General features: G+C 63.5%; 56 protein-coding genes (1 of these 56 running past the window's edge). 23 read left to right on the plus strand and 33 right to left on the minus strand.

The features are described from left to right. Positions 1–447, plus strand: the end of a protein-coding gene (locus tag AC1DVS_RS16845) for an alpha/beta hydrolase (RefSeq protein WP_478024931.1). The gene continues 582 nt to the left of window position 1, outside the view; only the last 447 of its 1,029 coding nucleotides appear in the window; its start codon lies off the left edge, out of view; the stop codon is at positions 445–447. Here AC1DVS_RS16845 and AC1DVS_RS16850 read toward each other — a convergent pair. From AC1DVS_RS16850 to AC1DVS_RS16900, 11 genes are all read right to left on the minus strand, one after another. Then, a complete protein-coding gene (locus tag AC1DVS_RS16850) occupies positions 436–1,146 on the minus strand; it encodes a FadR/GntR family transcriptional regulator (protein ID WP_478024933.1) in 711 nt (236 codons plus the stop codon). The genes AC1DVS_RS16845 and AC1DVS_RS16850 overlap by 12 nt on opposite strands. Positions 1,147–1,350: 204 nt before the next feature. Continuing rightward, complete coding sequence (locus AC1DVS_RS16855) at positions 1,351–5,538, minus strand: translocation/assembly module TamB domain-containing protein (protein ID WP_478024934.1); 4,188 nt, start codon at positions 5,536–5,538, stop codon at positions 1,351–1,353. Beyond that, complete coding sequence (locus AC1DVS_RS16860; RefSeq protein ID WP_478024936.1) at positions 5,538–7,709, minus strand: autotransporter assembly complex protein TamA; 2,172 nt, start codon at positions 7,707–7,709, stop codon at positions 5,538–5,540. Before AC1DVS_RS16860 ends, AC1DVS_RS16855 begins: the two co-directional genes overlap by 1 nt. A gap of 41 nt (positions 7,710–7,750) precedes the next feature. Then, positions 7,751–8,824 (minus strand): YihY/virulence factor BrkB family protein, encoded by a 1,074-nt coding sequence (locus tag AC1DVS_RS16865; protein ID WP_478024938.1) that lies wholly within the window; start codon positions 8,822–8,824, stop codon positions 7,751–7,753. Positions 8,825–9,063: 239 nt separating this feature from the next. Next, positions 9,064–9,720: a PilZ domain-containing protein gene (locus tag AC1DVS_RS16870; RefSeq protein WP_478024940.1), complete on the minus strand. Its 657-nt coding sequence runs from the start codon at positions 9,718–9,720 to the stop codon at positions 9,064–9,066. 488 nt (positions 9,721–10,208) lie between these two features. Continuing rightward, complete coding sequence (locus tag AC1DVS_RS16875) at positions 10,209–10,928, minus strand: phosphocholine cytidylyltransferase family protein (RefSeq protein WP_478024941.1); 720 nt, start codon at positions 10,926–10,928, stop codon at positions 10,209–10,211. Position 10,929: 1 nt separating this feature from the next. After that, a complete protein-coding gene (locus AC1DVS_RS16880; protein WP_478024942.1) occupies positions 10,930–12,021 on the minus strand; it encodes an inositol-3-phosphate synthase in 1,092 nt (363 codons plus the stop codon). After that, entirely contained in the window at positions 12,018–12,896 is an 879-nt protein-coding gene (locus AC1DVS_RS16885; RefSeq protein ID WP_478024944.1) for a CDP-alcohol phosphatidyltransferase family protein, read from the minus strand. Before AC1DVS_RS16885 ends, AC1DVS_RS16880 begins: the two co-directional genes overlap by 4 nt. A 134-nt stretch (positions 12,897–13,030) precedes the next feature. Further along, a complete protein-coding gene (locus AC1DVS_RS16890) occupies positions 13,031–14,080 on the minus strand; it encodes a ferritin-like domain-containing protein (protein WP_478024945.1) in 1,050 nt (349 codons plus the stop codon). Between the two features lie 12 nt (positions 14,081–14,092). Next, positions 14,093–15,967, minus strand: a complete 1,875-nt coding sequence (locus AC1DVS_RS16895; protein WP_478024947.1) for a hypothetical protein — start codon at positions 15,965–15,967, stop codon at positions 14,093–14,095. Positions 15,968–16,006: 39 nt separating this feature from the next. Then, entirely contained in the window at positions 16,007–16,429 is a 423-nt protein-coding gene (locus tag AC1DVS_RS16900; protein WP_478024949.1) for a putative quinol monooxygenase, read from the minus strand. Positions 16,430–16,734: 305 nt separating this feature from the next. Here AC1DVS_RS16900 and AC1DVS_RS16905 point away from each other — a divergent pair, with 305 nt between their 5' ends. Beyond that, positions 16,735–18,630, plus strand: coding sequence for a TonB-dependent receptor plug domain-containing protein (locus tag AC1DVS_RS16905; protein ID WP_478024951.1), 1,896 nt, complete (start codon positions 16,735–16,737; stop codon positions 18,628–18,630). A gap of 158 nt (positions 18,631–18,788) precedes the next feature. Here AC1DVS_RS16905 and AC1DVS_RS16910 read toward each other — a convergent pair whose 3' ends face one another. From AC1DVS_RS16910 to AC1DVS_RS16935, 6 genes are all read right to left on the minus strand, one after another. Next, complete coding sequence (locus tag AC1DVS_RS16910; protein ID WP_478024953.1) at positions 18,789–18,995, minus strand: hypothetical protein; 207 nt, start codon at positions 18,993–18,995, stop codon at positions 18,789–18,791. Between the two features lie 306 nt (positions 18,996–19,301). Then, the gene (locus tag AC1DVS_RS16915) at positions 19,302–19,679 is read right to left on the minus strand and encodes a hypothetical protein (protein ID WP_478024955.1); all 378 of its coding nucleotides are present in this window, start codon (positions 19,677–19,679) and stop codon (positions 19,302–19,304) included. 124 nt (positions 19,680–19,803) lie between these two features. Continuing rightward, positions 19,804–20,616: a hypothetical protein gene (locus tag AC1DVS_RS16920; RefSeq protein WP_478024957.1), complete on the minus strand. Its 813-nt coding sequence runs from the start codon at positions 20,614–20,616 to the stop codon at positions 19,804–19,806. A 14-nt stretch (positions 20,617–20,630) separates the two neighbouring features. After that, on the minus strand, positions 20,631–20,996 hold the full coding sequence (locus AC1DVS_RS16925; protein WP_478024958.1) for a DUF6152 family protein: 366 nt from the start codon (positions 20,994–20,996) through the stop codon (positions 20,631–20,633). 11 nt (positions 20,997–21,007) lie between these two features. After that, positions 21,008–21,451, minus strand: a complete 444-nt coding sequence (locus tag AC1DVS_RS16930; RefSeq protein ID WP_478024959.1) for a DUF6152 family protein — start codon at positions 21,449–21,451, stop codon at positions 21,008–21,010. After that, positions 21,451–22,314 (minus strand): hypothetical protein, encoded by an 864-nt coding sequence (locus AC1DVS_RS16935; protein ID WP_478024960.1) that lies wholly within the window; start codon positions 22,312–22,314, stop codon positions 21,451–21,453. The genes AC1DVS_RS16930 and AC1DVS_RS16935 overlap by 1 nt, the downstream gene beginning before the upstream one ends. A 221-nt stretch (positions 22,315–22,535) precedes the next feature. Between AC1DVS_RS16935 and AC1DVS_RS16940 the strand changes: the two genes are divergently transcribed. The 3 genes from AC1DVS_RS16940 to AC1DVS_RS16950 are packed head-to-tail and all read left to right on the plus strand — an operon-like array spanning position 22,536 to position 26,033. Next, complete coding sequence (locus tag AC1DVS_RS16940) at positions 22,536–25,016, plus strand: TonB-dependent receptor (RefSeq protein WP_478024962.1); 2,481 nt, start codon at positions 22,536–22,538, stop codon at positions 25,014–25,016. A gap of 21 nt (positions 25,017–25,037) precedes the next feature. After that, entirely contained in the window at positions 25,038–25,520 is a 483-nt protein-coding gene (locus AC1DVS_RS16945; RefSeq protein WP_478024964.1) for a DUF6644 family protein, read from the plus strand. An 18-nt stretch (positions 25,521–25,538) separates the two neighbouring features. After that, complete coding sequence (locus AC1DVS_RS16950) at positions 25,539–26,033, plus strand: DUF6644 family protein (protein WP_478024966.1); 495 nt, start codon at positions 25,539–25,541, stop codon at positions 26,031–26,033. 49 nt (positions 26,034–26,082) lie between these two features. Here AC1DVS_RS16950 and AC1DVS_RS16955 read toward each other — a convergent pair whose 3' ends face one another. Then, positions 26,083–26,607 carry a MarR family winged helix-turn-helix transcriptional regulator gene (locus tag AC1DVS_RS16955; RefSeq protein WP_478024968.1) on the minus strand — a complete coding sequence of 175 codons (525 nt, stop codon included), beginning with the start codon at positions 26,605–26,607 and terminating at the stop codon, positions 26,083–26,085. Between the two features lie 659 nt (positions 26,608–27,266). Between AC1DVS_RS16955 and AC1DVS_RS16960 the strand changes: the two genes are divergently transcribed. Then, complete coding sequence (locus tag AC1DVS_RS16960; RefSeq protein ID WP_478024970.1) at positions 27,267–29,342, plus strand: glycoside hydrolase family 2 protein; 2,076 nt, start codon at positions 27,267–27,269, stop codon at positions 29,340–29,342. A 150-nt stretch (positions 29,343–29,492) separates the two neighbouring features. After that, positions 29,493–30,344 (plus strand): hypothetical protein, encoded by an 852-nt coding sequence (locus tag AC1DVS_RS16965; protein ID WP_478024972.1) that lies wholly within the window; start codon positions 29,493–29,495, stop codon positions 30,342–30,344. Between the two features lie 113 nt (positions 30,345–30,457). On the opposite strand, the gene AC1DVS_RS16970 is transcribed toward AC1DVS_RS16965, so the two are convergent. Together AC1DVS_RS16970 and AC1DVS_RS16975 are read right to left on the minus strand one after the other, a co-directional pair. Next, entirely contained in the window at positions 30,458–31,465 is a 1,008-nt protein-coding gene (locus AC1DVS_RS16970; RefSeq protein ID WP_478024974.1) for a zinc-dependent alcohol dehydrogenase family protein, read from the minus strand. A 411-nt stretch (positions 31,466–31,876) separates the two neighbouring features. Further along, the gene (locus AC1DVS_RS16975; RefSeq protein ID WP_478024976.1) at positions 31,877–32,893 is read right to left on the minus strand and encodes a ribonuclease T2 family protein; all 1,017 of its coding nucleotides are present in this window, start codon (positions 32,891–32,893) and stop codon (positions 31,877–31,879) included. A 357-nt stretch (positions 32,894–33,250) separates the two neighbouring features. Here AC1DVS_RS16975 and AC1DVS_RS16980 point away from each other — a divergent pair, with 357 nt between their 5' ends. After that, positions 33,251–33,988, plus strand: coding sequence for a class I SAM-dependent methyltransferase (locus AC1DVS_RS16980; protein WP_478024978.1), 738 nt, complete (start codon positions 33,251–33,253; stop codon positions 33,986–33,988). A gap of 126 nt (positions 33,989–34,114) precedes the next feature. Here the strand turns inward: AC1DVS_RS16980 and AC1DVS_RS16985 are convergent, their stop codons facing one another. Beyond that, positions 34,115–35,146 (minus strand): hypothetical protein, encoded by a 1,032-nt coding sequence (locus AC1DVS_RS16985; protein ID WP_478024980.1) that lies wholly within the window; start codon positions 35,144–35,146, stop codon positions 34,115–34,117. Continuing rightward, the gene (locus AC1DVS_RS16990; RefSeq protein ID WP_478024982.1) at positions 35,139–36,221 is read right to left on the minus strand and encodes a hypothetical protein; all 1,083 of its coding nucleotides are present in this window, start codon (positions 36,219–36,221) and stop codon (positions 35,139–35,141) included. Before AC1DVS_RS16990 ends, AC1DVS_RS16985 begins: the two co-directional genes overlap by 8 nt. 177 nt (positions 36,222–36,398) lie before the next feature. On the opposite strand from AC1DVS_RS16990, the gene AC1DVS_RS16995 reads away from it, so the two are divergent. The 6 genes from AC1DVS_RS16995 to AC1DVS_RS17020 all read left to right on the plus strand — a co-directional run bounded on the left by AC1DVS_RS16995 (position 36,399) and on the right by AC1DVS_RS17020 (position 41,716). Further along, positions 36,399–37,760 carry a glycoside hydrolase 5 family protein gene (locus tag AC1DVS_RS16995; protein ID WP_478024984.1) on the plus strand — a complete coding sequence of 454 codons (1,362 nt, stop codon included), beginning with the start codon at positions 36,399–36,401 and terminating at the stop codon, positions 37,758–37,760. 66 nt (positions 37,761–37,826) lie between these two features. Next, positions 37,827–38,615, plus strand: coding sequence for a uroporphyrinogen-III C-methyltransferase (cobA, locus tag AC1DVS_RS17000; RefSeq protein ID WP_478024986.1), 789 nt, complete (start codon positions 37,827–37,829; stop codon positions 38,613–38,615). Beyond that, a complete protein-coding gene (locus tag AC1DVS_RS17005) occupies positions 38,612–38,908 on the plus strand; it encodes a DUF2849 domain-containing protein (RefSeq protein WP_478024988.1) in 297 nt (98 codons plus the stop codon). Before cobA ends, AC1DVS_RS17005 begins: the two co-directional genes overlap by 4 nt. 1 nt (position 38,909) lies before the next feature. Then, complete coding sequence (locus AC1DVS_RS17010) at positions 38,910–40,538, plus strand: nitrite/sulfite reductase (RefSeq protein WP_478024989.1); 1,629 nt, start codon at positions 38,910–38,912, stop codon at positions 40,536–40,538. Continuing rightward, positions 40,531–40,965 (plus strand): DUF934 domain-containing protein, encoded by a 435-nt coding sequence (locus AC1DVS_RS17015; RefSeq protein WP_478024991.1) that lies wholly within the window; start codon positions 40,531–40,533, stop codon positions 40,963–40,965. The genes AC1DVS_RS17010 and AC1DVS_RS17015 overlap by 8 nt, the downstream gene beginning before the upstream one ends. Then, the gene (locus AC1DVS_RS17020) at positions 40,958–41,716 is read left to right on the plus strand and encodes a phosphoadenylyl-sulfate reductase (RefSeq protein WP_478024993.1); all 759 of its coding nucleotides are present in this window, start codon (positions 40,958–40,960) and stop codon (positions 41,714–41,716) included. The genes AC1DVS_RS17015 and AC1DVS_RS17020 overlap by 8 nt, the downstream gene beginning before the upstream one ends. An 18-nt stretch (positions 41,717–41,734) precedes the next feature. Here AC1DVS_RS17020 and AC1DVS_RS17025 read toward each other — a convergent pair whose 3' ends face one another. Both AC1DVS_RS17025 and AC1DVS_RS17030 read right to left on the minus strand, forming a co-directional pair. Beyond that, positions 41,735–42,130 carry an endonuclease domain-containing protein gene (locus tag AC1DVS_RS17025; RefSeq protein ID WP_478024995.1) on the minus strand — a complete coding sequence of 132 codons (396 nt, stop codon included), beginning with the start codon at positions 42,128–42,130 and terminating at the stop codon, positions 41,735–41,737. A 49-nt stretch (positions 42,131–42,179) separates the two neighbouring features. After that, the gene (locus tag AC1DVS_RS17030) at positions 42,180–43,670 is read right to left on the minus strand and encodes a replicative DNA helicase (protein ID WP_478024997.1); all 1,491 of its coding nucleotides are present in this window, start codon (positions 43,668–43,670) and stop codon (positions 42,180–42,182) included. A gap of 117 nt (positions 43,671–43,787) precedes the next feature. Here AC1DVS_RS17030 and AC1DVS_RS17035 point away from each other — a divergent pair, with 117 nt between their 5' ends. From AC1DVS_RS17035 to AC1DVS_RS17045, 3 genes are read left to right on the plus strand one after another with little or no spacing between them, the layout of a single operon-like run. Continuing rightward, the gene (locus tag AC1DVS_RS17035) at positions 43,788–44,270 is read left to right on the plus strand and encodes a UPF0262 family protein (RefSeq protein ID WP_478024999.1); all 483 of its coding nucleotides are present in this window, start codon (positions 43,788–43,790) and stop codon (positions 44,268–44,270) included. Between the two features lie 4 nt (positions 44,271–44,274). Next, entirely contained in the window at positions 44,275–44,964 is a 690-nt protein-coding gene (locus AC1DVS_RS17040; protein ID WP_478025001.1) for a glycoside hydrolase family 25 protein, read from the plus strand. Beyond that, entirely contained in the window at positions 44,961–45,416 is a 456-nt protein-coding gene (locus tag AC1DVS_RS17045; RefSeq protein ID WP_478025003.1) for a cytidine deaminase, read from the plus strand. The genes AC1DVS_RS17040 and AC1DVS_RS17045 overlap by 4 nt, the downstream gene beginning before the upstream one ends. A 6-nt stretch (positions 45,417–45,422) precedes the next feature. Here the strand turns inward: AC1DVS_RS17045 and AC1DVS_RS17050 are convergent, their stop codons facing one another. Then, positions 45,423–45,647, minus strand: coding sequence for a hypothetical protein (locus tag AC1DVS_RS17050; protein WP_478025005.1), 225 nt, complete (start codon positions 45,645–45,647; stop codon positions 45,423–45,425). Between the two features lie 96 nt (positions 45,648–45,743). Between AC1DVS_RS17050 and dcd the strand changes: the two genes are divergently transcribed. Then, positions 45,744–46,298: a dCTP deaminase gene (gene dcd, locus AC1DVS_RS17055; protein ID WP_478025007.1), complete on the plus strand. Its 555-nt coding sequence runs from the start codon at positions 45,744–45,746 to the stop codon at positions 46,296–46,298. Positions 46,299–46,430: 132 nt separating this feature from the next. Here the strand turns inward: dcd and AC1DVS_RS17060 are convergent, their stop codons facing one another. The 4 genes from AC1DVS_RS17060 to AC1DVS_RS17075 all read right to left on the minus strand — a co-directional run bounded on the left by AC1DVS_RS17060 (position 46,431) and on the right by AC1DVS_RS17075 (position 49,014). Beyond that, complete coding sequence (locus AC1DVS_RS17060) at positions 46,431–46,859, minus strand: ExbD/TolR family protein (protein WP_478025009.1); 429 nt, start codon at positions 46,857–46,859, stop codon at positions 46,431–46,433. Between the two features lie 33 nt (positions 46,860–46,892). After that, positions 46,893–47,363: an ExbD/TolR family protein gene (locus AC1DVS_RS17065; protein ID WP_478025011.1), complete on the minus strand. Its 471-nt coding sequence runs from the start codon at positions 47,361–47,363 to the stop codon at positions 46,893–46,895. A gap of 92 nt (positions 47,364–47,455) precedes the next feature. After that, the gene (locus AC1DVS_RS17070; protein ID WP_478025013.1) at positions 47,456–48,250 is read right to left on the minus strand and encodes a MotA/TolQ/ExbB proton channel family protein; all 795 of its coding nucleotides are present in this window, start codon (positions 48,248–48,250) and stop codon (positions 47,456–47,458) included. 95 nt (positions 48,251–48,345) lie between these two features. Further along, positions 48,346–49,014 (minus strand): TonB family protein, encoded by a 669-nt coding sequence (locus AC1DVS_RS17075; RefSeq protein WP_478025014.1) that lies wholly within the window; start codon positions 49,012–49,014, stop codon positions 48,346–48,348. Positions 49,015–49,299: 285 nt separating this feature from the next. Here AC1DVS_RS17075 and AC1DVS_RS17080 point away from each other — a divergent pair, with 285 nt between their 5' ends. Then, positions 49,300–50,091 (plus strand): hypothetical protein, encoded by a 792-nt coding sequence (locus tag AC1DVS_RS17080; RefSeq protein WP_478025016.1) that lies wholly within the window; start codon positions 49,300–49,302, stop codon positions 50,089–50,091. 14 nt (positions 50,092–50,105) lie between these two features. Here the strand turns inward: AC1DVS_RS17080 and AC1DVS_RS17085 are convergent, their stop codons facing one another. From AC1DVS_RS17085 to AC1DVS_RS17095, 3 genes are all read right to left on the minus strand, one after another. Then, complete coding sequence (locus tag AC1DVS_RS17085; RefSeq protein ID WP_478025018.1) at positions 50,106–50,450, minus strand: Rossmann fold domain-containing protein; 345 nt, start codon at positions 50,448–50,450, stop codon at positions 50,106–50,108. Next, positions 50,447–50,818 (minus strand): dihydroneopterin aldolase, encoded by a 372-nt coding sequence (locus AC1DVS_RS17090; RefSeq protein ID WP_478025020.1) that lies wholly within the window; start codon positions 50,816–50,818, stop codon positions 50,447–50,449. Before AC1DVS_RS17090 ends, AC1DVS_RS17085 begins: the two co-directional genes overlap by 4 nt. Before the next feature lie 89 nt (positions 50,819–50,907). Further along, the gene (locus AC1DVS_RS17095) at positions 50,908–51,540 is read right to left on the minus strand and encodes a glutathione S-transferase family protein (protein WP_478025022.1); all 633 of its coding nucleotides are present in this window, start codon (positions 51,538–51,540) and stop codon (positions 50,908–50,910) included. A gap of 101 nt (positions 51,541–51,641) precedes the next feature. On the opposite strand from AC1DVS_RS17095, the gene AC1DVS_RS17100 reads away from it, so the two are divergent. The 4 genes from AC1DVS_RS17100 to AC1DVS_RS17115 are packed head-to-tail and all read left to right on the plus strand — an operon-like array spanning position 51,642 to position 54,572. Beyond that, positions 51,642–52,154, plus strand: coding sequence for a GNAT family N-acetyltransferase (locus AC1DVS_RS17100; RefSeq protein WP_478025023.1), 513 nt, complete (start codon positions 51,642–51,644; stop codon positions 52,152–52,154). 38 nt (positions 52,155–52,192) lie between these two features. Beyond that, positions 52,193–52,759 (plus strand): DUF1285 domain-containing protein, encoded by a 567-nt coding sequence (locus tag AC1DVS_RS17105; RefSeq protein WP_478025025.1) that lies wholly within the window; start codon positions 52,193–52,195, stop codon positions 52,757–52,759. Next, a complete protein-coding gene (locus tag AC1DVS_RS17110; protein ID WP_478025026.1) occupies positions 52,756–53,358 on the plus strand; it encodes a CoA pyrophosphatase in 603 nt (200 codons plus the stop codon). The genes AC1DVS_RS17105 and AC1DVS_RS17110 overlap by 4 nt, the downstream gene beginning before the upstream one ends. Beyond that, positions 53,346–54,572 (plus strand): CCA tRNA nucleotidyltransferase, encoded by a 1,227-nt coding sequence (locus AC1DVS_RS17115; RefSeq protein ID WP_478025028.1) that lies wholly within the window; start codon positions 53,346–53,348, stop codon positions 54,570–54,572. Before AC1DVS_RS17110 ends, AC1DVS_RS17115 begins: the two co-directional genes overlap by 13 nt. Here the strand turns inward: AC1DVS_RS17115 and AC1DVS_RS17120 are convergent. Beyond that, positions 54,542–56,167, minus strand: a complete 1,626-nt coding sequence (locus tag AC1DVS_RS17120) for a putative bifunctional diguanylate cyclase/phosphodiesterase (protein WP_478025029.1) — start codon at positions 56,165–56,167, stop codon at positions 54,542–54,544. The genes AC1DVS_RS17115 and AC1DVS_RS17120 overlap by 31 nt on opposite strands. Positions 56,168–56,224 lie beyond the last annotated feature (57 nt).

Genomic DNA, 56,224 nt, shown 5'->3' on the forward strand with positions numbered 1-56,224 from the left:
GTGACCGCCGCGCTGGCGACGATCAAGGCGCCGGCCGATGCGGCGGGGCTACCGTGGGGTGTACGGGCCCAATTCGCGGCGGCGGCCGCGTGGTCACCCAACCCCAAGCACCCGCCGCTCTATTTCGACCTGCCGACCGGTGACGAGGCGCAGCAACGCGAAGTGCTGGCGAAATGGGCGGCCAACGCACCGCTTGCCTTTGTCGACCAGTATATCGGCAATCTGCGGCAATATCGGGCGATCGCGATGGATGTCGGCGACCGCGACGGCCTCAAGGTCGATGCGCAGAAGCTGCATGAGGCGATGGACCGCTACGGCGTTGCCAACAGCTTCACGATCTATTCCGGCGACCACACGAGCGACGTGGCTGACCGTTTCCAGAACTTCGTCATGCCGTTCTTCAGCGAGCATCTGGCGTTCGGCCCGAAGCGAACGTCACATCGCTGAGCGAGTATCGTCCAGCGCGAGATCGACCAGCGTGCGCATCGCGGCGCCAGCAGCCTCGACATCGCCGGCAATGATCGCATCGCACACCAACACGTGATCAGGCAGCGGATCGCGGGGGAGCGCCCGCGCCCGCTGCTTGAACTGGGTGGTCCAGCTCACCGCCGCGCCGATGCTTGCGCTCAGCGCCATCAACGCGTTGTTGTGGGTCGCGGCAAGTATCGCATTATGGAAATCGCGGTCAGCCGCACGGCCGGCATCGGTCGCGAGCGTGTGGCGCCGCATCATCCCCAGCGCGTCCCGCATCAGCTTCATATCGCTCTTGTCGCGGCGCTCCGCCGCTAGTCGCGCAGCGGCCGGCTCAACGATCGCGCGCAATTCGAACAGATCGCGAATGAATTCGATATCGGGCTCGCCGGAAAATGCCCAGGCAAGGACCATCGGATCGAGGATGTTCCATTCGCTCCGCGGGCGGACTCGGGTTCCGGCCTTGGGGCGGCTTTCGACGAGCCCCTTTGCAGTCAGCACCTGGACAGCCTCGCGATAGGCGCTTCGCGAAACATCGAGTGCCTCGGCATTGGCGACTTCGCCGGAGAGCGTGTCGCCGGGCGCGATTTGCCCCGAGACGATCGCCGTTCCGAGATAATGCGCCACGGCGCCGCGCAGCCTTCGACCCGAACCCTTGGGAAATCGCGTGATCATCGAAGCCGGTGATTCGTCGGCCGATGCTGGTGTTCCGGGCTCTCTCAACGCCATCCTTTGCTGCCCTCCGTTGCCGTCAAGCGCACTTACCTGCGCGCCACCGGCAATCAACGCAACATGACATTAACTAGCCGGCTGTTGGGGGTGCCCGCCGGCGACCATAGCTTGAGGTCCTGAACCCGTCATATCGCGACGTCGAAGTCTTCAATAATCCTTCGAATATCGCAAGTTGATCGCGGTCCCATTGGCGCCGCCTGTCTGGCTGAGAATGCTGAGCGCCTTGGATAAGGCGATCTCCAGCTGAGTCGCGGTGAAGCCCTTGGTGTCAGTCACGATCTCCACATAGATATTGTTCGAGATATATTTCCCCGCCGCGACCGCCGTGCCGCGCCCGGTCGCCTCGTCAGCGCCGAGGATACGCAACCGGCTTATCCCCGAGGCCGAGCGTAGTTTGCCGAGCGGGTTCAACCCTCCCCCTGAGCCGCGCAGCGAGTTCAGCGCCGCCGCGAGCTGCAACGCCTGGATCGGGGAAAGCGACGTGACTGAGTTCCCGAACAGGATCCGCGAGAGAAGCTCGTCCTGCGGCAGGCTCGGCGATGAGGTGAAGCTGATCTGCGGATTTTGCGCGCGGCCGGAGATATTGATGGTGATCGCAGTGCCCGACACCGACCCGGTTGCTGTCAGCGACAGAGCCGGGTTGGACGGAGCACCGCCCTCGAAGCGAATCACGCTGTTCTGATCGAGATCGAAACGCCTGCCGGCAAAACTATAGGTGCCGCGCACCAGATCGACATTGCCCACCACCACAGGCGCCGCCGAGGTGCCGCGCACGCGCAGGTCGGCGCTCCATTCGCTCTCCAGCCCCATGCCGCTAACGTAAAGGCGATTGTCGGCCCGGATGCGCAGGTTGAGCTTGAACAGGCCGGGCGGGCCTTCAGCAGCCGCCTCGCGCGCCGCCTGGGCGCGGCTGGTACCCTTGCGCCGTACGCCCTGCAATTCGGCGACCTCGGCCGCCCCCTGGCGAATGACTTCGTAGCGCACCTCGGGAAGGACCAGCGTTCCCGAGATCAGCGCACCATTCGCGGCGCTGTTGGTGATCGCAACGTCGCCCGATACCGTCGCGCCAAGTGCATCGCTCCGCGCGAGCTGCGCGTTCGCGAACGTAGCGTGGAGATCAATCGGATAGCCGGCATTGGCACCGAAACCGATACTGCCGCGGGCAGTGATCGTGCCGCTCCCCGCCCTGCCCGACAATTCGCTGATCTCGAGCCGGTCATTGGTGAAACGCCCGGTAACGCGCAGCGCGCTCAATCGCGTGCCATAGGTCTGATTGTCATAGGCGAGCGCGTTGGCGCGGATCACGCCGTTAAGTCGCGGAGCGGCGGGTGTGCCCGAGAAGTCCGCAGCGACGCCGATTGGCCCAGACAGCGTCTGACCCGCCATCCCGGCGAGGCTCGACAACACGTCGGCGGGGCCGTTGTAGCGGATACCGCCGCTCATCGGCGCATCGCTCAGCGCGCTCAGCGCAGTGCCACGCGGTTGCAACCGCACCTGCACCCGGCCGATCACCGCGCCGCCACGCCGGATGACAGCATCAAGGTTATCGCCGCCAGCCCGGATCTGCCCTTGCGCCGCGATATCGACCGGCGTCGACACCGTCGCGGCGCCCGAGCGCGTGAAGCTCTTGATGTCCAGGCGAAGGTTGGCGGCAGGCGCGCCCGATCCGGCCTGAACGAAATCGAGACTGCCGGTCGCGCGCCCACCCACTCCGGCATTGGTCGCGAAGGCGTTGAGGATGGCCATATCCATATTCTGGAAGCGCGACTGGAATTCGAGCCGCTCGCCATAGCGACCTGCGACAAGGACCTGCCCTTGCGGCAGGACGATCGTAGCGGGCAGCAAGATATAGCTGGCCCCTGCCTTCCGTATCTGCGCAGGCGCCGCCAGCTTGAAGGCTATGCCGGCAAGATTGCCGGTCGCAGCGACCCGGTACAGGTCAGGCGAAAGCTGCGCGTTGGCAGCGACCCGGAAGCTCGCGCTGCTGCGCCCGGTGGCAACGAGCTGCGCCGTGCCGCGCCCGCCGACATAGTTCACCTTCGCCCGCGCCGTCTGCAGGAAGAACTCGCCCTGCCGCACGCCGGCGAGCTGCACATCGGCGACGATCTCCGGCGCCTTGGCATAGAGAGTCACCGTGGCATCGACGATCGCGCGATCAATCACGAGGCCGGCCTGGCCCGGGATGTGCGCTCCATTGGCCCGCGCGGCGATATGCGCGCGCTGCACCGCGCCAAGCGCCGACAGGTCCACGATGCCGTTGATGCCTGATCCGGCCGCAGTCAGCCGTCCGGCAAAGGGTCCAGCCGCCACCTGCCGCACGGTGCCGGCAAAATTCACGCCGGCGAAACGCGCGCGGTGGATATCGATGGTCAGCGGCCCTGCTCCGGTCCGCACCAGTACATCGGCATTGAACGGACCGTAAGCCGAACCGCCCGTCGCGGTGACGGCATAACCGTTACCGGTCCCCCGGATCGTCGCCGCGACATTCGACAATTGCACGCCGACATTGGGACGCGCGGCGTGCAACACAATGACGGGTCGCTCGGCGGTGCCCGAGACAGCCAGGTCCAGCGGCCCATATTGCGCGGAAACACCCTTCCCGGCGAATGCGATCCGCCCGTCAGGCTGGTAACGACCCGCTCCGCCGACCATACGGAAGCGTGGTGCACTTACACGGAGGTCGCGAACGACGAACACGCCCTTCGGATCATAGCCGATCGCGCCGCTGACCGACGCCCTGCCGCCCAGGAAATTGGCAACACCCGAATTATCCAGCCGCACCGTATCGAGCGCGAAACGTCCGACCAGTCCGAACCCACCCGACGCGACGCTTGCGAGCTTCACATCAGTGAAGAGGTTGATCACCCCTATGCCGCTGATCTTGTAATCGTTGATCCGCCCCTTCAACGCGCCCTTGTAGAACCCCTTGCCAATATCCGCGATCACTACCGCGGTCGCGTCGATCTGCGGCGAGCGCAGCCTGAGATTGTCCGACAGGATCGTCTCATTGCTGACAGCGAGATCGCCGTTGATCGACAATCTGGTCAATAGCCCGCCCGCCGCCGCGTTCAGCCCCGTGACCCGCGCAACACGCGCTGAAACGGGAATGAGCATCTTGCCCGCATCGACCCGCGAACGCCCCTCGGCGTACAGCCCCTCGGCCACGGTAGACCCAAAACCGAGCGCCGCCGCGCTGATCTTGTAATCGACCAATGGCTGAGCGAAGGCACCATCGAGCAACAGCGAGGCGCGTACATCGCGCCCGTTGAGGTTGGGCGCGATCGAACCCGGCGTGAGCAGCCGCGCATCGACACTGAAAGCGTCGAACCGGCTTCGCCCGAGATCGATCATCCCCTTCGCGTTCACGGCAAGCGCGTCGGATCGCAACGACAGGCGGGTATCGGCGCGACGATTGGCCAAAGTGGTCGTAAGATCGACCAGCAATTGCGGCGCGGTAAGCCGCTCGACCGGGCCAGCCATCAACACGCCCGGGTGAAGCGGACCCTGCACCGTGAAGGTTCCGTTTCGCGCCTGCAGGTCCAAGCCGGCAAGGGCCTGGCCGCCGAGCGTCGCCACTGCCTTGCCCTGCCATGCGGACCAGCTCCCCCGCCCGCCGATCCTAGCGACAAGCGGCTGAGTCAGGCCGGCCAGCCCCGCGACGATTCCGCCGGTCGGGGCATCGAGCCGCGCATTGATCACCAGCCGGTCCTTGTCCGGCACCGCGTCGAGTGCGATCGTCAACCGATCGCCCGCATTCAGCGCTGCCGCGTTGCCGGTCAGCTGCGCAACGCCGTCAGCGATATGCACTTTGCTGTCGAGCGTCATGTCGCGCGGCACGCCAGTAACCGGCGCGCTAAGCACGATCCGATCGACCTTCAGCCGTCCGATATCGATGTCGAGATCAGGGAGGATCGGAGCGTTCGGGTCAGACGGCACCGCCTTAAGCTGCGGCAGCCGCCCCACCGTGATCAGCGGTGCGGTGGCGGAACGGATATCGATATGCTTGCGAAGATAGGCGAACGGCCGCCAGTCGAGATCGATGCGCGGCGCAGTGGCGAACACCCCGCGCGGATCACTCAGGCGGAGATCCCGGATTTCCAGCTTCCCGTAGATCGAACCATCAAGCCCGCCGATCTCGATCTTCAATCCCGAAGCGGTCTGATAGCCCGACAGGCGATCGACGAGGAAGCGGCGCCCCGGCCCGGTGTCCAGTGCGAAGGCAGCCAGCACCGCGATCACCATCAGAGCCACGACCGCGATCGCGCTCCATATCGCGATGCGCACCCCGATGGGGCGACGTGGTGCCTCCTGCCGATCTGCCACGTCGTCGGCCATCAAAAGGCCTGCCCGATCGAAACATAGACCGCGACCTTCGGTTCGCCGCGACGGCGACCGAGCGGCGTCGCGACATCCACCCGCAGCGGCCCGAAATTGGTGTAATAGCGCGCGCCGATACCCGCCCCATAGCGAAGGTCGCTGAACTTCGGCTGGGTCGAATCATAGGACTGGCCGATGTCGAAGAACGGCACGATCCCGAAATCGCCGAAGCGGTAGCGCAGCTCGGCCGATGCCTCGACGAGGCTGCGCCCGCCCGCGGGTTTGCCGGTCGGGTCGAGCGGCCCAAGCTCCTGATAGCCATAGCCGCGCACCGAGCCGCCGCCGCCCGCATAGAGGCGCCGCGACGGCGCGATCGAGTCCCGTCCCGCCCCGGCGATGGAAGCGACACGCACCCGCGCCGCCCCGACAAGGCTCGACGAGATCGGATAATAGCCGCTCACATCAACCTGCCCGCGCACATAGCGCGAATTCCGCCCCTTGGTCTGCGAATCCTCCGGGCTGAGGCGCACCATCGCGCGGAAACCGCGGGTCGGATTGAGCAGGCTGTCGCTGCTGTCGAACGCAACCTGGCCGTTCACCCCGGCGATCGCGTAATTCTGATAGTCCCGCGCGCCGGTGGTGGGCTGGAACGCCTTTTCGCGCGCGCCGACAATTTCGAAGCCGTATGCCCAGGTCCATCTTTTCTGCCAGATCGGCGTCGAATCGAGCGAGATCTTGCCGGTCAGGCCAACCATCAAAGAGGTATAGGCCTCGATCGATTCCCGCTGCGCCGAGAGGGTGAGCAGTACGGTGCGATCGCGTCGTCCGGCATTGGCCCGGCGGAACGAGGCGCTCAGCCCCTGTTGTTGCGTGCCGCCGGTCGCGACGACCGTCAGCGATCCTTCCGGCTTGAACAGGTTGCGATGAGTCCAGCTGGCATCGAGGCGAAAGCCTTCGCCAGTCGAATAGCCGGCAGTGGCCGCGAGCCGGCGCGGCTTGCCGGCATTCTGCACCACGCTGAGATCGACGATTTCAGTGCCGTCCGGCGCCAGCTTCCCGGTCCGGTTCGGTCTGATCGCGACACTGTCGAAAAGCCCGGTCGCGACCAGCGCCTCGCGCAGATCGTTGACCCTGCGCTCGTCGTAAAGCTCGCCTGGCTTGAACCGGGCCAGCACGCCGACATGGCGAGCGTCGAAGGCGAGCTTCCTGCCGGTGGTCGAATAAGTGCCAAAGGATGAGCGCGGCCCCGGGTCCACCGGCAGCGTATAAGCGCCGAGATGCGCCACATCGTCGAGCTCGATATCGCGCTCGCCGACCTTGACGAAGGGATAGCCCTGTTGCGGCAGCTTCAGCGCGACCCCGCCCTCGGCCGCTTCGATCGCCGCCGCAACGATCGGGTCACCCGTGCGCAGCGCAAGCGCATCGCGTACAAGGCCCGGCGGCATTGCGTCAGGCCCCTCGATGGTGATCGTGCCGAGGCTGTATTGCTTGCCGGGCGTGGCGCTGATCGTCGCTACCGACCGTCCGGCCTGCCCCGCAACCGGCTCGACCAACGATGAAACCACCGCGTCATAATATCCTTCCGAGCGGAGCAGCCGTCCGGCAAGCCCCTCATCCTCCCGCGCGCGGGCTGAGATGACCGCACCATTGGCGCCCTTGCCGTCACCCTTGTCGAGCGCCGAGAGCGACCGGAACCTGTCCTCCAGTCCAACCTCGGACAGGCCCTCGACCTTAACCGAGTAGCGGACCTCGGGCACCTTGTCGGCGACTTCGGCGCTGGTCGCTGCCGGCGGTTCTACATCGAAGCCCGCCAGCGGCGCCAACGGCTGGCTTAAGGCGGGGTCCGGCGCCGCCGGGGCGGCGACCGTCGCTGGTGGGGTGACGACCTGGGACGGCGTCGAGACCGTCGGAGCGGTCGCGGGCGGGCTGACCGGCGCCATCGGCACCGCATCGATACTTTCGATAGGCGGCAGCGGCTGGCTCAACGCCGGATCGATCGGGGGCAGCGCACTCTCGAACTGCGAATCGGGGATGATTGCATCGGTCGTTGCGGGTTGATCCGCCTGATGCTTCTTCCGATCCTTGCGCGCTTGCTCGAGCGGATCGGGCTTGCTCTGCGCAAAGGCCATCGGCACTGCAAGGCAGGAACAGCCGGCGGCAACGAGAAGCCAGTTCAACCGGATTGCCACGGTACGGCCGGTACACCCGCGGCGAGGAATATCCCTGCACCTCATGTCGAACGTGGCACCGAAGGGTTTGCGCGCAACGGCGCATCCGAAGGTTTCGCCATAAGCTCCCGCGTTGAGATCGCCATCGGCGCTGTATCTTGAGGGATGGTCTCGGAAGGGATGACGGTATCGGCCATCGCCGCGCCGCGCGCGCCGATCGGCCTTGGTGGCCCCCTGGTGGTGTCGCAAGCGGTCTGCCGCTCGAGCTCGGCATTGAGCTCGGCACCGACCAGCATCACATAGGCCGAGAGATACAGCCAGGTGAGAAGAACCACTACCGCGCCGAGCGAGCCATAGGCCACGTCGTAGCCACCGAAATTCGCGACATACAGGCCGAACAGCGCGGAGACGACCAGCCACAGGATCGATGTCGTCAGCGACCCCGGCGCGAGCCACACCCAACGGGCCTGCCGGCGAGAAGGTCCGAATCTGTAGAGAATGGCTGCCGCGACGGCGCCGACCACAGCCATCGCCGCATAGGTCAGCAACTTGCCAAGCGCGAGCAGGAGGTCCGGGAGCGTCGGCAACAGCGACCCGAGATATGCCATCACGGTGACGGTCGTGGTCGACATCACTGTCAGCAGAAAACCGCCGATCGTGATGAGCAGCCACAGCCGCAGCAACACCAGGAAACTGCGCTTTTCCTTTTCCTCATACGCGACGTTCAGCGCTGTAACGATTGCGTATGAGCCGTTCATCGCGCCGTACAGCGAGACGAGAAGGGCAAGCAGAAGACCCAGCCCTTTCTTGCCCTCGGACGCGGCGATGACGGTCCTCAGCAAATCGCCGATCAGATCGGCCGCTTCCCGCGGCATGACCCGTGTCAACGCGACGACGGTCTTCATCACCGTCTGTGGCGTTGCGATAAGCCCGTAGCTCATGACGATGCCGCCGAGGATCGGGACGATGGCAAGGAAAGCGTAAAAGGCAACGCCGGCCGAGATGAGGCCGATATTGTCAGTGCCGGTCTCGTTCCAGGTTCGGATGAGAACCTGCTTCCAACCAGCCAGGGGAATGCACCATGGCGCTGCCGCATCGCGTCCGAGAGGATCCCGAACTGCTCCGCTCGCGCTCAAGAGCGCGCTCCGGCGACCGACAATGATACGCAGCGCTGAGTCGCACCAGGATCACATGCAAAATGCCCTCCGCCTGCCGTCCGCCAGCCGCTCACATGATCCGGCATTGCCCCGATTTCTCCCGTTCGCAGCAGCGATAACGAGAGATTCACTCAAAAGGTCCGGGCGGATCGCCCGACTTGCTCTGGATTAGGACGAAAAGACCCCGGCGAGGATCGCTGCGGGAAACCGGCGCCCGTTCAGAAGATGGCTTTTCGAAGCAGGCGGCTCCTGAGCTCCAGCATCGACACGCTCTCGATCGCGGCCATGCGATCGGGGGCTCCGATAACGGCGCCGAGATGGCTGATGATCTGGCAGGCAATGTCGAAGCGCTGGAGCGCGTCGCCGTGCCGCTGAAGCAGGACGGGATCGTCGCTGAGCTCATCGCCAACGGCTTCGAGGAGCCGCCATGCGTGATCGATCTCTTCGGCAATCCGCTGGTCCAGCTCACGGCCACCGACCGGCAATGTCGGTGCGGGAGCTTCGACGGGCAGCAGGTCGCCGCTGCGCAGAGCGGACTGGATCGCGTCGACGCGGGCCTGCCCCGGCAAGCCCAGGCGCGGTATTTGCCGGACACCGGCGACCCAATCTTCCACTGACACCTTGCCGTCGAACGCAACGCCGCAACGGCCCGATGAAGCCCAGACGACAGTCGCGCCAATCTCGATTTCGAGGCGGCGCAACGTGAAACTGGTGCCGACATCGGGCAAGGCGGCGCCATCCAGCATCGCCCCGGTCTCCGACAGGTTCCGAATTCGAACCGGGGCCTTGAGGGGGCCTGCCTCGATAGTCGCGGACAGGAGGAGGTTCTTGCGCGGCGAGCGCAGTTTCGTGTTGGCACTGGGCTGATCAGTCACACAAAAATCCCCCACCCATCGATCTCCTGCCTGCTCGCAAGGTCCGGAGGGGCCTCGCCGGCAATCAGCAGACGCATCACTAACGCGCATCGTCGGAATTCGATCAATTCGGGGAATCCCTGTAGAGGGGAGCCAATCGCAGCCGCCCTTGGCCGAGATTCAACCGCATCCCCGGATCAGGCATAGAATGCGCACGGGACGACTCAGAAGCCCGGCCCGCTCATTCTTATTGTCTGGCTCATTGGATGCTGCGCAGGGCGCCACGGATGGCGTTCGCGCAACGCATTTCCCTGTTAATTTCCCTGTTATTCCCTGTTCCGACGTAGGTGGCCGAACGAACCAATTGAATAAGCCATTGTAATATATAGATAACTATCCAGTTCAGCTCAAACTGGGAATCGAAAAAAGAAAAAAATTCCCTGTTCCGTGTAAATAACAGGGAATTTGCGTGGCTCCGGCGCGACCAATTCGACTCGCTGCCCAAATCCTCAGGATGCGAGGCTAAGTCCTGATGAGGCGAGCCAGGCCTCGGCTTTGGCGAGATAGGCCGCATCGTCCACGTCGATCCACTTCAGACCGCCGCAATCGACGATATGCGCGTCGCCGGTCCGCGCGAGGATCCGCATCCCTTCCGTGAGTGAGGGGGCGTCGAGCGTGTGCAGCGCGGCAAACAAGGCCGGGCCGATGGCGAACACACCGGTGTCGTAGCAGTCATGCTGCGAGATGCCCTTGCCGATCGCAACGATACGATCGCCGGAACTCTCCACCCGGGTGACGTCGTCGAGATCGACCCAGTCATTGTCGAGATCGCGGTCGATGCCGAGCGTCGCTCCGCCGGCGGCACCGGCCGCCGCTACATGCCGGTACAGGCCGGGTTCGACGAGATGGTCGCACATGGCGAGCAAAGCCTCACCCTGCCCCGCCGCCTGCTCAGCAGCGAGAAGCGAGCTGCCATTGGGCTTGCGATAATCCTCGGTCCGGACCGTCTCGACCGCGATCGGCCAGGTTCGGCCGGCGAGCCAGGTCTCGATCGCTTCGGCACCATAGCCGAGCACGACCACGACTCGCTTCATCCCCGCCTCGGCCAGCCCGCCGATCGCATGGGCGATCAGCGGGGTTCCTGCGACAGGACAGAGCGGCTTGAACGGTGCTGCCGATCGCAACCGGCTTCCTTCACCGGCGGCGAGCAGAATCGCGGTGTCGATCACCTCAATGCGCGGCGATGAAATTCTCGACTGCCTGCGCCGCGAGGTCATCGGTCATCTGGATGCGCGGATGCTTGCAGAAATAGGCAGACGCGGCATCGATCGGGCCACCCAGCCCGCGATCCTTCGCCAGCTTGGCGCAGCGGATCATGTCGATGGCAACACCCGCCGAGTTGGGGCTGTCCTCGACCGAAAGGCGCAGTTCCAGGTTCATCGGCACGCCGCCGAACAACTGGCCTTCCATGCGCAGGAAGCAGACCTTGTTGTCATTCTGCCATGCGACATAATCGGATGGGCCGACATGGATATTGTCGTCCTCGATCCGCTCCGCGGCAACCGACTGCACCGCCTCGGTCTTCGACACTTTCTTCGAGGCAAGCCGCTTGCGGTTCGACATGTTGAGGAAGTCGGTATTGCCGCCGGTGTTGAGCTGGTAGGTGCGGTCCAGCTTCACGCCGCGCTTGGCGAACAGATCGGTCAGCACGCGGTGGACGATCGTCGCGCCGAGCTGCGCCTTGATGTCGTCGCCGATGATCGGCACGCCGGCCTTTTCGAACCGCGCCGCCCATTCCGGATTGCTGGCGATGAACACCGGGATATTGTTGACGAACGCGACGCCCGCCTCGAGCGCGCATTCAGCGTAGAATTCGCTCGCTTCCTGCGATCCGACCGGCAGATAGTTCATCAGCACGTCGGTCTTGGAGGCGCGCAGGACAGCGACGACGTCCTCCTTGTTCGGCTCGTCCGCATCGGCGACCAGGAAGGTTCGGTCTTCCTTATAGTCAGCCATATGCTCAGCGACGCCGTCGAGCACACGGCCCATCAGCACCTTGGTGCCGGTCGGCGCGACGCTCTGGCAGAACACGGCTGTGCAGTTCGGCTTGGCGAAGATCGCGTCGGCAACGTCGAACCCGACCTTGCGGCGATCGACGTCCCAGGCGGCAACCACGCGGATGTCGCTCGGGCGATACCCGCCGAGCTCATGGTGCATCAGGCCGATCGTGTCGTTGGCGCCATCGCGATAATGCTCGAGTCCCTGGACCAGCGAGCTCGTGCAGTTGCCGATGCCCACCAGGGCGATGTTGATATTGTTCATTGCTTCGTCACGTCCTTCGTGGAGGCGGGTTTAGAGGAAAAACCGGTTGAATCATGTGTGGTGAAAAGGCGGAGAATTCGGGTCTCGACTGAACGGTGCCAGACGAAGCCGATGATCAGGATCGTCGTGAGTAACACGATCTCGAACCACCAGAACAGCTTTGGATTGCCGAGCAGGCATGCCACGAAAATCGCGTAGACGCGAACATTGGCGCTGAGCAGGCTCATCAGATGCATTGGCCGGACGGCGGCCTCGGCATAGGCGTTCGCCATGCGCTGCGGAGCCGTGCTGCTCCCCAGCGCCTCGTCGAACCGGCGGGTGGCGCGGTCGACCCAGGCTGAGCCATATTCATAGCCCTGCTGCAGAAAATTGCCGCTCGGCACGACCTTGGCGGCAGGCAGGCCATCGCGGCGCCGATGAAAACGCGCGCGCTCGCCTTCGTAGATGTTGGACTGAGTCGCGTGCAATGCGCCGGCCGTGCAGGCCAGCACCCATCCCGACACTGTGCCGATCTGGGTAGCGATCGAAACATAGATGAGGATGAACACCCCATGATCGCAAAAGCCGTCGAGAAAGCGGCCAAGCGGACTCGCCGTGCCGGTCGCTCGCGCGATCATGCCGTCGAGTCCGTCAGCGATCAGCCAGGCGATGCTGAGGAGAAGACCTAGTACCGTGAACGGCCATGCCGCCCAGTGATAATAGGCCGCGGCCGCCATCACGCCGAGGACAAGCCCGCCTACCGAGACGGCATTGGCCGAAATGCCGCGCGCAATGAACCATGGCATCAGCCGCCGCCCGGCGGGATGCACGATCCAAAGGTTGGTGGGATCCTCGATCCGGCGATCGCGCGATCCGCCGGTCGCGGCTGTAGTCATGCTGACGTCACATAAAGGCCTGCGACTCCTCGTCAACTAGATCATGTCGTCAATGTCATCGAAGGACCGTCTAAACCGGGCGGTGCGCCAGAATTGGCACACTCGGCCAGCCCAGGGGTCCCTCGGCGACTCACTCAACCGATCAATGGGTTGACGGGCTGATATTGAAAACTCGGCCCCGTAAGCACCGCCGGATTCGGGATGCCCGACATCATCGCCTTCGCCTGGCCCTTCAGCGACATCATCAGCCCGATCGCCCGGTTGAACTGGTCCTCGCCCGCATCGCCGTTGAACAGCGCATGCAGGGATTTGAGCAGGCTGGTATAGGTGTAATTGAAATTGTCGTTGGCAAACGCCTGGGCCGAGCCCGCCGCATAACCGGGCGGTGTCGCCGGGTTGGTCGGCACGGCATAGACGCCGGTCGGGTCGAACGGCACCGGCGCGCCGGTATAGGCATATTGCTCCTCGGGGGTGGTCCCGCCCGGCACCGGGACCAGCAAATGGCCCTTCTGGATCTGCATGAAGCGATAATAATGCGCATAGCCGCCGCCGACCACAGCATCGGGCGAGGTGCTGGTCCCCTCCCCCTGATCGACGATCGTCGTGATCGCCTGCTGCGCAGTGGCGACATCAGTGACGACGATCGAGTTCCACATCAGGTCAGGGCCCACCTGGTTTCGTGGTGGATCGACGAACGCACCGTCGCCCAGCGCGCCGATCGCATTGGAAATGGCTGCGTAGAATTCCCCGATCGTGATCGTATCGGTCACMGCAAGCGCCTTGAAGTTCAGCGGATCCTCGGGCTCCTCGATTTGCAGGAAGGTCTGCAGCTGAGCCGGCGAATACGGCGCCAGATTGACGGTGAGATCGCTTTGCACGCCACCGGGAAGCGGGCCGGGATAGGTCGGGATGAAATCAGGCTGGTCGATCACCGGCGAGCCGCCGAGCGCGTTCAGCACATTCGACGAGAGCGTCATGTGGAGCATCTCCTCCACCGCGACGGACGAAATGATGTCGGCGATCTCGGCGTTGCTCGCCTCGTTCAGCGAGTAGAGCGCATAGAGATAGACCGGAATGGTGGCATGCTCGAGCTCGACAGCATTCTGCAGGGCGGCGCACACTGCCTGCACGGTGGGGGCCGGGCCTGTAAGGCCCTCGATCATCGAACGTTGAAGGCGGATCATGGCGGTATCTCCTTAACGTGCCTGCAGGATGAGCCGGCGCGCGGCCGCCGCGGCCTTGCCGCCCTTGGGCGGCGCGGCGGCGCCCGCCGGAGCGGCCATGGCAAGCGACTCGGCCTCGACGCTTCGTGTCGCGGGCGTCACCGGCCCCGGCAGCGGATTCTGCAGCCAGGCCAGGATCGCGGCACGCTTCGCCGGTGACAGGTCACGCGTAACCGGCATCGAATTCGGGTCTGACACGTCGAGCCCGAAGGCGAGCGACAACAGGCCGGCATGCGCCTTCACCGAGTCGTAGTCCGCCATGTTGAGGAAGCGGATCATCACCGGATAGAGGTTGGCATATTGCTGGAAGATCGGCTGGACGTCAGTCCAGGTCACCGGGCTCGCCGGCGTGTAACCGCTCCACAACAGGAAGCTAATGAAGTTCCACTGGTTGACGGGTCCGACATTCATCGACGCATCGGTGAAGCTCGGCTGGATGCCGTACACCTGGCCATCGATGCCGTAATCGGCGCCATTGTTGAACCAGCGCGGGGTGCCAGGATCACTCGTCGAGAGCGCCAGCAGGGCCATGCCGCTCTCATCGGTGGGCGTGGGCGCGGTCGCGCTGAAGGTCAGTGCCGTGGCCGGCGTCGCCACCGGCGGCGACGCGGAGACATAGGGAAAGCTGTTGGTGTTGGTCTGGAGCTGTGCCGAATCCAGCGCGAAGCTGAGGCTCGCGCCGACAAGTGGCTGACCCCATTGCATCGCATAGACCGGGATTTCGATGCTCGCGCCGGGGCTGAGCCGATGGACGAAGCCGTCCGCGCGAACAAAGGCGCCATTGCTCCACTCGCTGATCGTGATGCCGCTATTGCCGGTAAGGGCCAGGGGCGAAGCGGCGACTGCCTGAAGCTGCGCCGCCGTCAGCGGCAAAGCGACGACACCCGCCGTCTGCTCATACCATCCATCGCCAGCGTAACCGCCAGTGCCCGTGGCGGGAATGGTGCCAAGCGCCGTTGTCGTGCCCCTATTGTCGACACTGAGCGTCAGGTCGCCAAGATCATTGAGCCCCGCTCCCGGCGCCGTGGTCGACAGGGCGTTGCCGAGATCGAGATAGATGCAGCTCGCCTGGCTATCGACCACCGCCGCGCAGAAATTGATCTGGCCGACAGGGGTGAAGAAATTCCCGCCCGACGCCGCGCTCGCCATGAACTGCCGGCCGATCACCAGATGCTGCGGCTCCCCGATCGCAGCCGGGCCGATCGTGCCGGCAATCCTTCCGCACATGAAATTGGGCGAGGTGAAATCCATGTTCAGCCCATCGACGTTGAACTTGATCGACAGCACACCCGACTCGGCCGCCTGCTGGAGCGCGCAGAGGAAGGGAGACACCGAGACATCGCCCCATTGCAGGTTCGACAGCACGGATTGATAGGCAGCGCCCGCGCCGATGTCGCCGCTGCCCGAGCCGGTCGCGCGGTCCCAGATATCCATGAAGGCGGCAGGTTCGAAATCGCCCTGCATCAGAGTCGATCCGGTGCCGTCTGCGATCCTGACCGTCAGCCCCCAGATTTCCGAGACGAGTTGCTGCTCGGGGTCGAGATCGACAAGCTTGGCAGGGACTCTTCCATCGGAGTCGGCGACGATATAGGCGAGCACGGGATCGGAACTGGTCACCTGCCCCGACGGCATCCAGGCCGAATTGACCGTGCACCCCAGCAGACGAAACGCGGCATCGCCCTGCGGATTGAACCAGCCATTGGGCGGGACCATGCCGTTACCCTCCATGTTCTGGTAGCGCATCTTGAAGGTGGCGTTATCGAAATGCCCGGGGTCATTGTTGACCGTCGAGACATTGGACTGGAACTGGCCGGCGAAATGGAGCCTTAAAGCGTTGAGATAGCTCATGGTGCACGCTCCTTGGGAGGATGGAAATTCCGATCCTGATCAGTTGATGGGCTCGGCCGCCGCTGAGTCATCGTCTTGCCCACGGATGAACCCTGCATGCCGCGAGAGGAATTCGACGGTGGTATAGGGACTGCCATTGGACGCGACGAAGAGATCGCCGTGCGCCGCGACAAAGCCCTTGAACACCGGGCCGCCGACATGGGCCAGAAAGGCATCGGCATTCCTGTAGATCTCGAAGAACAGGATCGAGAACGGATCGACCGGCGGGAGCGCCTGAAGCCGGGCATCGTCCAGAAACGGGGTGTGGACGAGATAGGTGAGCGTATCAGGCTCGTTCGCGCGGACGTCCGACGCCAGCTGACTCAGTGCAGCCATCCCCTCGGCCTCGCAGCCAGGCTTCAGGAACCATTCGGAGATCAGGCTCACCGGCGCTGGCGCCGAGATGGTCGCGTCGTCACTCATGCGCTTCACCCCAAGGCTGGACTGCAAATCGCCATATCCGCAACTCAAACGACAGGATGAAGCACGGGCCACTAAGGGTACCCGTCCACGACTCCGTCGTAATTCTTCATGCGTGAGTCGCTTTTAGTCTTGCGCCGGGCTGGCTCAATCGGAGTTCGCGTCGATACGGTTGCAATTGATGGCGCCGCCTACCTTCTCCGCGCCGGCAATTCGTGCATGTTGTTGCACTGCACAGCGGATTGGTGACGCCCGAATGCTCTGTCCTGGAATTGATGCAATACCGGCATCTATGCGGCGTCGCTGAGGTGATTTTCAGGACTGGCGGGCACCGCCTCACCCTTGGGCTGATCACCCTCACGGCCGGCTTCCTGGCCGCTGCTAAAGGCGCGGCCCAGGAAATCCCAACCGCGGAAGATGGCGCCATCATCGTCACCGCGACTCGCACAGGCGGGGCGGCCACACCGGCCATCACCAGCATCACCGCCGATGACATCGATCGCCAGCAGCCGCGTTCCCTGCTCGAGTCGCTGAATGACGTGGCGGGCGTACGCGCGGTTTCGACCGGCGGCGCCGGCGGCGGCAGCTTCGTTTCGATCCGTGGCGGCGAGCCCAATTTCACCCTGGTGCTGGTCGACGGAATCCGCCTCAACGATCCGACCAACAGTAAGGGCGGTGCCTTCGATTTCTCCGGGATCGATCCCGCACTTGTCGAACGGGTCGCGGTCGGCCGGGACGCAGGCTCCGCGGTGCATGGGTCGGACGCCCTGTCCGGCGTGATCGGCGTCGAATTACGCGAGCCGAAGCCGGGCGAGACTGAACTCAATGGGCGCATCCAGGCCGGCACGGACGAGGCCATTGGCGCCGGCCTCAGCGGCTCCGCGGGCTGGCAGGGTGGTGGTGCGCTCCTCTCCGGCTCCTGGTTCGACAGCGGAGACAAACAGGCGGGATCGAACCTCCGCCGCGCGCAGGGGCTGGCGCGGGCGCGGCAGACCATCGGCGGGTTCGATGTGCGCGCGATCGGGCTCTATGCTCACACCCGGCATACAAGCTTTCCCGAAGACAGCGGCGGCCCGCTGTTCGCGGTCAACCGCGATCTCGAACATGGCAGTGCCGATCTGCGGGCGGTCGGGCTCTCCGCCCGCCGGTCGAGTGGGATGGTGCGGCCGAACCTGACCCTCAGCTATACCGAGCAGCGCGACGACACCGTAACGCCCGCTATCGCGCCGGGCGTGCTCGATCCCGTGCCGGCACTGAGCGCGCGAACGCTGTTCACCCGCTTCGAAGCGATCGCCGACATAACGGTCGAGAGCGGCGCCTTCACCGGCGCGGCTGGTGGCGGGGTGCGACGTGAAACGGGAAAGAGCGACGGCACCATAGACTTCGGATTTCCGCTGCCTGTCTCATTCGCGCTCGACCGGACGATATGGAGCGGCTTCACTGAGGCTACACTGCGCCCCGCAGCCGGCCTGACGCTCAATCTTGCCGGCCATTATGATCAGGTCGCAAGCGGCCCGCACACATGGACAGGGCGCGCCGGCATTGCCTGGGAGCCGATCGCCAAGGGACCCTCGCTTTATGCGCGCATCGGAAATGGCTTCAAGCTGCCAAGTTTCTACGCGCTCGGCCATCCCCTCATCGGCAACCCGAATCTGCGGCCTGAACGCAGCCGTAATGTCGAGGCGGGGTTGGAATGGTCCTGGACAGCCGACACGCGCCTGCGCCTCTCCTGGTACGAAAATCACTTCCGCGACCTGATCGACTTCGACCCGATCTCATTCACCACCGTGAACCGCGCCCGCGTCGTTGCGCGCGGAGTCGAGGTCGAAGCGTCCGTGCGGGTCGCGCCGACCATCATGCTGAGCGGCGCGCTGGGTCATGTCGTGCTGGACAGCGCAACGCCTCTACGCGGTCGCCCTGAATGGCAAGGCTCGGCCCATACGGTGTGGACCGTCACGCCGCCGCTCGAACTCAACGCCGCGCTGCGCTTCAACAGCAGCTTTTTCGACAGCTCGGTCCCGACGGGTCTCATCCGCGCCAGCGGCCATGCGGAGGCCGATCTCGGGCTGCGGTACCGGCTGTCGAAGCGGATCGGCCTGACTATCGCCCTGCGCAATATTGGCGACAGCCGTTATCAGGATGCGGTCGGCTGGCCGGCGCCGGGACGCCAGCTCAATGTCGGGCTTAGCGCGCGGATCTACTGATCACCGCGGCAACATTGAATGGGCCAGCTCTCCGCAATCTACTCGGCAGTGTGATACCGCGAGAATGCTCGCAGCGTAAACGATCGCCACCCGTCCTCGAATAGATCGAGGCCGGGCGGGTCGAGGTTCTTCAGGCGGATGCGCCGAGCGCGGATGCCTTATTTCTTGTGATGCTTGTGCCCATGATGGCCGCGGGTGCCATGGTGGCCGTGCGTCCACTTCGTTTCGGTACACTGATCGGTCACCGTCGCGGAGCAAGGCGGATAGGTCGTCGTGGTCGTGCTGGCATCGGTCGACGATGTCGTGGTCTGGGCAAATGCGGGTGTAGCGAGCGCGAGCGCGAACAACAGGGACAGTTTCTTCATCTAAGGTCTCCTCGAGCTCATGGAGAAGCTCGGCCCGACAACGATCATCCCGCCCTCGGGTTTCCTCGTTCCGGAAATGAATCGACTTTTTGCGCGCCGACCAGCGATGCGCAGGGCGGGATGGATCCAGACCCGGGTGGAGGATCGGGATCGGGCTGGCCGAACTCCAGGCTTGAAACGGCCGCGGCTGCGCCTTGTGGGGTCGATTTCATGTTCGCGCAGAGGCTCAGAGGCGCGAAGGTGTTCCGCGAGAGGGAAATGCCTCTTTCCTCTTCATTGCAGCGCCCGATACTGCCTATAGCCGCACTAGGTATATCCACGCGGAGGCTCTCTTCGCGCCTTCGCGCCTTTGCGTGAACCAACTCTTCGGCCCGCCAGAAGCGAGGTCCGAATTTCGAACGATTTCGACGACGCAGAAAATGGCAGTTTCTCCCTGTTATCGCCACGGAACAGGGAAAGAACAGGGAAGAAAAAACTTTTCGGGCCGTTTTTGGCCAATTTGTTGGAGATATTCTCCTTTTTGACCAGTGGCTTGAATGCCATTCTCCCTGTTATTCGATAACAGGGAGGCTTGTTGGAGATAACAGGGAGGCGTGTTGGAATTAACAGGGAGCCGCCTTCACCGAACAGGGTGGCTTGATTCAACAGCAGCGTGAAATCGGCTTTTATGCKGTTCTTCATCATCCGAGAGAACTGACATAACCACGGATAAGTTTGAATCGAGCGACGAGCCTGATATGCGAAATCGCGGCCTCAACTCCCGACATAACCGCGCCCGATAGAGCGAGGCGGCTTCACCGGCGAAGGGCTATTGCTTGACGCCCTCGAACAGAACCTGCCCCTTTTCGTTGATCGGGTTACGGTCATTCTGCACGCAGATGAACTCGATCTGGTCCAGCGCGCGCTCGCGCTTGAAGCGCGCGATCGTGTGCCAGGGTGCGGCAAGTGCCTTGGGATCAGTGAAGCTTGTCTCGATGACGAGCTGATCCTTGTTCTTCGCATCGAGGTGGATGCGCTCGGTCAGCTTGACCTGATCGCTATAGGTGATGCCCCATCGCCCCATCGTCGCGCCTTCGCGCAGGCCGACCGTGGTCACCACCAGAGTATCGCCTTCCCAGTGACCGATCGAGCTGCCGTTATAGGTGGGATCCGGATCCTCGGGCAGCGGCCGGCCGTCAGTGAAGACCCGGCGCACCTGCATATAGGCCTCCTGGATGATCGTGACCCGGCCCGGCGTGAACAGGAACTCGAGATCATAGGGCTGGGTCATGATGCCCGGCATCCCCGGCGGCTCGCATGCCGAGGTGCGGCGCTCGACCTTGAGCGTTGCCTCAGGATCGCCGCTTTTGATCAGCGCCTGTATCTCTTCATAATGGGTTTTGTATTGCCCGAGCAGCTGCGGGATTTCCGGCTTTCCTCCCCCGCCCATGATGGGTGTCCAGATGCCGCGCCAATCAGGCAGCTTCCGCAGTGCCGCATAATCGACCTGCTCGGCTGAAGCGGGCCACACCTTATCGGGCGTTACGGCCTCCGGCGCCGCCGGCGCTCCGGCCTGTTGGGCAGCGCCGGGAACGGCGATCGACGCTGCGGCCAGCGCCACGATCGGCAGCATGAATCGCATCGTCGATCCCTTCGCTATTTGTTCTTGAGCACGGTGCCGTCGGGGAGCTTGACGCTCACCAGCGCGCCGCCGGGCTTGCCGTTGAGCAGCGGGTGATAGGTCACCGTCACCTTGTCACCCGGTTTGAGCGACGAGCGTCGCCAGCCGCCATGGACGAGATTGTTCGGGCTGGTCATCTCGATCGCCCAGGTGGTCGCGGCGCCCTGCGCGCCCGGCACGATCAGGTGCATGAACGAATGCGGGTTGGTCCAGCGAAACTCAGTGACGGTGCCGCTCACCGTCACGTCCTTGGCCATGTCGAACATCGCAAAGCTGTGGTGCGCCGTCGCCGGCATCGCGATTGCGATCAGGCCCAGCGCCATCCAGTGCTTGTGCTGCATCGTCTCGCTCCTCAATTCGCCGTCGGCACGTTGATCGGCTTGCCATCGGCGCCGCGCCTGTCGCCGAGCATACGCCCGTCGGGCAGTATGATCGTGCTGAACAAGCCACCTTTCTTGCCATCGCGCAGCGGATTGATCGTCACCGTGACCTTGTCGCCGGGCTTGATCGACGTCCGCTTCCACCCCTGGCGGGTGAGATTATTGGGGCTGTTGAGCTCAATGCTCCAATGCTCCGAACCGCCACCCTTTCCCGGCACCTCGAGCTCGATGAAGCTGTGCGGGTTGGTCCATTGGAATTGCGTGACCGTGCCGTTCAGCTTCACCGTCCGCGCCTGATCGAACATCGCGAAGCTGTGATGCGCACCGGCTGGAATAGCCGCCAGCACAAGGACCGCACCCGCGACCGCCCCCGCGATCAGACTCACATTACGCTTCTTCACATCCCTGCCTTCCATCACTTGGCGTGCTCATCGAGCGCCTGCTGGCCGCGATCGGTCCCGGGCAGGTCGGCGTTGCGCGCCTCGGTGCATTCGACCTCGCCGATGTCGCCCTCGAGCACACGGTCCCAGCGCTTGGTGTTGCGCCACTCGCCTTTCCACATCTTTGGATCGGTCATGATATATTCGATCTCGAGCGTGTTGCCGCTGTTGACCAGCTTGATCCGCTCGACGATCTGGAATTCCTCGCTCACGGGGATGCCGATATCGATCCAGTGATGGTCGGTCTCGAAGCCACGGGTCGTGACGACGAGCGTGTCGCCTTCCCATGTGCCGATCGATTCGCCGTTATAGGTCGGCACATACAGGTCGGGATCGGTTGGCTTGCGGCCGTCGAGGTAAATCGCGCGGAAGCTGTTGGTGAAGCCCGCGACCATATAGACGACAGTGGGCAGCTGGACGAAGGTTATCGGCCACACCCGTGTCATGATCATCGGCATGCCGGCGGGATAGCATTGACCGATGCTGTCCCGGTAATTCCGGCCGGCAGCGCGCGCCGCCTTGCCCTCGGCCAGCGCCTTTTTCCCTTCCTCGAAGAATTCGGGATAAGGCGGACCGAACATGAATTTGCTGAAGCCGCCACTCAGGTCAATGAACCAGGTGCCGGTCATATCGAAGGGCGGCTTTGGCCTGGGCTTCGCCAGGTTCGCGGGATCAAGCGCGCCGGGTAGCCCAAGATGCTGCTGCAGCATCTGCGCGCGCTCCTCCGGCGTTTGAACGCGACGCTGCTGTGCGTGTGCAGGGAGCGCCATCAGCAGCGCGCACGCCGCCGCGGCCAGCCAGGGAGCCGGCGTGCGCGTCATGCGCTTTGATGCAGCCATCCCGACCATTCCTCCCCTCCTGCCGCGTCTCCGGCATCGCCCGCGCTGGAGCGACCGGCAAATCGCCAACGCATCCCGCCGATCGGCCGTGCGTCGAATCAATTTTGCGCCGCGCAACCTTCGGAGTCATGTTTGATAATGTCAATAAGGTGTGTTAGCTCCCTGATAGTTGGATACACAACAGCTCCGCGTTCAGCGGGGCACAAACGGGGGAGAGGTTCATGTCAGCTTTCAGGCATCGTATTCGTGCGTGCGCCCTGCTTGGTAGCGCAGTCGCCATGCTAGGCACCGCGCTCGTCGCCGGCGCGGCCAGCGCGCAGACCGTCACAAATCCAGACGCACCAGGCAAGCCGGACAACGCGAGCGATCCAGTGGCCGAGGATATCGTGGTCACTGCCGAGCGGCGAGCCACGAACCTGCAGAGCACGCCGCTCTCGATCCTGGCGGTGACTCAGGAAACCATCCAGGCCAAGGGCATCCAGAATCTGCAGGACCTGTCGCGCTTCACGCCCAATCTGAGCATTTCGCCGAGTCGTGCCGGGGGCAACAGCGCCGCCAATTTCGTGATCCGCGGCATCTCCGGCGGCGGCGGCGCGACCGGCGAGCGCGGTGTCGGCCTGTATATCGACGGCGTCTATATGCCGCGCACGAGCGGCGCGGTGCTGCGCGTGCTCGATGTCGACCGCATCGAAGTGCTGCGCGGTCCGCAGGGCACTCTGTTCGGCCGCAACTCGACCGGCGGCGCGATCCGCATCTTCAGCAAGCAGCCGACCGATACCTTGAGCGGATCGCTCGAATTCAACCTCGGCAATTTCGACCATCATGATGCGATCGGCACGATCAACATTCCGCTCGGCAGCGGCTTCGCGCTCCGGGCGCAGGGCGCCTATCTTCACGAGGATGGCTATGTCAGCCGCGGAACGCAGATGCTCGGCGCCCAGCGCGACATCATCGGACGGGTGCAGCTGCGCGGCGACCTCGCGCCCAATTTCAAGGCCACTCTGGGCTTTCTCTATAATGATTCGAAGCAAAACGCGACGCCCTGGGTGTTCGACGAATTCGACATGAAGCCGGGCATCGAGGGCGTGCTTCAGGGCAATTACGGCGACTGGCTCAACGATTCGTTCAAGGCCGCGGGGCAAGCGCCGCTTGCCGCTTATAATGACCCACGCCTCGTCAAAGGGCCTTACAAGGCGCCCGATATCTGCCTGATCGAGGACTTCAACCCCGATTACGATGACGCCTGCAACCAATATATCAACGACAAATATTGGCAGGCCGACCTCACTCTGGACTGGAAGCTCAGCGATCAGGTCAGCCTGCGTTCGATCTCGGGCTTTTCGAAGCTCAAGCACCGCGCCGTGACCGATCTCGAGCTGATCGGCATGGAAATGCGCTATGAGGTGCTCAACTCGGAGGTGTTCTACCAGGAGCTCCAGCTCAACGCAGCACTGTTCGGCGGCGCGGTCGATCTGGTGACGGGCGGCAGCTATTTCCACGAGAACAGCGAGGCACCCTATAATTACGTCCTCGATCGCCGTGGCACCAGCATCTATCCGCAGAATGCGGGATCCCCGGCGAACAGCGATGGCGGCCTTTATACCCGCCTGATCAGCGATGTTTTCCAGACTTCGTCGTCCTGGGGCCTGTTCGCGAGCGGGACCTGGCACATCGTCGACGGACTCAACCTGACCGGCGGCTTGCGCCAGGCCTGGGACCATAAGGACTATAGCCAGACGCGCTATCCGCCGCCCTCGACAGCCTATCAGACGTCCGACTTCACCGTCGCGCCTGGCACGACCTCGACCACCGTGCACAATAGCGCGCCCTTCCATGCGCTCGATTATCGCGCGACGCTCGACTATCACTTCACCAAGGACGTGATGGGCTACGCCACGGTCTCCAAGGCGTACAAGGCGGGCGCGTTCAGCTACACCGTCCAGGGCTGGACCGCAGCCAACAACGCCACCGGGCCCAATCAGAGCCCGCTGGTGGTGCCGATCCCGAACGAGAAGGTCGTCAACTACGAGGCCGGGCTCAGGATGAGCTTCTTCGACCGGCGGCTGCGGCTCAACCCAACCGGCTTCATCATGCACTATACCAACCGTCAGGCGGCTGTTCGCGTCACCTGTGTCGTCAGCCCCGCCTGCCCGGTCGGCTTCATCCCGATGCTCCAGAACCAGGGCGACGCGTGGATCCGCGGTATCGAGCTCGACGGCCAAGTCGTAGTGGGCGGTGGGCTGACGCTCGACGGCAGCTTCGGCCTGACCACCTATACCCTGCACAACACGCCCGTGGGCGTCACGCACCTCTTCCCCGATATTCCCAAGACGAGCTATAATCTCGGGGCGACCTATGTCGTGAACGCAGGCTTTGGACGGGCGACGATCAACGTCAACTACGCCTATGTCGGCAAGCAGTCGGCCTATCCCGACGATACGCCTGACTCGGGCTATATCCTGCCCTCTTACGGGCTGGTCAACGCGCGGCTCCAGATCAAGCCGAAGGATACGTCGCTCACCATCTCGCTCTACGCCAACAACCTCTTCGACAAGGTCTATGCGAGCTATGCGCAGCGGTTCGGTGGCGGGTTCTGGGATTCGGGCGCCGGCACCGGGGTGGCCGCTGATCCGCGCAGTGCACTGAGCGTCGTTCGGGGCCGCCCGCGCGAGTTCGGCGTGTCGGCCAAATATGCCTTTTGAGCGCAACCGGGAACCGCAGCGATGAATGACTGGCTGTCCGGGCTCGCATCCTGGATCGAGACCCTCCGCCTGCACACCATGATGCAGACCAACGAATGGGCTGTGCCCGCGGTGCAGGTGGTCCACATCCTCGCGATCGCGGCGGTCTTCTCGTCGTCGCTCGTGCTGGCGCTCAGAACCGCCCATGTGTCGGGGATCGACTGGTCCCCGGCACGCTGGGCGCAGCGGCTCAATGCCTGGGTCGGCGCCGGCCTAGGCATCTTGCTGTTGTCGGGCTCGCTGCTGATCATCGGCGAGCCTGCCCGCTCGCTGCTCACCACGCCGTTTCAGCTGAAGATGATGCTGTTACTCGCCGCGATCGCTGTGTTCCTGACGCTCGGCTATCGGCTGCAACGGCTCGATCCGCCCGACCGCGCGACCTGGGCCGAGCGCGTGCTCGCGACCCTGCTCGTCCTCCTCTGGGTAGCGATCATCGCCTGCGGGCGGTGGATCGCTTACGTGTGAACCGCCGGGAACTGCTTCATGGATGAAATTCTCAACGCGATCGCCAACAGCCCGGTCGGGCTGTTCATGGCGGAGAATGGCTGGGCCTTTCCCCTGGCCGAAACCGTGCATGTCATAGCCGTGGTGACAGTGGTCGGCGTGATCGCCATTGTCGACCTGCGCCTGCTCGGCCTCGCCTCGGTGAGCTATTCGGTATCACGGCTGACCAAGGCTTTGCTGCCGGTGACCTGGATCGCCTTCGCGCTCGCGGTGGTGAGCGGGCTCCTGCTCTTTTCCTCGCAGCCGGCGACCTATTATGTGAACTTCGCCTTCCGCATAAAGATGGCTCTGCTGCTCACCGCCGGCTTCAACATGGTGCTGTTCCATATTTTCACGATGCGCGGGATCGCCTTGTGGGACCGGGATGCTCCTGTGCCGACCGCCGCCCGCGCCGCTGGCCTGCTCTCGCTGGTCACCTGGGTACTGGTCGTCGGATTCGCCCGGTGGATCGGCTTCACCATGGCGCCCTTTTAAGGAGGGCCAATCGCGCTCGATCAAACGGCGTGGGATTGCCGCAGGCCGGTCAGGGGTCTTCGCTTGAGTCCGTTGCGCTGATTGCCTGCTCGCGCTCGAGCAGAAGCTGAGCCTTTTCCTTTACGGCGTCGATCACGGCGGACGCACAGGCGAGGTCGGCCTCGGAGATACCGGCGACCAGGAACGCATTGCGCTCGGCCGCGAGCGCCACCAGGCGCCGGTAAAGCCCCTCCCCTTCCTCCGACAGAGTGATCATGATCGCCGGGCCGCCCGGACGGCGGCGACTGACGAGCAGGCCGCGCCCGACCATCTGCTTGACCGTTCTGCTGAGCTGGCCGCGATCGAGAATGATCCGCTCAGCGAGATCGTTGAGCGACAGCGGGCTGTGAACCCCCAGCTGAGTCACGATCCGCCATTCGACCATCGAGAGGCCAAACCCGCGTCGGTACGCAAGCGTGCCGCTGCGGCGCATCGTATCGAGCAAGCCGAACATGCGCGTGGTGAACAAACCATAGGGGTGTTCCGGACGATCGGAATCGTCGCCGTCTCGCTCGGCTTCAGTCAATGCATCCAACCTGGTCTCTCCTAAGCCGGTACCGGTACCATTTTGACAATATCAATAAAAGAGGCGGCGCGGGCGAAACTCTCAAATGACTGGCCTCAATATCGATTGGGCTGACGGACGAATAGCGCTGATCGACATCGAGATCGCGTGAGACGCGATATCCGAATGTCGTCGAACGATTTCGGCGACTTCTCGAAAAACGGCGGTTTCTCCCTGTTATCGGCCCGGAACAGGGAAGGAACAGGGAAGAAAAAACTTTTTGGGGTGTTTTCGGCCAATTTGTTGGAGATATTCTCCTTTTTGATCAGTGACTTGAATGCCATTCTCCCTGTTATTCGATAACAGGGAGGCGTGTTGGAATTAACAGGGAGCGGCCTTCACCGAACAGGGTGGCTTGATTCAACAGCGGCGTGAAATCGGCTTTTATGCGGTTCTTCATCATCGGAGAGAACTGACATGACCGCGGATAAGTTTGAATCAGCGACGCGCAGGAATGGGCGGGGGAGCGGCTTGGGACTGAGCCTGGCGCCTATGCCCCCTATGCGGAGGAGATCATCGTCGATACGCGGTCTGGATCGGTGGTGATCCGGGATGCTGGGGGAATGGATGCGACCTGACGCGTGCCATCATCCACCATTCCTCCTGAAGCACACGAGAAGGATGAGTTGATGGCCCTCCTCAGAATGATGACCGTGCTGTTGCTGCTGCTGGCGGTCACGGGCTTGCCTGTTAAGGCGTCGGCGCCTCAGCTTGCGCAATCGCGGGGGGTGCTCGTGCTCGGGGCCGACTGGCGTTTCGCTCGGGGCGATTGGCCGGCGGCGATCGCTTCGGATTTCGACGACACATCGTGGACCAAGGTGACGCTGCCACATAGTTTCGACGCCGCCGAGACCGGCGATGGCAGCTATTATCGTGGGCCGGCATGGTATCGCCGCGCCTTCGACGTAGCGGCAATCCGCGCCGGACGACGGCTCTTCGTCCAGTTCGACGCGGCCGCGACGCGGGCGGACGTGTACCTCAATGGGCGGCTTGTGGGCCGGCATGACGGGGGGCACGCCGCGTTCCGCTTTGACGTGACCAGAATGCTGGTGCGCGGCCGGAACATGCTCTCGGTGCGCGTCGACAACAGCGCGACGAAGACAATCACGCCGCTCGGGGGCGACTTCACCCTGTTCGGCGGCCTTTATCGCCCGGTCTCTCTCGTCGAAACCGACGATGTTCATATCGACATGATGGACCATGGCGGCCCTGGTATCTATGCACGCGCAACGAACATCCGGGCGGATGAGGCGACAGTCTCGGTGGATGCCCGGCTCGCCAATGACGGCGACGCCGGCAGGAAGGTTCGGGTCGAAAGCCGCGTCCTGAATGCCGAAGGCAGCGAGATCGCACGCATGTCGGCGACGATTACAGTCGCCCCCGGAGCAACCGGCGTTGCCAGACTTGAAGGTCGGCTGGCGTCCCCGCGTCTCTGGGACGGCGTGCGCGATCCTTACCTTTACCGGGTCGTTACGCAGATCGCAGGCGGCGGCGATGCTGTTTCAGTCCCGCTCGGCGTGCACACGTTCCAGATCGATCCCGGCAAAGGGTTGATCCTGAACGGCCGGCCTTATTCAGTACACGGTGTCAATCTCCAGCACGGTGCGAGGCCGGGCAAGGGCACTGCCGTGACCCGCGAGGAAATCGCTGAAGACTTCTCGATCATTCGCGAGATGGGGTCCACGGGCGTTCGCCTTGTCCATTTTCAGCATCCGCAGGCGGCCTATGAGGAAGCCGATCGGCTGGGCCTGCTGACCTGGACTGAGATCGGGATCAACAGCGAGATCGCGGATACGCCGGAGTTCCGCGCCAACGCCGCCGAGCAGCTCCGCGAACTGATCGCGCAGAATTTCAACCATCCTTCGGTCTTCGTCTGGGGGATTGGCAACGAAGTCTATGCGGACGACCCGTCCGTCACACGCGTGCTGCAAAGCCTGCAGGCGGTCGCCAGGGCAAGCGATGCCAGCCGTCCCACGGTTTATGCGCATTGCTGCCAGGCCGACGACCACCCCAAGGCGATGGTGAGCGACGTTATCGGCTTCAATCGCTATTTTGGATGGTACAAGGATCAGAGCGGACAGACGATCGGCCGATGGGCCGCCGGCTTCCACGCAGCGCACCCGGAACGCGCCTTCTCGGTCAGCGAATATGGCGCGGGCGGGAGCATCCAGCACCAGGCCGATCCGCCTGGCGCCGTCGACCCGGCCTCGGGCTGGCACCCCGAGCAATATCAGGCGGACTATCACGAGCAGAACTGGCGTGACCTTGCCGACAAGCCGTACATCTTCGCCAGCTTCATATGGGTAGCGTTCGACTTCGCCTCGGCGGGGCGGCACGAAGGAGACTTGCGCGGGATCAACGACAAAGGGCTGGTCACCTATGATCGCGCGGTCCGCAAGGACGCCTATTACTGGTATCAGGCGAACTGGTCCGATCGGCCGATGATTCATATCACGAGCCGTCTGTACGACCTGCGCCATGAACCGGAGGTCGAGGTCAAAGCCTATACGAATGGGAGTGCCGCAACGCTGGTGCTGAACGGAACCACTATCGGTACGGCGGCGGCAGCGGGGCACATCGTGCGCTGGCCCGTTTCGCTGCGCGAAGGTGCGAACCGAATTGAGGTGCGAAGCGCTGACGGCCCCAGCGACGCTGTCGAATGGCGGTATCAGCAATTGCCGACGATGGTTGCGAAAGCCCGCTAGTGCGCTGCATTCGGAAGTGTTGCTCATTATCGGCCGAAATCCAGACCCCTAATCGGCAGGCTTGATATCTACTCGAAACTACCTGACCATCGGAGGTACTTGGACAGCGGTGACATAGAATGCTCGCCGGTCTGAGAAGGGGGAGATAATATGGCGCGGCCTGATCTGCTGATGACGGCAACCCTGGCGTCTCTGGCGCTGCTCATTACGGCGAGCCCTGCGCGCGCCCAGGATGGTGGAACCTTTGTCGCGCCGTTCAACGACAAGGGGAGCCCGGCGGTGCCGGCAGACAGACGCATCGCCGCGGATGCGCCTGGGCTGCTTCAGGCGTTCCGTGGCCGCCCCTGGTGGCACGCCCTCGCTTTCTGCTCCGGGGTTTACGAGAACCAAGCCTTCAGCGCCGAACAGAAAGGCGATGTGACGCGCGCCGAAGCGCTTCACGAGGAATCGGATCGTCGCTTCTTTCGGCCTGCGCTCCTTCGCGTCATGGCGGATCGCGACATAGACTTCGAACCGGCCAACAATGTCCTAGCGCCCGACATGAATTACCAATCCCTGGCCGCCGAAATCTCGCCCCGGCCGTTCGAGAGCGATGTTGCGCTTTGCCGCGCTATCGAGATACGATATGCCGCGCGCGATCGCCCCGCCGCAGCCCCGGCAGCCGCACCGCGTCCGGCGCCCGTACCTCCGCCTGCCGAGCGGCGTTTCAAAGCCACGGCCAATCTCACGCGGAGCTATGACGGCCAGCTCTATTGGCAGCTCATGATGCGCTGCGCCAAAGGCTCGCAAAATGTTGCCGGCCCACGCGGCGAGCTGATGGGCCGGTTTGCCCGCACCGCAATCGAACTGCTCGGCAAGGATCGCGGCGTGGGCATGGCGGAGGCGCAGAAGCAGGTGATGGCGGCGACCCCCACCTTGGAGCCGATTGCCCCGGACCCGAGCGAAGATCGCGATCCTTGTATTGCGATGGGCAAGCAGCTCGCAGCGGAAGCCTCGAATTGAGATAATGCGGACAATTATCCCTTAGCTCTGGTCGCTGCGCTCGGGATCGGTGGTGATCCGGGATGCTAAGATCGGGACGATGGCACCTGATGCCTCCAGACGCCGCCCTCACCTCAGAATGTCAGGCTCATCTTCCCGAAATGCTCGCCCCGCGCCATTTTGCCGAATGCCGCGGGCAAATCCTCGAGCCCGCCCTGGCTTTCCACGACCGGCTTGATGCCCGTCGCTTCCAGCGCGCGGACCATGTCCTGCTGGTGCCGGCGGCTGCCGACGATGAGACCGTGCAGCCTTTGCTGCTTCATCATCAGCAGTCCGGTCGGCACCTGCCCCGCGCCGCCGGTCAGCACGCCGATCAGCGCGATATGGCCACCGATCCGGCCTGCTTCGATCGAGAGCGGCAAGGTGGCCGGGCCGCCGACCTCAACCACATGGTCGGCGCCGCGGCCGCCGGTCAGTTCCATCACCGCATCTGACCAGCGTTCGCGCTGCTTGTAGTTGACGCCATGATCGGCACCGAGCGCGCGCGCCCGCTCAAGTTTCTCGTCGGACGAGGAGGTGATGATCACATTGGCGCCCATCGCCTTGGCGAATTGCAGCGCGAAGATGGACACGCCGCCTGTGCCGAGCAGCAGCACCGTATCGCCAGCCTTGACGCCGCCATGCGCCACCAGGGCGCGCCAGGCGGTGAGCGCGGCGGTGGGCAGCGTGGCCGCCTGCTCGGCCGTGTATCCGGCGGGCACGCGGGTGAACCAGGTGGCCGGAGCCACGACCGCCTCGCGCGCATAGCCATGGATACCGTCGCCCGGCGTGCGGCCGAAGCCGATGGCCCTGGGCTCCCCGTCCTGCCAATCCGGGAAGAAGAGCGAGACGGCCAGATCGCCGACCGCGAATTCGCTCACGCCTGCGCCGACCGCCTCGACCGTGCCTGCGCCGTCCGACAGAAGGACGCGTCCTTCCGCTGCGGGGAGGTGCCCGGCGGCCACGCCAAGATCGTGATAGTTGAGCGAGCAGGCCTGAAGCCGCACCCGGATTTCGCCCGGGCCGGGATCGCCAGGATCGGGCAGATCGACACAGTGCAGAGTTTCGATCGAGGCCGGTTGGCCCAGCACCATGGCTTTCACTGGATTTTCCTCCGGGAGATTGGATGCCGCGGGTCGTACGGCATTCCGTCCATGGTTCCAATTCTCCGGTCGCGCCCTTGGCCGGGTTGCTGATCAAATCGTCGAGAACGGCCCGCGTATCGGGTCGCGGGCAGCCAGCGCGCCGTAACTCCCCAGATCGCGACGGCTCACATCAGTTTATCCACGGTTTCCAGCTCATCTGGATGATCCCGTCCGGCCCTGGGTGCCGCGCCGCCGATCGTCGGAAGAGATGGAATGATTGCGGCTCACCTTCTTCGACCGGCACCGCTCGCCGACATTCGTGGTGCTATTTGCAATCTCTTGCCCCGGAGCCGCTGGCCATCACCAAGCGTGGAGTGGCTGTGGGTTATCCCAAATGGTGCCGCGATCCCAAGCGCAGCCCATCATCCATCAGGGCGCGGGCATAACCAGGCGACCGCCCGAACATGTCCCCGCTTTGTCGGCCTTGTGAACCAGCTGCGATAAAGGGTCGGTCCCGGTGACATCGCCCGAGAGATAGATGTCGATTTCCGAGATATTGGCGGCGGCACCCGCGCCGGTACAGGTTACGGCAACCGCTGCGGGCGCGGCGTCGCCGAAAGCCGCCTTGACCGCGGCCAGGATTTCAGCGGTCGTGACGGATTGGCCCGCACGCGCGTTCAAGAGCTGACCCAGGGCGGACCCATTCACCTGCTCGACCAGCTCCGCGGCGCGATTGAAATAGGCGTCCGCCGAGAGACCGGAGCAGGTCCCGTGCTTGATCCACTCATGGCGTTCGAGCAGCGACTGCACGCCGGGCATAACTGCGGCCAGGCGGTCTCGGGTGGTTTGCGTCATGCCGGGATCCGGCAATTGATCCCAATGCTTCGCCCCGTCCAGCTGCGCCATCCGAGCCTTTTGCTGCGGGTCGGCGATGCAATAGAATTTCCCGTTCGGCTGGGGCCAAAGCCCGTGGAGGCTCAATTGATGGGCTTCCGGTGACTGCGGCGTTTCCGCCCTGCACTCCGCCTTTTGCGGCTTGCCCTTGCAGAAGGTCGGTTCCCAGCTGAGCGACAGGAGATAGGTCGACAATCCGCCGCCATGGCCGGACGGTGCTGGTGTCGGGGTCGGGGTCGGGGTCGGGGTCGGGGTTGGCGTTGGCGTTGGCGTTGGCGTTGGCCGGTTGCAACCGACCGAGACCCAGCGCCTGAAAATTCTGGTTCCGGGGATCTCGACCAACAGCCAGGCTGCCGGTTCCTTGTTATGGGCGACGATCGGGTAGGACCGTCCCGGCTTGAGCTTTACGCCGCCAGGATTGGTCTTCTTGGCGATCGACACATAGGCCGGGCAGGCTTTGGCCGCGACCAGCGTACCGAAGGCCGGAGGCTGCGCGGCGGCAGGAAGGGCAATCGTCAGGGAAAATGCGAGCGCGATGATCCATTGTTTCATGAGTAGCTCGCCCCTTACGAAGTGAATGCATTACGACTTACTATCTATCCCATAGTATCGTAACCTCATGGAAGCGACAAGTGTAATGGATTTGTCTCAAAACTCTCCAGCATTACGCTTGCTTTAGCAGTCGGAACTCGCACCAACTCCTCAGCAGTCGCTGTGGAAACGAGTTCAGCGTGAAAATCAGTGAGCGGAACTACATATTAACCGAAAGGGACAATTAACCCTATCTTGTGTCGCTGACCGCCACCGGCGCCCCAATGCCGGAACCAACCCCGGACTCATGATCCGAGCCTCGACAAGGGGAGTTTCGCCGTCGTAGCGACAGGGCGCCGAAATCTCGGAAGGGAAAGCATGAACCTCGTCGCGCGCCATTATGATGATCTGTTGGCGACACATTATTCCTGGATGAGCGGGATGAGTCTCGCCGACAAGGTGGCCGAGCAACAGGCGCTCCTTGTTGATCTGGGACTGGGCGACGGACCCAAAGGCGTGGCTGTCGATCTTGGCAGCGGCCCGGGATATCAATCATTCGCGCTCGCCAATCTCGGCTATGAGCCGGTGCTGTCGATCGACACGAGCCGCCAGCTTCTTGACGAACTCGAAGCCGCCAGGGGGGATTACCCGATTAAGGTCATCCTCGGCGACCTGTGCGCATTTTCGGAGTTTGTCGGGCGCGATACCGCCGGCGCGATCGCCTGCATGGGAGACACGCTCACCCATCTGGAAAGTCGCACCGACGTTTCGAAACTCTTTGTCGATGCGTATAAGGCCCTTGCTCCCGGGGGTCGCCTTGTCCTGACCTTTCGGGATCTTTCGACTGAACTGAGCGGACTCGATCGCTTCTTTCCGGTTCGGGCCGACGACGATCGCGTCATGATCTGCGCGCTGGATTATGAACCCGAAAGCGTTGTGGTGAACGATCTCGTCCATGTCCGCGATGGCGACGGATGGACGCTGCACAAAAGCAGCTACCGGAAACTGCGCCTGGCGCCGGCGGCTTTGGTGGCGGAACTGGAGGGGATCGGGTTTCTTGTCGATCACGACAGGGCTGCCGGCAGGATGCACGCGATTTCCGCCAGGAAGGGATAGCGCGGTTTCGGGAGATTTACGGAAGCACCTTGCTAGCTGGCGGTCATGCTATTCTGAGGAGTGTTGGACGACCGCCTCTGTGTGCGTAGCGTGACGACAGATGGGGAGGTCGCGCGCAATCCGACCTTAACGCGGCTCGCCTACCGCCGCCGCAAGTGACGTATCGCATGTGGCATCGTGATTCCAATCCGGTACCTGCCGGAGTGTCGTGCTCGCAGATCGTCTGAGCGCGATACCGATCAATCCGATGCATGCGGTGCCTGCGAACGTGGCGATCGTACAGGATAGCCAGAACATCCAGTTCCAGAATGATCGATAGGGTCTCCCCTCCGCTATCGCTTCCGCCGCTCCAAAGTTTTTGTTGGGAAAATCATACCTGGCCTGATCGACAAGGACGCCGAGTGTCATTCGACTGTGGTCATCGACCGGATGCCAGGCCCCGCTGATTGCAGCTACGTGTTGGGCGACACCAACACGGTCCTGGCGCACATAGGCAATCTGCCCGAGCACAAAATGGGCCTGATCGGCCAGTGAGGGCGATCCCTGATTCACGTCGATGTTGAGGCGCTCGCAATTTGTTGCGGGGTATCGAATGCGCTCGGCGGCGCAAGCCGCAAGCCATGCGTCATGCTGCGCCGGCGGAAGATTGTCGACCTTGGCAACTTCTAGTGTCCAGGTCGGTTTGTGAACAGCTTTCGGCTCAGACCACATAAGGTTATCGGCCGACATTCGTTCCGATCCGTATGCGGCGAGAAGGATCGGGATCGTAAGCCAACGCTTGCGCCATCCCGTGATCGAACCCACCAGGAATATAACCAATAGAGCCCCAACCAGCATGAAAGCCACCAGCAATGGCAAAACCCATTGGAAGATCGGCATGGCGTTTGGCACGAAATAATAGGTAAGCTCGCCCAGCAGATAATGGGGCTGAAAATGCTGTGCAAATTCCGCGGGCACTTCGGCGAGTGCTCCCGGCGACGTACCACCGAAAGACCGCTCTCGTTCCCGAAACAGGGCGGCAAAGGCGCCCGCAGGAGGCTGGACCGCAGCAAATGCACAGCCGGTTGCAACTATCGCGACCAGCGCCATGACGAACGCGGTCCGCAGCATCACCCTGATACGGGATGTCAGCTCGGCTATCATGCGGTGCTCAGGCATATACGTCCTGGCGATTTGCCGACAGCGCATGCAATCGCGACACGCGCGCGGCAATCACGACATTTGCTCGAATGAGCCAAGCCGTGAGAAGGAGCGCCAGGATGGCCGCTGCAAAGCTGGCCTGGAACAGCGCAACGCGGATGCGATCCGGAATGTTCGGGCCAATGAACGCCTCGACTTCTCCCAACCTGGCCGCCGACGCGGGATTTTGCCGACGGGCATAATCGACCATCGTCCAGAGGCGAGAGCGCATCGCGTCATCGGGCCCTCGCCCGCCGGAAGTCCAGGTCGAAAGGATCCTGGCAACCCGATCCCCATCGCCAGCGAACCAGGCATGCTGCGCCAGAACATATCGCGCCTCACAAGCGTCAGCTTGATTCAACAGAGATGGATCGATGACAAGCTGACCGCGTGCCATCAAGCATTGCGCCTGGAGAGCCACTGCGCTTCGTCGACATGAGGGCTCCCGCGCCAATCCTTCGGCGAGCGTACCCATAGGTACGGCAGGCGACAGGACGGTAAGCGTGCGTGGAAATTCTTCTCCGACACGGGGTATGTTTACGAGGTAAAGCACCTGCAGTGCCGTTGCGCCGAGCACAGTCAGGCCTGTCAGCGGCCATCGCCAACGGCGGCGCACGCCCCATATCGCGGCGGTCCGGTCGTTCAGGAACAGGGCTCCTGTCGCGGCCACAAAGCAGGCCAGTGGGAACAAAAACAACATTGGATCGGGTATTTTGGGAAGGCGTCGAGAGAAAAAGGACTCGTGCGTGTTCTTGACCCCGGCGAGACTTACCAACCGTGACGCCAAGTTGCGGTTCGGCGGAGAGAAGTCGGTTTGCAGTCCATATTGGAGGCCGGAAAATGGCGCCAGCTCATCATCGGTGGCGGGCAATTTCAGGGTGCTTGTCCCCGGCACTTCAATCAGATTCCGAGTCCCACCCGCGATCCATTCCGGGACCATGAGACACGCAGCAAGCAGGATGAGTAACGCAGTAACCACACCGGCGTGAAACACGTGACGCCTGACCTTCTGCCCACGGGCGACCAGCGTTCCCAAGTTCAGCGAATCACCCACGAAATGATCAGTTACATCCCAGCTATTCGAGTATCGTTAAGGCAGAGACTTAAGCGTCCACATGCTTGCCCTCGCTACGCTCACGCGCACGTATTTCGGCCCGTTGCTCTTGGTCGGGTTTCCAATTCTCCAACCCCGCGCTATCCTCCTGTCCAACGATAGACAGGGAGGGAAATCATGTTCAACCGGAGGGAAATCGTCGGTGCCGGAGTCGCGCTGACGGTCGCTGCGCCCACGCTTGCCGCAAAAGGGAAAACCGACCGGTTCGTCCGCCGCGCCGGCACGCACTTCACGATCGGCGGCAAGCCTTATCATTATGCCGGGGCGAACATGTGGTACGGGGCCTGGCTTGGTGCCGATGCGGCTTATGGCGATCGGGCTCGGTTGCGGCGGGAGCTCGATGCGCTGGCGGCGATGGGCGTGACCAATCTGCGCGTGCTTGCCTCTTCCGAGGACTCGCCTTTGCTTCATGCCGTCGCGCCGGCGATGCATGACAAAGCCGGCCATTATAATCAGGCGCTGCTGGGCGGGCTCGATTACCTGCTCGCCGAGATGGCCAAGCGCAACATGCGCGCCGTGCTCTATCTGACCAATTTCTGGGAATGGTCGGGCGGCATGATGACCTATCTCAGCTATGTGAATGGCGGGCATTACATCAACAATGGCGACCCGGCGCATCCCTGGCCGGAATTCGCCGATACCGTTGCCGCGTTCTACCATACGCCCGCCGCGATGGCGCTGTTCCGCAAGCATGTGCAGGTGATAGTCGGGCGGACCAACAGCGTGACCAAGGTCGCTTATGCCAATGATCCGACGATCATGGCGTGGCAGCTCGGCAACGAGCCGCGGCCAGCCGGCAGCGACAAGATCGGCCTGCCCAATCTGCCCGCCTTCCATGCCTGGGTGCAGAGCAGCGCGAAGCTGATCAAGACGCTCGCGCCGCACCAGCTGGTCTGCACGGGGAGCGAGGGGCTGAAGGGATCGCTGGAACGCGAGGAGATCGTCAAGGCGACGCACAGCATTCCTGAGATCGACTATCTCACCTGCCATGTCTGGCCGCTCAACTGGAGTTGGGTGGATGCCGCCAATCTCGCCTCGACCGAGGCATCGGGGGCGGCGAAGATCGACGATTATGTGAGCACGCATATCCGGATCGCGGGCGATCTCGGCAAGCCGCTGGTGATCGAGGAATTCGGCTATCCGCGCGACGGCGGCAGCTATGATGTGAAGGCGACGACGGCGTTCAAGGACCGGTTCTACCGCCAGATCTATGCCGCGGTGGAAGCCAATGTGACAATCGGCGGGCCCGTCGCGGGCACCAATTTCTGGGCGTGGAACGGCGAAGGGCGGCCTGCGCATAGTGATTATCGCTTCGTGCCCGGGGATACATCCTGGGTCGGCGATCCGCCGCATGAGCCGCAGGGCTGGTACGGGGTGTTCGACAGCGACGCATCCAACAAGGCGATCATCCGCCAGCATGCCGCGACTTTGGCTAAAATCGCGGTGGCCGCGACCATGGGGACCAAGGCGGCGGCATAGATTCGCTACCGGCGCCCCAAGCAACCGTCGGTTGCGGATGGGGCGCCGCAGTCGCATCTGCCACGCATGGCAAGTCTCCTCGATCCCACCGCGCGCGGGCGCGTCATCCTTGTCGGTGCCGGCCCTGGCGATCCCGGCCTGCTGACCGTGCGTGCGGTCGAGGCGCTCAAGAGCGCCGATATCGTCGTGCATGACGGGCTGATCGATCCCCGCGTACTCGAGATCGCGCCGGCAAGCGCACAGCGGATCTCGGTTGCGAAGAGCCGGGCGCGGCACACCTTGTCGCAGGACGCGATCAACGCGCTGATCGTCGCGCATGTGAAGACCGGCGCGATCGTGGTGCGGCTGAAGGGCGGCGATCCGTTCATCTTCGGGCGCGGCGGCGAGGAAGTCGAGGCGGTGCGCGCGGCGGGATTGCCGGTCGAGGTGATCCCGGGCGTATCGGCGGCTCTGGGCTGCGCTGCCGAGGCGATGCTCCCCCTCACCCACCGTGACCATTCGAGCGCGGTCAGCTTTGTCGCTGGCCAGTGCAAGGGCCTGACCGATCAGGACTGGTCGGGGCTTGCCGGCAAGGGCCGCACTTTGGTGATCTATATGGGCGTCGCGACGGCGAACGACATTGGCGACAAGCTGATGCGCGATGGCGTCGCGCCCGACATGCCGGTGGCGGTGCTCGAGCGCGGTACGCTTTCGGGCAGCCGGGCGATCAAGACGCTGCTCGCCGATCTCGGCCCGATGGTCGAGCGCGAGAAGGTGGCGAGCCCGGCGATCATCGTGGTGGGCGAAGTCGTCGAGCTTTCGGACGCCCAGGACAAACTCGGCCGCTGGGCCAGAATATCGGAGAGTGTTGCGTGAAATTGGTGACGGGAAACGATCTGCCGACCGGCGACGTGATCTGGTGGGCCGGCCAGGATTGGTCGCGCCATGTCCAGGACGCAGTCGATGTCGGCGACAAGGGCGAAGCGATCGCGCGTGCCGAGGAAGGCGCGCTGCGGGTTAACGGCGCCTATGTGATCGACGCGACCGAGACCCCCGATGGCCCCCGCCCCGCCCATATCAAGGACCGTATCCGTGCGCTTGGGCCGACGGTGCGGCTCGACCTGACATTGAAGCCAGCCGATCCGTCGGCGGGAAGCTGGGTGATCTGAGATGTACAAATATGACCGATATGATCAGGCGATCGTCGATGCGCGTGTCGACGAGTTTCGCGACCAGACCAAGCGCCGCCTTGCCGGCCAGCTGACCGACGACCAGTTCAAGCCGCTGCGGCTGAAGAACGGACTCTATCTGCAGCTCCACGCTTATATGCTGCGCGTCGCGATCCCTTACGGTACGCTCGACAGCCGGCAGATGCGGATGCTGGGCCATATCGCGCGCAAATATGATCGCGGTTACGGGCATTTCACGACGCGGCAGAACGTTCAGTATAACTGGATCAAGCTCGAACAGGCGCCCGACATCCTTGCCGATCTCGCGACAGTCGAGATGCACGCGATCCAGACCAGCGGCGAGAGCATCCGCAACGTCTCCTCGGACCAATATGCCGGCGCGAGCGCTGACGAGATCGCCGATCCGCGCCCCTGGGCCGAACTGATCCGGCAGGCCACGACTTTCCATCCGGAATTCAGCTATCTGCCGCGCAAGTTCAAGATCGCGGTGACCGGTGCCGATGAGGATCGGGCCGCGATCCGACTTCACGATATCGGGCTGAAGCTGGTGAAGAATGCGGCCGGCGAGCTTGGCTTCGAGGTCTATATCGGCGGCGGCATGGGGCGCACGCCCTTCGTGGCGCCGCTGATCCGGCCGTTCCTGCCGGTCGACAATCTGTTCAGCTATTGCGAGGCTGCATTGCGGGTGTGGAACCGCTGGGCGCGGCGCGACAATATCCATAAGCAGCGGATCAAGATCCTCGTCCATGAGCTCGGTGCCGAGGAGTTTACGCGGCAGGTGGAGGCCGAATGGCAGGCGATCCTGGCCAATAAGTCGGATGTGCCGCGTGCCGAGTTCGACCGGATCGCGACCTATTTCGTGCCGCCAGCGTTCGAGAGCGGGCTTGCCGACGAGATCGACCGTAGCGACCCCGATTTCGCGCTGTGGGTCGACCAGAATATCCGCGCGCACAAGGCGCCGGGCTATGCGATCGTCAATATCAGCCTGAAGCCGATCGGCGGCATCCCGGGCGACGCCTCGGCCGAGCAGATCGAGCTGATGGCCGATCTCGCCGAGCGCTATTCGTTCGACGAGCTGCGCGTGACTCATGCCCAGAACATCGTCCTGCCGCATGTCCGCAAGACCGATCTCTACGCGCTGTGGCAGGCGCTCGACGCGGCGGGGCTCGCCAATGCCAATCTCGACCTGGTCAGCGACATCATCGCCTGCCCTGGCCTCGATTATTGCAGCCTGGCCAATGCGCGCTCGATCCCGATCGCGCAGAAGATCGGCGAGCGGCTGGAGGGCAAGCAGCGTGATCTGGGCGAGCTGAAGCTGAAGATCAGCGGCTGCATCAATGCCTGCGGGCATCATCACGCCGGACACATCGGCATCCTCGGCGTCGACAAGAAGGGCACTGAAAATTACCAGCTGCTGCTCGGCGGCTCGGGCGCTGAGGATGCGAGCCTTGGCCGCATCACCGGGCCCGGTTTCGACGAAGACGGCATCGTTGATGCGGTCGAGAAGGTGACTGAGCTCTATCTCGGCGTGCGCGAGGATGGCGAACGCTTCCTTGATACCTATCGCCGTATCGGCATGGAGCCGTTCAAGGAGGCGCTTTATGGATAATGCCCCAACGTCCCTGCGCTTCCGCGATGACGAGGCGCATGAGGAGCCCGCCGTCACGCTCGACGCGTTCCTCGACCAGGCCGATGCGAGTGCCGTCCGGCTTGAGGCCGATGACGATGCGCGGGCGCTGATCCCGCATCTCGAGCGGATCGCTCTGGTCGAGGTGAGCTTTCCGCGCTTCCGTGACGGGCGCGGTTATTCGGCGGCGCGGATCCTGCGCGAGGCCGGCTATACGGGCGAGCTGCGCGCGCAGGGCGATGTGCTGGTCGACCAGATGCTGTTCATGCGTCGCTGCGGCTTCGACAGCTTCGCGCCCCAGGCCGAGATCGACGCCGAGACGCTCGATGCGGCGCTGAAGCGCTATGAATTCTTCTATCAGCCGGCGGCCGATGGCGCCGTGCCAGTGTGGAAACTGCGTCATGGCTGAGGCAGCACGCAAGATCGACATTATCGATGCACGGCCGGTCTTCACCCAGGCCGACGCCGATGCGCTGAACGCGCGTTTCGCCGGCGTCGACACGCTGACGATGCTGAAGGCGCTGTTCGCCGAGGGGATTCTCGGCTCGACCGCGGTCGTCTCGTCGTTCGGCACGGAGAGCGCGGTGCTGCTTCACCTCGTGGCGCAGGCCGACCGCCGTGTGCCGGTGATCTTCGTCGATACGCTCAAGATGTTTCCGGAGACGCTTGCCTATCGCGAGCAGCTGATCGAGGCGTTCGGGATCGAGAATAGCTGGGTGGTGCAGCCCGATGCCGCCGTGCTGGCGGCGAAGGACGACAAGGGCTTGCGCTGGTCTTACGACCCCGATGGCTGTTGCGAGATCCGCAAGGTCGAGCCGCTGAAGCGCGCCAAGGTGGGGCTCGACAGCTGGATTTCGGGGCGCAAGGCGTTCCAGTCAGTCACGCGCCAGAATCTGCCACGCTTCGAGGTCGAGGATGGCCGGCTGAAGCTCAACGCGCTGGGCGATTGGGTGAAGGCGGATCTCGAGGCCTATTTCACCGAGCATGACCTGCCACGGCATCCGCTCGAGGCCGAGGGCTATCTGTCGATCGGCTGCCAGCCCTGCACCAGCAAGGTGCAGCCGGGCGAAGACCCCCGCGCGGGACGGTGGCGCGGCTGGGAGAAGGTTGAGTGCGGGATCCATGTGGCTGAGAAGCCCGGGGAAGAGCCGGTTTTCTGACCTTCAAGCCCCTCCCGTTTAGGGGAGGGGTTGGGGTGGGGGACTATGCCGGCCTGCCCAACGTGGCGGGAGTGACTCGCACCTGGCCAATATCACCTCTGCAACGCCGTCTATATTGGACATTACGTCGGCGTTGCCAAAGTGCAGCACGGAAAAGCCGAGTTTCTCCAGCCGCTCGTCGCGCCTGTCATCACGCTCGGGATCGTGCGTGTCGCCATCGACCTCGATGGCGAGCCCGATTGATGGGCAGAAGAAATCGACAATGGCATTTGCGGCAAGGACAACATGTTGGCGCCTGAACTTATAGCTCTCGAGCTTCGAGTTCGAGAGGCAGCGCCAAAGTCGCTTCTCAGGCTCGGTTGGATTCCGGCGCATTTCCAGCGCGCGTCTGGCCAGCTCGATTTCAGAGGTCATCGCACTCCCCCACCCCAACCCCTCCCCTGAAGGGGAGGGGCTTTTTTGATCAGTAGCCCACGAAATCGCTGAACCGCGTTACGCTTGGCTCGAACTTCAGGATCACCTTGCCGGTCGCGCCGTGGCGTTGCTTCGCGATGATCAGCTCGGCGAGGCCGAATACCCGCTCCATGTCGGTGGCCCATTGCGCGTGATCCTCGAAGATCTTGGCGTTATCGCCCTCGACCGGACGCTTGGGCTCCTTGGCCGCGACGTAATAATCCTCGCGATAGACGAACATCACGATATCGGCGTCCTGCTCGATCGAGCCCGATTCGCGCAGATCCGATAGCTGGGGCCGCTTGTCCTCGCGCTGCTCGACTGCGCGGCTGAGCTGGGAGAGCGCCATCACGGGCACGTTCATGTCCTTGGCGAGCGTCTTCAGCCCGCGGCTGATCTCGGAGATTTCCTGCACACGGCCGTCACCCGATGCCTTGGCAGAACCGGTCAGCAGCTGAAGATAATCGACGACGACGAGGCCGATCTGATTGTTGTGCCGCCGCTGCAGCCGCCGCATCCGTGTATGGAGCGCGCCGATCGTCAGGCCGGCGGTATCGTCGATGAACAGCGGGAGGTTCTCCAGATCGGCGGCGGCCGCCGCGAGCTGGTTGAACTCGGCGCGGCTGATCTTGCCCATGCGCAAGGCCTCGGAGCTGATCCGCGCCTGCTCCGACAGGATGCGCGTCGCGAGCTGGTCGGCCGACATTTCCAAGCTGAAAAAGGCGACCTTGGCGCCGACCGATTCCTCGGGCGCGATGCCGTCATTCATGTCACGCATCCAGCGCTGCGCCGCGTTGAACGCGATGTTGGTGGCGAGCGAGGTCTTGCCCATGCCGGGACGGCCGGCCAGGATCATGAGATCCGAGTGATGCATGCCGCCCATCTTGGCGTTGACCGAATCGAGGCCGGTGGTGACGCCCGAGAGATTGCCGCCCGAATTCAGCGCGCGCTGCGCCATCTTGACCGCCATGGTCGTCGCCTGGGCGAAGGTCTTCACCTGGCTCTCGGTGCCGCCGTCAGCCGCAACCTTGAACAGCTCCTCCTCGGCAAGCTCGATCTGGGCGCGCGGGTTGACCTCTTCCGAGGTGTCGAGCGCGCGGTCGACCAGGGTGCGTCCGACCGAGACAAGCGTACGCAGCATGGCGAGATCGTAGATCTGCTTGGCGAACTGGCGCGCGCCAATCAGGCCGGCGCCCGAGCCGGTCAGCTGGGCAAGATAAGCGGGGCCGCCCAGCTCGCGCATTCCCTCGTCCGCCTCGAACATCGGACGCAGCGTGACTGGGGTGGCGAGCATGTCGTTGGCCCGCGCGCTCTTGATCGCGGCGAAAATGCGGCCGTGCACGGGTTCGTAGAAATGATCTGGCTCGAGCGAGTCGATCAGATCGTCGGCCAGCCGGTTGTCGATCATCATCGCGCCGAGCATCGCGGCCTCAGCCTCCACATTCTGCGGCAGAACGGGGGTAGCGGGAAGAGTCGGCGTCGGGATGAGTGCAGTGGCCATGAGCGCCTCATTCCAGAGCTGGCGCTCGGGCTCAAGCATGTTGCGTCCGGCGTGCCTGTGGATAAGGGCGATATCTGACGATTGTCGTGGTTAAGCTTCCCCTTTACGGCAACCCTCATGCCCGATCCCCGGATCATCGATGTCAGTCTCGACGAGCGCACCATATTGTGGCGCTCGGCTGACATTGAGCAGGAGCGGCGAATCGCAATCTTCGATCTGATCGAAGGCAATTATTTCAAGCCCGAGCGCACTTATCCGGACGGTTATACCGGGCCGTTCAAGATCGAGCTTGCGGTCGAGGAAGGTCGGCTCGCGATCGCGATCCACCGCGAAGACGGGTCCCATCTCGAGACATTCGTGCTCGCCATGGGTCGATTGCGGCGGCCGATTCGGGATTATTTCGCGATCTGCGACAGCTATTATCAGGCGATCCGGAATGCGACACCGGCTCAGATCGAGACGGTGGACATGGCACGGCGTGGGATTCACAACGAAGCCGCCGAGCTGCTCAAGGAAAGGCTGGAGGGCAAGATCGAGATCGATTTCGACACTGCCCGCAGGCTTTTCACATTGATCTGCGTCCTGCACATCAAGGGCTAGGCGAATGGCGTTGCGCATCTGGGGCCGCCKGATCGGGCTGGCGGGCGCGCTTGGCGTCGTCATCGCGCTGTCGGCGGTGGTCGTCTGGACTCTCGTGCTCAGCTGGCGGCCGAGCGACACCTACCGGTTCCAGGGGATCGACGTCTCCGAGGAACAGGGGCTGATCGAATGGTGGACGGTGAAGGCCGGCGGCGCGGACTTTGCCTATCTGCGCGCGACCAGCGGCGCCGATTGGCGCGACACGCGCTTCGCCGCCAATTGGGCCGAGGTCTATGCGACCGGGATGCGGCGCGGCGCGCTGCACGTCTATTCGCTGTGCCGGCTCGCGGTGGACCAGGCGAATAATTTCAACACCACTGTGCCGCGCGCCAGCGACGCCCTGCCGGCCGCGGTCGAAATCGATTTTTCGGAGGATTGCACGTCGCGCCCGGTGCGCGATGTCGTGCTGAACGAGCTGCGACGCTTCCTGTCGATGGTCGAGGCGCATACCGGCAAGCCGGTCCTGCTCAAGATCAGCAAGCGATTCGATGCGGCCTATCGGGTGACGCCCGCAATCCCTCGCCCGGTGTGGGCGGTGCAGGATTTCTTTCCGCCCGATTATGCGGCAAGGCCGTGGCGGATGTGGCAGGCGAATGACATGCGACGGATCGATGGGGTGAACGGAGCAGTGAACTGGGACGTGGTCGCGCCATGACGGATGACGCGACTGCCCGCCGGCTGATCGCCGCGGCGCGAGAGGCGGCGCTGAATGCGCATGCGCCTTATTCCAGGTTCGGCGTCGGTGCGGCTGTGCTGCTGAGCGATGACAGCGTGGTGACCGGCACCAATTTCGAGAATGCGAGCTACGGCCTGTCGCTCTGCGCCGAGACGGTCGCGCTGGCGACCGCGAATGCCCAGGGACGGCTGCGCGACGTGGTGGCGATCGGGGTGATCGGCGGACCGATCGGCGCGGATGGCAGACCGACCGGTGACAAGCCGGTCGGGCCCTGCGGCCGCTGCCGCCAGGTGATCAACGAAGCCGCGCAGATGGGCAGGCGCGACGTAGTCGTGTGGTGTGCGGGCGCCGAAGGCGACGCAGTCGAGCGCCATCTGATCTCCGAATTGCTGCCGCGTGCCTTTGGCCCCGGTGATCTCGGGATCGACTGACCCGCGTCAGTGACCGCCAAGGCCGCCGATCAGCCCCACCCCGAACAATATCCCGGCATAGGAGAATGCCGCGCGGCGCAGGCTCGAAGGATAGCCGCGGCGCAGGAAGAACCAGACGAACAGTGTCGGTGCCGTGAGCATGCCGAGCAATAACGGTGAGCTCAATTGCCGCGTCACAACCGAAATAGGTTCGCCCTCACCCATCTTGCGATCATGACGCGCGTTTGGCATTCAGGCTAGCGCTGATGAAGGCGCAATTTCATTGCCGTGCCTCTTGCTCGTTCCCGCCAATCTCGCGAAAGCGAAAGACACAGCAGGGAGAGCTCTATGTCGATCATGTCAGACCGGTGGATTCGCGAACAGGCGCTTGCCAACGGCATGATCGAGCCTTTTGTCGACGGCCAGAAGCGCGATGGCTGCATCTCCTACGGACTTTCGTCCTACGGCTATGACGCGCGGGTTTCCGATGAGTTCAAGGTTTTCACCAATATCGACAGCGTGATCGTCGATCCGAAGAATTTCGCATCGAACAGCTTTGTCGATCGCAAAACCGATGTCTGCATCATTCCGCCCAACAGCTTCGCGCTGGCGCGGACAGTCGAATATTTCCGCGTGCCGCGTGACGTGCTGGTGATCTGCCTCGGCAAATCGACCTATGCCCGGTGCGGAATCATCGTCAACGTTACCCCGCTCGAGCCCGGCTGGGAGGGGCATGTGACGCTGGAATTTTCGAATACCACGCCGCTGCCGGCGAAGATCTACGCCAATGAGGGGGCCTGCCAGTTCCTGTTCCTCGAGGGCAACGAGCCCTGCGAGACCAGCTATGCCGACCGAGCCGGCAAATATATGGGCCAGCGCGGCGTTACCCTGCCCCGGCTGTAAATTGGCTTCGCGGGCACGGCGCTACCCGGTTAGCGGCGGTTGGACAGTCCCCCTCAACACGGGCAACTGGAAACACGCGCAAAAAAGGGGCGACCCCGAAGGGCCGCCCCGCGATTTCGATCTGACCGTTGATCAGAACTTGCTGTAATATTGCTCGTTGCCGATGAAGCCGAGCTTCGAGATGTTCGAGCGCTTGATCACTGCAAGCACCTGATCGACCCGCTCATACTTCGCCTTAGGATCGGGCTGGAAGTGAAGCTCGGGCTCCGGGTTAATCGTCTTCGACTGCTCCAGATATTGCTGGAGCGTGATGAGATCCACCGGCACGCCGTTCCAGGCAACCGTGCCTGCGGGATCGATCGAGAGCTGGTTCTTGATCGGGTCTACGACCGGCGCCTTGGCGTTCGGGTCATTGACCGGAAGGTCGACCTTCACCGCGTGGGTCTGGATCGGGATGGTGATGATGAACATGATGAGGAGCACAAGCATGACGTCGATAAGCGGCGTCGTGTTGATTTCCATCATCGGCTGGCCATCGTCGCTGCCGCCGCTCATTGCCATTTCATATTACTCCTGAAGCTCTGGCCGTTCATCTCAACCACCGTTGGGCGGCGGCTGGGAAATGAAGCCGACCTTGGCGAAACCGGCCATCTGCATCGTGTAGATCGCGCCACCGATGCACTCGTAAGGCGTGTTGACGTCGCCGCGGATATGCGCCTCGGGAAGTTCGAGATCAGCGGCATTGGGGCCACCCTGACGCGCGATTTCCGCCCGCAGCTTGGCGACAGCCTTGTCGAGCAGTTCCTGGTGCCCGACGCGGGTCATGCCCCAATAAATGGCGCATTTGCCGTCTGTATCCGTGTTGATCGAAAGCGAGACATTCTCCGGCTTCGTCGTCGTCGGATCATAGACGACGTCGGGAAGCGTGAGCTTCACCGTTTGAAGCACGGCAGGAATCGCGATCATGAAAACGATGAGGAGCACCAGCATGACGTCCACCAGTGGCGTCGTGTTGATGTCCGACATCGGCTTTTCGGCGGAACCACCGCCTGCGCTCATTGCCATTGAGGGATTATCCTATCCTTGCAACCGCGCCACCGAACCAAATCCCGGCGGCGAAGACGGGGCGGTGCCGAAGCGCCGCCCCTTATCTGTCATCAGCGAGTCGGTGCACCACCGGCCTGGCCAGCCGTAGTGGTCGCAGCCGCAGGCTTCGCCGCAGCGGCAGGGGCCTTGCGAGCGGTTACCGGACGAACCGCACCGTCGGATGCGAGATAGCCGAGCACGTCGTTCGAGAAGGCGCTGAGGTCTTCCTGGATCGACTTGTTGCGGCGCTGCAGCCAGTTATAGGCAAGCACGGCCGGCACGGCGACGACGAGGCCGAGCGCGGTCATGATGAGCGCCTCACCGACCGGACCCGCGACCTTATCGATCGATGCCTGACCGGCGGCGCTGATTGCGATCAGAGCGCGGTAAATACCAAGCACCGTACCGAACAGGCCGATGAACGGCGCGGTAGCACCAACCGTAGCGAGGAAAGCGAGACCGCCGCCGAGCTGCGAGTTGATCGTCGCTTCCGAACGCGCGAGCGAGCCGTGCAGCCAGTCATGCGCTTCGACCGGATCGGTCAGGCGAGCATGCTGCTCCTGAGCGGCCAGGCCGTCGTCGACGATCTGCTTGTAAGCCGAGTTCTTCTCGAGCTTGGCCGAACCCTCGCGGAGGCTGTTGGAGTTCCAGAAGCCGGCGCGAACGCGCTTCGCCTGGTTCATGATCTTCTGCTGTTCGAACAGCTTGGTGAACATGATGTAGAACGAGAAGAACAGGAACAGCGTCAGGATGACGGCAACCGTCCAGGAGATGACGCCGCCCTGGTTAAGCGCGTTGAAAAAGCCGTACTGATCCTTGGCAGCCTGTGCTGCAGCGGCGGCGGCCGCGAGAATGGTGGTGGACATGCGGTTACTTCCCTCTCAAATCATTCAAAAAAGCTAATCAAAGGCTGAAAACTACCGATGCCCCGGGCAGAGCCCCGGGCATCGGCCAAACTCGATCATTCGTCCGTCAGCTGCCAGCGCACGCCCGGAATTGCGTATGTCGATGGCTGCGCCACGCCATTCACATCCTTGGCCGGGTTGAAGCGCCCGCGGCGGGTGGCCAGACGGCACGTGGTGTCGTCCAGGTCCGAGTTTCCGCTCGACGAGGTCACGCGGCATCCCGAGACCTTGCCCGTGGTGTCGATGGTCAGGACCACCGAAACACGGCCCGCGGCGTTCGCACGACGTGCGGCAGCGGGATAGTCGTCGTTCGAGAACCAGCCCGAGGGGTTACCCTTGGGCGAAACCTTGGTCGCGATCGCAGGCGGCGCAGGCGGTGCCGGAGGCGCAGGCGGCCTTGGCGGCGCCAGCGGAGCAGGCGGCGGCGGAGTGTTCACCGTCGTCATCTGCGGCGGCGGCGGATTGGGATTCTGCACAATCGGCGGCGGCGATACCACGGGTGGTGGCGGCAGCGGCTGGTCTGGCGGCGGTGGGGGGGGCGGCTCGTCAGGCGGCGGGGGCGGCGGCTCCTGGACGTCGAACGCCTTGAGCTTTTCCTGCATCTTCTTCACGTAATTATACGTGAGTCCGGTTACGAACGCATACCCCATAGCGAAAACGAGCACCGACACGACAACGATCGCGACGATGCGGCTGCCGCTTTGATTACGATCAGCATAAGCCATTCAGAAACGAAACTCCTCTATCCTGACCCGACCGTCGGCGTCCGATCCGTGCATCCGTATCGTCGACGTGGCCTGTCATGAGCTGATGTATCCTTGGACAGCGTCGATCCTATATGACCGCCCAAACCGCGACGCAAACGCTTTGTCTCACGCAACAAACGTACAATCCGTAGGTGGCAGAATTATTTCTATATAAAATACGCACTATGACGTAACGCGGCGTCGATGAATCCTGTTCCGAGACTCGTATTTGCAGCGATGCTGTTGGCCTTTTCCGGCCCTGTTATGGCTCAGCAACGCGTTCCGCCACCGCCCGATTCGGCCCCGGTGACACCCCCTTATGCTGAATATGCCGACCTTGTGCTAGCCGCGCCAGTGATCGTCGATGCGACCATCCACGGCACGACGCGGCTAAAGGGCCCTGACGCTGCCGGCGTCGCGGCCGGCAAGACGCGGCTCTATGTCGAAGCCGATGTTCTCGCGCTGATTCGCGGCGAGGCGCCCTTGCCGCCGAGAATTGCCTATGTACTTGACGTCACGGTCGATTCTCAAGGACGATTACCAAAACTACGCAAGACACGGGTCCTGCTGTTCGCCCGACCGGTCGCGAACGACCCGGCGCTGGTCCAGCTGGTGCGACCCGATGCGCAAAAAAGCTGGACCCCGGGCGGCGACGCACTGACCCGCCGAATCACCCAAGAAACGCTCGCGCCAGACGCGCCGCCGCAGGTGACCGGCGTCGGCAATGCCTTCCATGTCGCGGGCGATCTCCCTGGAAGCGGCGAGACGCAAATCTTCCTGACGACCGCTGACAGCCGGCCAGTATCCCTCACCATCCAGCGTCACCAGGGTGAGCAGCCCTCATGGTCGCTGGCGCTGAGCGATGTCGTCGGCGAGGGCACGCCGCCACCCGCCCGCAATACGCTTTTATGGTATCGACTCGCCTGCTCGCTTCCTGCGGAGCTTCCCGACTCGAGCGCCGCCGCGCTGGAAGCGGCTGATGCGCAGACAGCGCGCGAGGATTATCGGCTGGTGATTCGCACCCTCGGCCAATGCGATCGGGGCGGCGCGCTTTAGGGCAGCAGTATGCTTTAGCCTGGCGCGGTGACCGTCAGGATCTGGCCCGTGGTCGATCGCGCCGAAGCCAGGTAGTTGGCGGCTGCCACGACGTCCGCAGCAACAGCGCCATCGGCGATATCGATCGCCCCGATTCGCGCGCACGGGGCACGTTCGATGGCAAGCGGGCCAATTGCCGCAGACAGCATCGTACGGTCGAGCGCCGGAACGGACGGATCAATCAACAGCAGGGCCGTCCCTGCTCCCGAGCAGCGCAACTGGCTGACGATTTCGGCGACATCACAGCCCGATCCGGCGATCACGATCTCCAGGTCGGTCAATTCCGCCAGCGCTGTGCGGACGTCGACCAGGTCGCTCATCGCCGGTGGCGCACCAAAGTCATGCCGATCGATTCGCCCGCCTCGGCGATCGCCAGCTTTACGATCTTGACCTGAACGCGCGCGACCCGCCTGTCCTGCAGGAACAAGGTTTCGGCGATATGGTCGGCGACACCCTCGATCAGCGTGAAATGCACGCCTTCAGGCAGCGCTTTTGTGGCGGCATGTTTGAGATCGAGATAGTTTTTCGACGCGCGGAGCGGCGAATCGGGCGCGAATCGCTCCGGGCAATCGAGATCGACCGAGATCGAGATCCGCAGCGGCTGCGGCAGATGCGTTTCTTCGGAATAGATGCCGGTCAGCACCGGCACCTCCAGATCGTGCACTTCCAGCGTGAGACGGTCGTCCAAGCGCGGCCTTTCCATTGACAGGCGCGCGCCATAGCAGATGGCGGGCGCGACGAAAGACAGGACGGGTGAGAGCCGCCCGAAGTCATCGCTCAGGCGGCGGCGCTCTGCCTGGCGGATGCCGCCTCGTGCCACCGCAGGATGTTGCGGGACTTTTCCGGAACGAGAAGCTTGGCCGCCCTGGCGAAATCGATCGTCACCAAGGCAGAGATATCCGCGAAGCTATAGGTTTCGGTGGCGATCCACACCCGCCCCTTAAGCCATACATCAAGCGCGTCAGTGAACGCCTCCCACATGATGACGCCCCGGGCCGAAAGCTCCGGAATCTGGGGAATCGCCGGCCATTTGCCTGGCATGCCGCGCCCTTCGAAGGCGGGCCGGGCATTTCGCAGCGCATATACGGCGGCAGCATAGCCGTCGGATTCGATACGGCGCGTCCAGGATTCGATCCGGCCGATGTCGAGCGCGGTTTTCCCGAACAGAGACGGATCGGGCTGCACGGCCTCGAAATAGCGGCAGATCGCAGCCGATTCGCAGATCACCTCGCCATCGTCGAGTTCAAGCGCCGGCACCGCGCCGCGCGGATTGACCCTGAGATAAGGATCGGAAAGCTGCTCGTCCTCGCGAAGATCGACCATGACCCGCTCGATCTCGATCCCCTTTTCAGCAAGGAAGATTCGCACCCGGCGCGGGCTCGGAGCCCAGGCGGCATCATAGAGTTTCATGGCAACTCTCAGCTTGCGTTCAGCCGCATCAACGCTAAAGCGCCCGGCCCCGTGCGTCTATGCTCGGAAATCCCGGGGGCCGGGTCAGGAGAACCAAGAGCGTGATCAGGATTGTGCCGCTAAGCCAGGTTGAACCGCAAGCGGTGGAGCAGTTGCTCGACCGCGCGTTCGGCACTGACCGGCACAGCCGAACCGCCTACCGGATTCGCGACACTGTGTCGGCGATCCCCGGTCTCAGCTTCGCGGCCGTCGATGATGGCGCTCTGGTCGGCACGATTCAGTGCTGGCCCGTGCTGTTCGATGCCGATGACGGCCGCGACGCTCCGTTGGTGATGGTGGGGCCGGTCGCGGTCGAGCCGGCACGGCAGCGCGACGGTATTGGCCGCGAGCTTACCCAATATGCGCTCGATACCGCCACGAAGCTCGGCGCTGCCGATGCGCTGATGCTGATCGGCGACCCGGAATATTATGGCCGCTTCTTCGGCTTCACCGCGGATCGCACCGCAGCCTGGCGCGTTCCGGGCCCTGTCGAACGACACCGCCTGCTCGCGCGCGGCAAGTCGGTGCCGGAGGGCGCGGGCATGCTTGGGCCGCGAATCATCGTGCCGGCCTGACGCTTTACGCACCCGCGGGCCTGCCCTACCGCGATCGCATGCCGATGGAACCGCTTCCCGATCTCGCCAACCTCTCGCTAGCCGACATTGCGCGGCTGGTGGAGGCGCAGAAGCTTCCGCCGGTCGAGCGCTGGAACCCGACCCATTGCGGCGACAGCGAGATGCGGATCGCCCGCGACGGGACCTGGTTTCATCAGGGATCGCCGATCGGGCGCCAGGCGATGGTCCGGCTGTTCTCGACGATCCTTCGGCGCGAAGCCGATGGCGGCTATGTGCTGGTCACGCCAGTCGAGAAGCTCGACATCGCAGTCGAGGATGCACCGTTCATCGCGGTCGAGATGAAGGTGGAGGGACATGGCCGCGAGACCCGCCTCGCCTTCCGCCTCAACACCGGTGACCTGGTAACGGCGGGCCCCGAGCATGTACTGCGTTTCGAAGAGCGCGAGGACGGCCCCCGCCCCTATCTCCACGTCCGTGGCGGACTTGAGGCACTGGTCGCCCGGCCGGTCTATTACGAGCTCGCGACGCTGGCGCTGGCCGGCGAGGATGTGCCGCCCGGCGTGTGGAGCAACGGGGCTTTCTTCGCGCTGGAGCCCGGCGCATGACGCTCGCCGAACGGTTGCGCCATGCACTCGAGACGGGGCATGGCGCTGAAACCGTGCTCCTGACCGGCGACCATATCGACCTCGATCTGGGTCCGGTGGCGCCGCCGATGCACGCCGCCGTGCTGATCGCCGTCACCGATCGCGCCGAACCCGGCGTGATCCTCACGCAGCGCACTGAAACCCTGTCGCGCCACCCCGGCCAGGTCGCCTTTCCCGGCGGCCGGATCGACCCGGGCGACGCGGGTCCGATCGCCGCAGCGCTCCGCGAGGCCGAGGAGGAGATCGCTCTTCCGCGTGACCGCGTGACTGTGATCGGCGAATCGGATCGCTATCGGACCGTCACCGGATTCGAGGTGACTCCAGTGATCGGCGTGGTGCCGCCGGGCCTTGTGCTCGTACCCAGCGCCGGGGAAGTGGCGCAGGTGTTCGAAGTACCGCTCGGCTTCGTGCTCGACACAGCCAATCATGTCGAGGCGACGGTCGAATGGCAGGGACGAAACCGGCACTATTACGAGATCAGCTGGGACGGCCACCGCATCTGGGGCGCTACCGCGGCGATGATCGTCAACCTGTCACGGCGGCTGCGATGGAACGGGTGATGTTGCCACACACAGGCTGGCGCGAGCGCGACGGCCTCGCCGGGCTCTGCTCGGTGCTTGGCGGCGCCAGGGGCGAGGTGCGCTTCGTCGGTGGCGCGGTCCGCGATACATTACTTGGCGTTGGGGCCGGAGCGGAACTCGATGTCGCGGATGTCGATCTCGCGACGGTCCATTCGCCCGAGCGCGTGATGGCCCTGCTCAAGGAGAATGGCATCAAGGCGGTGCCGACCGGCCTTGCCCATGGCACGGTGACGGCAGTTCTGCCCGACGGCAGCCCCGTCGAAGTCACGACCTTGCGCTGCGATGTCGCGACCGATGGCCGCCACGCGACCGTCGCCTTCACCGACAATTGGCGCGAGGATGCGGCGCGGCGCGATTTCACGATCAACGCGCTCTACGCCGACCCCGCGACCGGCGAGATCTTCGACTATTTCGGTGGCCTCGATGACCTCGAAGCGCGCCGCGTGCGCTTCATCGGTGATCCGCTCAAGCGAATCGCCGAGGATCACTTACGCATCCTGCGCTTCTTCCGCTTTCATGCCCGGTTCGGCGACATGGTTGATGCAGACGGGCTCCAAGCCTGCACGGCCCGCGCCAACGACCTGATGGCATTGTCGCGCGAGCGGATTGCGATGGAGTTGCTCAAGCTGCTGGTCGCGGTCCATGCAGTCGATGTCGTAGCGTTGATGATCGAGCATGGCATCTTTGCGCCGGTGCTGCCTGAAATCACGCGCGCGGAACGGCTGGCGCGCCTCGCTGTGCGCGAAGCTTCAACGGGAGTCGCGCCGGACCCGATCCGGCGGCTGGCGGCACTCCTGCCCCCCGATCCCGACATTGCCGAAGATGTCGGGGCGCGGCTGAAGCTTTCCAAAGCGGATCGCAAACGCCTCGTCAGCGCGGCACGGCCGATCGGCGACGAACCGGCGAAGGTGATTGCCTATCGGCTCGGCACCTCACTGGCGATTGACCGCCTCCTGCTCTCGGAGCGGCCGGAAGAGGAAGCCATATCGATCATAAGCTGGAAAGCGCCTGCGCTGCCGATCACCGGCGGCGCACTGGTCGATCGTGGACTGCGTAAAGGGCCCGAAGTGGCAACGACACTGCGGACGATCGAGGAGCAATGGATCGCCGAAGGCTTTCCGGACGAAGGGCGGGTGAAGGCAATCGCCGACGCCGCGGTCGCTCAGTGGTTGCGCCCCTCGAGCAAGGCGTAGGCTGCGTCCATCTCGAGCGGTCTTGCGTAAATATAGCCCTGACCGAAAGTGCAGCCCAGCGCGGCGAGAGTCTGCGCGAGTTCGTTCGTCTCGATTCCTTCAGCCGTCGTCTGCATCCCGAGAGCCTGGGCGAGCGACAGAATGGCGCGGACGATCGCAACCTTGTCGCGATCAGCCAGCATCCCGGTCACGAAGCTGCGGTCGATCTTGAGGATGTCGATCGGCAGCTTCTGGAGATAGGCGAGGTTCGAATAGCCGGTGCCGAAATCATCCATCGCGAGCGTTGTACCAAGGCCCTTGAGCGCATGCATGATGCCGGCAACGCGGTCCGGATCGCTGATCAGCGCACTTTCGGTGAGCTCAAGCGTGAAGCGCGACCCGTCGAGCCCATTGGCACTGAGCGCGCGTTCGACAATCGGGGCGATGGTATCGCGCTGCAGCTGGATCGCCGAAAGATTGACGGCGAGCTTCACGCCGCAATTCCCGCCGGCCCGGACGTCCCAGTCCGCCAGCGTCTTCGCCGCTTCCTGGATCGCCCAGCGACCGAGCGGAACGATCAGCCCCGATTCCTCGGCAACCGGGATGAATTCGCCCGGCAGATATTCAACGCCGTCACCATCCGCCCAGCGGGCAAGCGATTCGAAGGCGACGACCTGACCGCTCGCAAGGTCGCAGATCGGTTGATAGGTGAGCCGCATCTGCCCGCGATCCAGCGCGCGACGCAGCGCGGTTTCCATGCCGAACTGCCCGCGCACAATGTCGAAAGCCTGAGTCTGATACGCCTCGGCGCGGCCGCTGACCTTCGAGCGCTTCACCGCGAACTGGGCGTGGCGAATCAGCTCCTCGGCATCATCGACACAGGCAGAGCCAAAGGCGATTCCGATCGAGCAGGCGACCCGAATCTCGAAATCCGTCAGGCGGAACGGGGTAGCGAATGCGTTCTGGATTCTCCTGGCGACTTGCTCGGCCTCGCCCGGACCCTCGTCGAGCGTCAGCAGGATGCCGAACTCGTCGCCGCCGGTTCGCGCCAGCAGGTCATGCGCCCGGAGCGCACCCTTCAACCGGCGCGCCACCGTGATCAGCAATTCATCGCCGGCGAGCGAGCCGAGACACGCATTGACCCGGCTGAACCTGTCGAGATCGACGACCAGCACGGCATAGCGTGCTTCTTCCTTGTTTTCCCCGACCAGCGACTCGAGATGATCGCTGAACCCCGCCCGGTTCGCGAGACCGGTCAGGCTGTCGGTCATCATCTCGCGGCGGAGGTTCTGCTCAGTGCGAAGCTCGGCTGTGTGATCGACCAAAGTCACGAAGCAGCGGTCGCTATCGTCCTTCGCGGTGCGCGCGAGCGTTACTACGAAGTGCCTGCCTTCGACCGCGTCACCCAATTGCCAGTGAAATTCCTCGCGCAGCGATTTGCCCTCGAGAAAGGCGGCCATCCTGTCGCCGACCGACGCAATCAGGGGCGATTGCTCGGCGGTGGTGCCGAGCCCGGCGGCCTGAAAGGCGCCATTGCTGGCATCGATCGAAAAACGGCCGCTGCGAAAGGAAAGCGACGCAGCAGGAATTGGTAGCAAATCAATAGCGAAGGGCATGCGTTCAAGCGTCGCGACAGCCGGCTCCGTCCCGCTCGCGGATCTCGGGCGGGGTAA

It is taken from the genome of Sphingomonas sp. P3_C5, from assembly GCF_056402635.1.

Excerpts from the sequence above, each read along its gene's own strand:
- AC1DVS_RS16850 (WP_478024933.1), bottom strand. The coding sequence starts at position 1,146 with ATGATCACGCGATTTCCCAAGGGTTCGGGTCGAAGGCTGCGCGGCGCC.
- AC1DVS_RS16855 (WP_478024934.1), bottom strand. The coding sequence starts at position 5,538 with ATGGCCGACGACGTGGCAGATCGGCAGGAGGCACCACGTCGCCCCATC.
- AC1DVS_RS16880 (WP_478024942.1), bottom strand. The coding sequence starts at position 12,021 with ATGAACAATATCAACATCGCCCTGGTGGGCATCGGCAACTGCACGAGC.
- AC1DVS_RS16885 (WP_478024944.1), bottom strand. The coding sequence starts at position 12,896 with ATGACTACAGCCGCGACCGGCGGATCGCGCGATCGCCGGATCGAGGAT.
- AC1DVS_RS16895 (WP_478024947.1), bottom strand. The coding sequence starts at position 15,967 with ATGAGCTATCTCAACGCTTTAAGGCTCCATTTCGCCGGCCAGTTCCAG.
- AC1DVS_RS16900 (WP_478024949.1), bottom strand. The coding sequence starts at position 16,429 with ATGAGTGACGACGCGACCATCTCGGCGCCAGCGCCGGTGAGCCTGATC.
- AC1DVS_RS16910 (WP_478024953.1), bottom strand. The coding sequence starts at position 18,995 with ATGAAGAAACTGTCCCTGTTGTTCGCGCTCGCGCTCGCTACACCCGCA.
- AC1DVS_RS16920 (WP_478024957.1), bottom strand. The coding sequence starts at position 20,616 with ATGCGATTCATGCTGCCGATCGTGGCGCTGGCCGCAGCGTCGATCGCC.
- AC1DVS_RS16925 (WP_478024958.1), bottom strand. The coding sequence starts at position 20,996 with ATGCAGCACAAGCACTGGATGGCGCTGGGCCTGATCGCAATCGCGATG.
- AC1DVS_RS16930 (WP_478024959.1), bottom strand. The coding sequence starts at position 21,451 with ATGGAAGGCAGGGATGTGAAGAAGCGTAATGTGAGTCTGATCGCGGGG.
- AC1DVS_RS16935 (WP_478024960.1), bottom strand. The coding sequence starts at position 22,314 with ATGGCTGCATCAAAGCGCATGACGCGCACGCCGGCTCCCTGGCTGGCC.
- AC1DVS_RS16940 (WP_478024962.1), top strand. The coding sequence starts at position 22,536 with ATGTCAGCTTTCAGGCATCGTATTCGTGCGTGCGCCCTGCTTGGTAGC.
- AC1DVS_RS16945 (WP_478024964.1), top strand. The coding sequence starts at position 25,038 with ATGAATGACTGGCTGTCCGGGCTCGCATCCTGGATCGAGACCCTCCGC.
- AC1DVS_RS16950 (WP_478024966.1), top strand. The coding sequence starts at position 25,539 with ATGGATGAAATTCTCAACGCGATCGCCAACAGCCCGGTCGGGCTGTTC.
- AC1DVS_RS16960 (WP_478024970.1), top strand. The coding sequence starts at position 27,267 with ATGGCCCTCCTCAGAATGATGACCGTGCTGTTGCTGCTGCTGGCGGTC.
- AC1DVS_RS16965 (WP_478024972.1), top strand. The coding sequence starts at position 29,493 with ATGGCGCGGCCTGATCTGCTGATGACGGCAACCCTGGCGTCTCTGGCG.
- AC1DVS_RS16975 (WP_478024976.1), bottom strand. The coding sequence starts at position 32,893 with ATGAAACAATGGATCATCGCGCTCGCATTTTCCCTGACGATTGCCCTT.
- AC1DVS_RS16980 (WP_478024978.1), top strand. The coding sequence starts at position 33,251 with ATGAACCTCGTCGCGCGCCATTATGATGATCTGTTGGCGACACATTAT.
- AC1DVS_RS16985 (WP_478024980.1), bottom strand. The coding sequence starts at position 35,146 with ATGCCTGAGCACCGCATGATAGCCGAGCTGACATCCCGTATCAGGGTG.
- AC1DVS_RS16995 (WP_478024984.1), top strand. The coding sequence starts at position 36,399 with ATGTTCAACCGGAGGGAAATCGTCGGTGCCGGAGTCGCGCTGACGGTC.
- cobA (WP_478024986.1), top strand. The coding sequence starts at position 37,827 with ATGGCAAGTCTCCTCGATCCCACCGCGCGCGGGCGCGTCATCCTTGTC.
- AC1DVS_RS17010 (WP_478024989.1), top strand. The coding sequence starts at position 38,910 with ATGTACAAATATGACCGATATGATCAGGCGATCGTCGATGCGCGTGTC.
- AC1DVS_RS17015 (WP_478024991.1), top strand. The coding sequence starts at position 40,531 with ATGGATAATGCCCCAACGTCCCTGCGCTTCCGCGATGACGAGGCGCAT.
- AC1DVS_RS17020 (WP_478024993.1), top strand. The coding sequence starts at position 40,958 with ATGGCTGAGGCAGCACGCAAGATCGACATTATCGATGCACGGCCGGTC.
- AC1DVS_RS17025 (WP_478024995.1), bottom strand. The coding sequence starts at position 42,130 with ATGACCTCTGAAATCGAGCTGGCCAGACGCGCGCTGGAAATGCGCCGG.
- AC1DVS_RS17030 (WP_478024997.1), bottom strand. The coding sequence starts at position 43,670 with ATGGCCACTGCACTCATCCCGACGCCGACTCTTCCCGCTACCCCCGTT.
- AC1DVS_RS17035 (WP_478024999.1), top strand. The coding sequence starts at position 43,788 with ATGCCCGATCCCCGGATCATCGATGTCAGTCTCGACGAGCGCACCATA.
- AC1DVS_RS17045 (WP_478025003.1), top strand. The coding sequence starts at position 44,961 with ATGACGGATGACGCGACTGCCCGCCGGCTGATCGCCGCGGCGCGAGAG.
- AC1DVS_RS17050 (WP_478025005.1), bottom strand. The coding sequence starts at position 45,647 with ATGCCAAACGCGCGTCATGATCGCAAGATGGGTGAGGGCGAACCTATT.
- dcd (WP_478025007.1), top strand. The coding sequence starts at position 45,744 with ATGTCGATCATGTCAGACCGGTGGATTCGCGAACAGGCGCTTGCCAAC.
- AC1DVS_RS17060 (WP_478025009.1), bottom strand. The coding sequence starts at position 46,859 with ATGGCAATGAGCGGCGGCAGCGACGATGGCCAGCCGATGATGGAAATC.
- AC1DVS_RS17065 (WP_478025011.1), bottom strand. The coding sequence starts at position 47,363 with ATGGCAATGAGCGCAGGCGGTGGTTCCGCCGAAAAGCCGATGTCGGAC.
- AC1DVS_RS17070 (WP_478025013.1), bottom strand. The coding sequence starts at position 48,250 with ATGTCCACCACCATTCTCGCGGCCGCCGCCGCTGCAGCACAGGCTGCC.
- AC1DVS_RS17075 (WP_478025014.1), bottom strand. The coding sequence starts at position 49,014 with ATGGCTTATGCTGATCGTAATCAAAGCGGCAGCCGCATCGTCGCGATC.
- AC1DVS_RS17080 (WP_478025016.1), top strand. The coding sequence starts at position 49,300 with ATGGCTCAGCAACGCGTTCCGCCACCGCCCGATTCGGCCCCGGTGACA.
- AC1DVS_RS17085 (WP_478025018.1), bottom strand. The coding sequence starts at position 50,450 with ATGAGCGACCTGGTCGACGTCCGCACAGCGCTGGCGGAATTGACCGAC.
- AC1DVS_RS17095 (WP_478025022.1), bottom strand. The coding sequence starts at position 51,540 with ATGAAACTCTATGATGCCGCCTGGGCTCCGAGCCCGCGCCGGGTGCGA.
- AC1DVS_RS17105 (WP_478025025.1), top strand. The coding sequence starts at position 52,193 with ATGCCGATGGAACCGCTTCCCGATCTCGCCAACCTCTCGCTAGCCGAC.
- AC1DVS_RS17110 (WP_478025026.1), top strand. The coding sequence starts at position 52,756 with ATGACGCTCGCCGAACGGTTGCGCCATGCACTCGAGACGGGGCATGGC.
- AC1DVS_RS17115 (WP_478025028.1), top strand. The coding sequence starts at position 53,346 with ATGGAACGGGTGATGTTGCCACACACAGGCTGGCGCGAGCGCGACGGC.
- AC1DVS_RS17120 (WP_478025029.1), bottom strand. The coding sequence starts at position 56,167 with ATGCCCTTCGCTATTGATTTGCTACCAATTCCTGCTGCGTCGCTTTCC.